The organism is Kitasatospora sp. NPDC127121 (genome assembly GCF_042677305.1).
In the GTDB taxonomy this organism is placed as follows: Bacteria; Actinomycetota; Actinomycetes; order Streptomycetales; family Streptomycetaceae; genus Kitasatospora.
On record NZ_JBHXTQ010000010.1, the window covers coordinates 57,132 to 102,032 of the forward strand.

The window sequence follows — 44,901 nt, forward strand, 5'->3', positions numbered from 1 at the left end:
TGCCCGGATCGATCGGCGCCGGCGGCGGGACCTGGGTGCCCTGCGGGGTGGCCAGCACCGGCTGGAGGAAGCCGGCCATCGAGGTGGTGCAGGGCTCCGGCCCGGCCTGGATCACCGAGTCCACCAGCCGCAGCTGGGCCGAGGCCAGGTCGACCCGGTCGAACTGGAAGGTCAGCTGCCGCCGGACGGTCTCCAGGGTGACGGGCGCACCGGCCGCGGCTCCGGCCGGCTTCAGCGCGTAGACGAAGGTGTGGTCGGTGGTGATCTGCAGCGTGCCGCCGTCGGCCTCGTCGATCCGCATCGCGCCGGTCACCTTCACGGTGTCGGCGGCCAGCGCGACCTGCGCCGGGTCGAAGCGCACCAGCCAGCCGGTCAGCGCGTGGTGCCGGTCGTCGACCGACTGGGTCACGCTGGTGTCGAACTGGGCCTGCTCCCCGGGGGTGACGAAGGCCCGCACATCGGCGGTCGCGCCCTGGACGAGGGTGGCCGGGGCCAGCGAGGAGGCCACCAGGTAGCGCTGGACGGTGTCGAGCGCCTTGGTCACCTCGACCCGGCTGAAGTGCTCGGTGGCGGCCCCGGTCGGGGTGCCCAGTCCGATCGCCCCGTCGCTGTACCCGACCGGCAGCGCGGCGAACGGATTGGCCGGGTCGGCGACCGGCCGGACCACCGAGGCCGGGCTCAACGCGACCAGGCTGACGGTCAGTTGGCTGCCCTCTGGCCGCGCCGAGATCCGGTTCGGCGAGCTGACCCCGAAGTACACCGCGGCTCCGAAGGCCAGCAGCACGAGCAGTAGCAGGGCGAGCGCCTGCCGCGGCACGCTGCCCAGCGGGCCGAACCGCACCCGTGGGCGGGTCGCCCGGCCGAAGGACCCGGCCAGCCGCTCCCGGGCGGACAGCTCCTGGATCCGGGCAGCCCGGACGAAGGACTCGTCGAAGACGACGGACCGGAACTCGTCCTCATTGCCGGAACCACCGTCGGGCGCACCCTCAGGAGGCTCTCGCGGGTCACCCATGACACCAGGGTAAGGCGCGCCCTCGCCCCTCCACGAGGGTGCGACCGCAGATTCCCGGGAACGCCCCGCAACCGCCCGCCCCGGCGCGCACCACCCCTGCGCCACGCCCTACGACGTCACCCCGCAGGTGCCGTGACCACGAGCGACGGCTCGGCTGGCGCGGGCCTCGGGTCGGTCCCGGGGCTGCTGCTGCCGGACTCCGGGCGCCGGGGCGCGCCGGAGGAGCCGCCCACGCCCTGGTAGATCGCCGCGACCGCGACGGCCACCAGGCTCACGCCCATGATCACGGCGAGCACCCAGGCCACCGGCCGGTGCCAGCGCTGCTGGGCCACGTACCGCCCGCGCCCGCGCCCCGGGTCGTAGCCGCGTCGGCGCCGGCCCGGGCGGCCGGTCGCCCGGCCGGGGCCCGACCAGGGATCGGGGTACAGGTGGTCGTCGTCCAGTCCGCTCGGGTGCGGGCGCAGCTCCAGCGGCAGCCCGTCCCCTGCGGTGACGTCATAGCCCCAGACCGGGCCCGCGGTGTCCGGCTCGAACCGGGCCTCGGCGGCGGCGAGCTGCCGCTCCTTGGCCGTCGGCTCGTGCACGGCGGCGGACCGGACGAAGGCCTCATCGAAGACCACGGTGGCGAACTCGTCGTCCGCACCACCGTGGTCGGCGCCGTCGGGGTACGGCGAGCCCCCCACATCGTCAGCCACGGATTCAGCGTATTACCGGGCGGCCGATTTGTCTGTGGCTCATCGCAGTTGGTCCGTCACACGTGTGACGCGGGCCGCTGCCGACCGCCCCGGGGCCCGGCCGGCCCGCCGCGCGGGCCGCGCTCAGCGCGCGTCCGCGTCCCCGCCCACGGTCTGCGTCGCCTCGCCGCGCACGTGCCCGTCACCAGTGACGATGTACTTGGTGCTGGTCAGCTCGGGCAGGCCCATCGGGCCGCGGGCGTGCAGCTTCTGGGTGGAGATGCCGATCTCCGCGCCGAAGCCGAACTCGGCGCCGTCGGTGAAGCGGGTGGAGGCGTTGACGGCCACCGTGGTCGAGTCGACCAACCGGGTGAAGCGCCGGGCGGCGGCCTGCGAGGTGGTGACGATCGCCTCGGTGTGGCCGGAGGACCAGCGGCGGATGTGCTCGACGGCGGCGTCCAGCGAGGGCACCACGGCCGCGGCCAGGTCGTAGGACAGGTACTCGGCGCCCCAGTCCTCGTCGGTGGCGGGCACCACGGTGGCGGCGCCGCCCTCGGCGGCCTTGAGCACCGCGTCGTCGCCGTGCACGGTCACCCCGGCCTCGGCGAGGGCGGCCAGCGCGAGCGGCAGGAAGGCGTCCGCGACGTCCTGGTGGACGAGCAGCGTCTCGGCCGCGTTGCAGACGCTGACCCGCTGCGCCTTGGAGTTCAGCAGGATGCCGACGGCCATCGCCAGGTCGGTCTGCGCGTCCACGTAGACGTGGCAGTTGCCGGTGCCGGTCTCGATCACCGGCACGGTCGAGCCCTCGACCACCGTGCGGATCAGCGAGGCCCCGCCGCGCGGGATCAGCACGTCGACCAGGCCGCGGGCGCGCATCAGCTCCTGGACGGAGTCCCGGCTCTCGCCCGGGACGAGCTGGACGGCGTCGGCGGGCAGCCCGGCCGCGGCGACCGCGTCCCGCAGGACGGCGACCAGCGCGGTGTTGGAGCGGTAGGCGGAGGCCGAGCCGCGCAGCAGCACGGCGTTGCCGGACTTGAGGCAGAGCGCGGCGGCGTCCACCGTGACGTTCGGCCGGGCCTCGTAGATGATGCCGACCACGCCGAGCGGCACCCGCACCTGGCGCACGTCCAGGCCGTTGGGCAGGGTGTAGCCGCGCAGGACCTCGCCGACCGGGTCGGGCAGGCCGACGACGTCGCGCACGTCGGAGGCGATCGCGGCGATCCGCTCGTGGTCGAGGCTCAGCCGGTCGATCACCGACTCGGCGGTGCCGGCCGCGCGGGCCCGGGCCACGTCCTCGGCGTTGGCGGCGGTGATCTCGGCGCTGCGGGCCACCAGGGCGTCCGCGATCGCCAGCAGCGCGGCGTCCTTCGCCTTGCGCGGCAGCGGGGCGAGCGCGGCGGCGGCCTCCCGGGCTCGGCGCGCTACGGCGAGGACGGGGCTGTCGGCGGTGGCGAGGTCGCTGGTCATGCGCCAAGGGTAGCGACTGCGCAGGGCCCGCCGAGCGGCCATTTCGCCTGGCGGGACGGCCCGGTGAGACGGTTCTCCCCTGCGGCTCGCCCCCCTCAGTACGGGTGCACCCCGCCCAGGTGCGGCGGCGGATCGCCGAAGCCCTCCGCCACCCGCTTGTGGTACGTCGCCCGGTCGACCACCTCCAGGCCGACGATCTCCCACGGCGGCAGGTTCGCGGTGACCTTGTGCTCGCCCCACAGCCGCAGCGCGATCGCCGCCGCGTCGTGCAGGTCCCGGGCCTGCTCCCAGTACCGGATCTCGGCGTGGTCGGCGGCGTAGCGGGCGGTGAGGAAGAACGAGTGGTCGTACGCCAGCCGCTCCAACGAGACGCGCAGCGAGGACAGCGGGGTGACCTGCCCGGACACGCTCAGCACCACGTGCCAGAGCCTGGCCTGCTCGGGCACGGTGGGCGGCTCCCCCGGGTCCGCGTGCTGCGACCGCGGCCTGCGCGTCCCGCCGGGCCCCTGCGGCGGCGGACCGGCCGGCTCGGCGGGTCCGTCCCCGCGTCCGCCGTCGATGCTGGTCAGCCGCCGGCCCGCCGTCCCTGCGGTCAGCGTTGCCTCGCTTCTGCGTTCCACCGGCGGCCTCCTGTTCGGCGATGTCGTGTCGTCCCCCGCACCGGACCCGCCGGCCCGCGGCCGACCGGTACGGCTGCACCGCTCCTCGCCCGCGGCCGGGCCACTCCCCGTACGGAGCGGCCCGCCGACCGCGCTCAACCGATCGGCCGGTACCGGCACACCGGCCGGTCAGCCGCGCAGAACGACCAGGTCGTCGCGGTGGACGACCTCACGCTCGTACGCGGCGCCGAACTCCTGGGCCAGGTCGCGGGTGGACCGGCCGAGCAGGCGGGGCAACTCCCTCGCATCAAAGTTGACCAGTCCGCGAGCCACGATGTGGCCGTTTTCGGCAAGAAGGTCCACCGGATCACCCGCCGTGAACTCCCCGTCCACCTTGGTGACCCCGGCGGGCAGCAGCGAGGCGCCGCCGGAGACGACGGCCGTGACGGCGCCCGCGTCGAGGTGCAGGGCGCCGCGCGGGCTGCTCGCGTGGGCCAGCCAGAGCATCCGGTCGGAGGTGCGGCTGCCGGTGCGCAGGAACAGGGTGCCGGTGCGCCGTCCGGCCAGCGCGTCGGCGGCCTGGCTGGCGGCGGTGAGCACCACCGGGATGCCCGCGCCGGTGGCGATCCGGGCCGCCTCGACCTTGGTGACCATGCCGCCGGTGCCGACGCCGGCCTTGCCCGCGCTGCCGATCTCGACGCCGTCGAGGTCGTGCGGGCCGCTCACCTGGTCGATCCGGCTGGTGCCGGGCCGGGCCGGGTCGCCGTCGTAGAGGCCGTCCACGTCGGAGAGCAGCACGAGCAGGTCGGCCCGGACCAGGTGGGCGACCAGCGCGGCCAGCCGGTCGTTGTCCCCGAACTTGATTTCGGCGGTGGCGACGGTGTCGTTCTCGTTGACGATCGGCATCGCGCCCATCGCCAGCAGCTGGTCGAGGGTGCGGTAGGCGTTGCGGTAGTGGGCGCGCCGGCTGGCGTCCTCGGCGGTGAGCAGCACCTGGCCGACCCGGATGCCGTACCGGGCGAAGGAGGCGGTGTAGCGGGCGACCAGCAGGCCCTGGCCGACGCTGGCGGCGGCCTGCTGGCGGGCCAGGTCCTTGGGCCGCTGGTCCAGGCCGAGCGGGGCCAGACCGGCGGCGATGGCGCCGGAGGAGACGAGGACGACCTCTGGCGCGTCCGGGCGGCTGCGCACCTTGGCCAGCGCGTCCACCAGGGCGTCGACCCGGTCGGCGTCCAGGCCGCCGGCCGCCGTGGTGAGGGAGGAGGAGCCGACCTTGACGACGATCCGCCGGGCGGTCAGCACCTCCTCGCGCAGTGAGTCCTCGCTCATCTCGCTGTACGCCCTTCCGGTGTGGTGCGGGTGCGGCGGGCCGGGCCCGGCCGTCACCCCCGAAATCTACGCGATCCGCGCAGGTCGCCCGCAGGGTGTTTCACCGGCTGGACCGGCGCCGCCACGGCCGGGCCGCCGGTCCGGACGGCCGGCACGGCCCGGCCGACCCGCTGAAGCCCCGGGCCTCCCGAGCGAGGTGACGCTCCGTCAGTTCTGGACGGGGGCCGGACACGCGAACGGCCCCCACCGCCCCGGAGGGTGGTGGGGGCCGTTCGCCCGGGCCGGCTCAGGACGCGTCCCGGCCGGCCGGGTCACTCCTCGTCGTCGCCCTCGTCGATGGCGGCCGGGCGGGTGCTGGAGAGCGCCTCGAAGGCGAGGAACTCGGCCTCGGCCGCGTCCCGGCCCTTCTGCTTCTCGCGGCGGCGGTCGACCGCCGGGCGCGGGCTCTCCAGGCGGTGGTCCTCACCGCGGCGGCCGAGCATCTCGGCGCCGGCGGCCATGGTCGGCTCCCAGTCGAAGACGACGGCGTTCTCGTCCGGGCCGATGATGACGGTGTCGCCCTCGTGCGCCCCGACCTTCCACAGCTTGTCCTCGACGCCGAGGCGGGCCAGCCGGTCGGCGAGGTAGCCGACGGCCTCGTCGTTGGAGAAGTCGGTCTGGCGGACCCAGCGCTCCGGCTTGGTGCCGCGGATGCGGTAGGCGCCGTCCTCCTCGGTGATGGTGAAGCCCTCGTCGTCCACGGCCTTGGGCCGCAGCACGATCCGGGTCGACTCCTCGACCGGCTTGGCGGCGCGCGCCTCGGCGACGATCTGCGCCAGCGCGAAGTTCAGCTCGCGCAGGCCCTTGCGGGAGGCGGCGGAGACCTCGAACACCTGGTAGCCGCGCTCCTCCAGGGACTCCCGGGTGAGGTCGGCGATGTCCTGGCCGTCCGGCACGTCCACCTTGTTGAGCGCGACCAGGCGCGGGCGCTCCTCCAGACCGCCGTACTCGGCCAGTTCGGCCTCGATGGTCTCCAGGTCGGTCAGCGGGTCGCGGCCGGGCTCCAGGGTGGCGCAGTCCAGCACGTGCACCAGCACCGAGCAGCGCTCGACGTGCCGCAGGAACTCCAGGCCCAGGCCGCGGCCCTGGCTGGCGCCGGGGATCAGGCCGGGCACGTCGGCGATGGTGTACACGGTGTCGCCGGCGGTGACCACGCCGAGGTTGGGGATCAGGGTGGTGAACGGGTAGTCCGCGATCTTCGGCTTGGCCGCCGAGAGCACCGAGATCAGCGAGGACTTGCCGGCGCTCGGGTAGCCCACCAGGGCCACGTCGGCGACGGACTTGAGCTCCATCACGATGTCGCGGGCCTCGCCGGGCTCGCCGAGCAGCGCGAAACCGGGCGCCTTGCGGCGGGCCGAGGACAGCGCGGAGTTGCCGAGGCCGCCGCGGCCGCCCTGGGCGGCGACGAAGCTGGTGCCGTGCCCGACCAGGTCGGCCAGCACCTCGCCGTTGCGGTCCAGCACCACGGTGCCGTCCGGCACCAGCAGGACGAGGTCGCCGCCGTCCGCGCCGGTGCGGTGGCCGCCCGCGCCGGGCTTGCCGTTGGTGGCCTTGCGCTTGGGCGAGTGGTGGTACTCCAGCAGGGTGGTGACCTGCGCGTCGACGGTGAGGATGACGCTGCCGCCCTCGCCGCCGTTGCCGCCGTCGGGGCCGCCGAGCGGCTTGAACTTCTCCCGGTGCACGGAGGCGCAGCCGTGGCCCCCGTTACCCGCGGCGACGTGAAGTTCGACGCGGTCCACGAAGGTGGTCATGGTGTGCCTCCAGTGTGCGAAAGTCTGCTGCTACCTGCGTAAAGCATGAAGGGTGGACCGGAACATTCCGGCCCACCCTTCACTGTGAGTCTGGTGTGACTCAGGCCTCGACGGCCACGATGTTGACGACCTTGCGGCCGCGGCGGGTGCCGAACTGCACGGCACCGGCGGTCAGCGCGAACAGGGTGTCGTCGCCACCGCGACCGACGCCCGCACCCGGGTGGAAGTGGGTGCCGCGCTGGCGCACGAGGATCTCGCCGGCGGAGACGACCTGGCCGCCGAAGCGCTTCACGCCGAGGCGCTGGGCGTTCGAGTCACGGCCGTTACGGGTAGAGCTTGCGCCCTTCTTGTGTGCCATATCTCGCTATCCCCTTACTTGCTGACCGAGTCGATGCTGGTGATGCGCACCGCGGTGTGCTTCTGACGGTGACCCTGGCGACGGCGGTAGCCGGTCTTGTTCTTGTAGCGCAGGATGATGATCTTGTCACCCTTGGTCTGGTCGACGACCTCGGCGTGGGTCTTCACACCGGCCAGGACCCACGGGTCGGACGTGACGGCTTCGCCGTCGACGATCAGGATGGTCGAGAGCTCGACCGAGTCACCCGGCTTGGCCTCGATACGGTCGATCTCCAGCACGTCGCCGACGGCGACCTTGTGCTGGCGGCCGCCTGCGCGAACGATCGCGTACATGCGGTACCTGCTTTCCTTACTCGGTCGGAACTCCCGACGCCAGCCGCCTGGGTACGGACACAGGGGCCTCTCCCCGCCCGCTGCCGCGCGAACGCGGCGCTTCGGGAAGGTGATGTGCTCGGGAGCGTGTGGCGTAGACACGCCGAGGGTCAAGAATACGGACCGGCCGCCCGGGGGGCAAACCGGCCCGTACGGCCCGGGGCGGGAAGGGTCCCGCCCCGGGCGCGTGGGCACTACTCGGCCGCCGTATCACCTTCGGCGGCCGCCGCCTTCTTGGCCGCCGCGCTCGTCCGCTTGGTCGCGGTCTTGCGGGCGGTGGTCTTCTTGGCCGCCGTGGTCGTCTTCTTGGCGGCGGTCTTCTTCGCGGCGGTCTTGCGGGCGGCCCGCTTCTTGGGCGCCGGAGCCTCCTCCGCGGACGGCTCCTCGGCCTCGGCCTCGGTGGCCGGGGCCTCCTCCGCCGGGGCCTCGACGACGGCCTCCGCGGTCTCGACGGCCGGGGTCTCCTCCGCGGGCGCCTCGACGACGGCCTCCACGGCCTCGACGGCCTCGGGGGTCACCACGGCCGGGGCGGCCGGGGTGGCAGCCTCCAGGGCCGCCTCCAGCGCCGCGTCGGCCCGCGCCTGGAGCACCACGATCTCGGCCTCGCCCGGCGCCCCGGCCGGAGCCGTCGCCTTGCGGACCGCGCGGCGGCGGGTGCGGCCGGCCGGAGCCGCCGCGGCGGCGGGGATCTCGACCAGGTCCGGCTGGGCGGCCGGGGCCTCCTCGACGGCCTCCGCCTCGACGCCCGGGACCTCCAGGGCCAGCTGGCCCTCGATCTCCTCGCGCACCGGCTCGCCCTCGACGACCACCTCGGCCACCGCGGCCTCGACGGCCTGCGGCTCCTCGGCGGCCGCCCCGCCCTTGCCCCGGCGACGGCGCTTGCTGCTGCCCGCGGCCGCCTCGGCCGACACGGCCGGGGTGTGGACGTGGGCGCTCGGCTGCTCCATGTGCACGATCACGCCGCGGCCGTTGCAGTGCACGCACGGCTCGGAGAAGGACTCCAGCAGGCCCTGGCCGACCCGCTTGCGGGTCATCTGGACCAGGCCCAGCGAGGTGACCTCGGCCACCTGGTGCTTGGTCCGGTCCCGGCCCAGGCACTCCAGCAGGCGGCGCAGCACCAGGTCCCGGTTGGACTCCAGCACCATGTCGATGAAGTCGATCACGATGATGCCGCCGAGGTCGCGCAGCCGCAGCTGGCGCACGATCTCCTCGGCCGCCTCGATGTTGTTGCGGGTGACCGTCTCCTCCAGGTTGCCGCCCTGGCCGACGAACTTCCCGGTGTTGACGTCGATGACGACCATCGCCTCGGTGCGGTCGATCACCAGCGAACCGCCGCTGGGCAGCCAGACCTTGCGGTCCAGCGCCTTCATCAGCTGCTCGTCGATCCGGTAGGTGGCGAACACGTCCACCTCGGAGGTCCACCGCTGGAGCCGCCCGGCGAGGTCCGGGGCCACGTTGGAGACGTAGTCGTGGATGGTGCTCCACGCCTCGTCGCCGGAGACGATGACCTTGGTGAAGTCCTCGTTGAAGATGTCGCGGACGACCCGGACGGTCATGTCCGGCTCGCCGTACAGCAGCGCGGGGGCGTTGCCGGTCGCGGCCTTCTTCTGGATGTCCTCCCACTGCTGCTGCAGCCGCTGGACGTCGCGGGTCAGCTCCTCCTCGGAGGCGCCCTCGGCGGCGGTGCGCACGATGACGCCCGCGTCGTCCGGGACGATCTTCTTGAGGATCTGCTTCAGGCGGGCGCGCTCGTTCTCGGGGAGCTTGCGCGAGATGCCGGTCATCGAGCCCTCGGGCACGTAGACCAGGTAGCGGCCGGGCAGCGAGATCTGGCTGGTCAGGCGGGCGCCCTTGTGGCCGATCGGGTCCTTGGAGACCTGCACCAGCACGGACTGGCCGGACTTCAGCACCGACTCGATCCGGCGCGGGCCACCGTGGCCCAGCGCACCGAAGTTGACCTCGCCGGCGTACAGCACGGCGTTGCGGCCCTTGCCGATGTCGACGAAGGCGGCCTCCATCGACGGCAGCACGTTCTGGACCTTGCCCAGGTAGACGTTGCCGACGTACGAGGTGGCCTGCTCCTTGTTGACGTAGTGCTCGACCAGCACGCCGTCCTCGAGGACGCCGATCTGGGTCCGCTGGCCGTTCTGGCGCACCACCATGACGCGCTCGACCGACTCGCGGCGGGCCAGGAACTCGGCCTCGGTGATGATCGGCACCCGGCGGCGGCCCAGCTCGCGGCCCTCGCGGCGGCGCTGCTTCTTCGCCTCCAGACGGGTCGAGCCCTTGATGGACTGCACCTCGTCCGGGTCGAAGGACGGCTCGGTGGAACGGCGGCGCGGCTCGCGCACCTTCACCACCGTGCGGACCCCGTCCTCGGTGGTCTCGGCGGTCTCGACGGCACCGGCCTCACCGCTGCGGCGGCGACGACGGCGACGACGGCGGGACGAGGACAGGCCGGCGGCCAGGTCGTCGTCGTCCTCGACGTCCTCCTCGACGTCCGCGGCCGGCTCCTCGACGACGGACTGCCCGGTCTCGACGGCCTCGGCCTCGAACTCCTCGGCCTCGCCACGGCGACGACGGCGGCCGCCCCGACGGCGACGGCGCGACGGACGGTCGTCCTCCCACTCGCCCTCGGTCTCCGGACCGGCGACGGGGGCCTCGACGACGGGCGCCTCGACCGGCACCTCGACGACCCGCTCGACCGGCTTCGCCTTCTCGGCGGCCTTCGCCCTCTCGACGGCCTTGGCCTTCTCGGCCTTCTCCGCCCGCTCGGCCCGCTCGGCGGCCTTCCGCTCGGCGGCCTTCGAACGGCTCGGCGGCTGCACCCGCACCGAGGTGCGCACCCGGCGGCGGCGGCCGACGCCGCTGTACTCGAACTCGTCCTCCTCGCGCTGCGCGGCGGCCGGGGCCTCGACCGGCGCCGGGGCGGCAGCGGCGGGCTGCTGCTGCGCCTGCGGCTGCACGGCGGGAGCCGGGGTGGCGGCCGGGGCGGCGGCGGGCTCCTGGAACACCGGAGCCTGGAAGATCGCGGTGGACGGGCGGACCGCACGGCGGCGCACCCGGTGGGTCGGCTCGGCGGCCGGCGCGGGCTGGACGGCCACGGCCTCCTCGACCGGCTCCTCCTCGACGGGCTCCTCCGCGGCGGCGGGCTCCTCGACCGGGGTCTCGACGACCGGCGCGGCCTCGACCACGCGGCGGCGACGGGCCCGGCGGGCCGGAGCGGCGGGTGCCTCCTCGGCAGCCGGCTCGGCGGCGGGGGCCTCGGCCACCGGGGCGGCGGCAGCGGGCTCCTCGGCCGGGGTCTCGGCGGCGGCCGGCGCCCCGGCGGGCGCCTCGGCGCGCTTGCGGGTGCGGCGGGCCCGGGCGGGCTTCTCCGCCTTCTCGTCCTTCTCGGCGGCCGGCTCAGCGGCCTTCTCGACCGGCTTCGCAGCCGCCTTCGCGCTCGTCTTCGCCGTCTTCTCGGCGGCGGGCGCCTCGGCGGCGGCCGGCTCGGTGACCACGACCGGGGTCGCCTCCGGCGTCCCGGCCGGAGCCTCGGCGCGCTTGCGGGTCCGGCGGGCCCGGACCGGCTTCTCGGCCACCGGCTCGGCGGCCGGTGCGGCCTGCGCCTCGGCGGCGGGTGCCTCGGCCTGGACGACCGTCTCGGCCGTCTCGGCGGCCGCACCCTGCGGGGTGCCCGCCGGGCGGGACACCGCACGGCGACGGCGGCGCGGCGGCGCCGCGGAGGTGCCTTCGCCGCCGGTCGGGGCGGTCTCGTTCTGTTCCGTCGCCGCGTTCTGCTGCGGATCGGTGTTATCGAGCATGCGGGTGGATCTCCCGTCAGGCCCCCGGGCTCCACATCCGGGCACGGCACGGCACCCGTGGCCGGCCGGCATCGCGAGGATGCTCGGGCCGGACCCTTTCACGGTGCCGCCGCGCGGACGCGAGGCCGCACAGGGGCTCGTAGTCTCGCTCGGCGCCCCGCCGCACGGCGGGGTGTCGAAAGTCTTCTGGTCTGACCAGTCTTCTGAGGTTTTCCCAAGCTGCGCCGTTCCCCAACCCCGGGTGGCTCCCGGACGGGGTTCCCGGGCCCACCGACCGTCCTGGTCGGCGGGCCTCAGGTGGCCGGCCTGTGCTGCGACGACGCTCGCTCCCCTGGGGAGCCGCGGGAACCTGGAGGACCGTCGGGCCCAGTGAGGCACTGGACCCGGCCTCCGCCCGTCAGGCGGACGCGGCCCCGCGCACCCCGGCGGCTGTCAGCCGGCCGGGGCCGCGGCGCGGTCGAGCGCCAGCGGGTCGGTCACCGTGCCGGACTCCTCGTCGAGCGGCCCCTGCGCCAGCCTGGTCACCTCTGCGGGGACCGGCGGCGCCAGGTCGGCCGTCACACGGAGACCGGACAATACGTCGTCGGGTCGTACGGCTGGTGTGGCGTGTCGTACTACCAGGCGCAGTATCGCACAGGGACGGCCGGTCCGAACATCGCGGTCCGCTTCGGCCGCCGTGTCCGCACCGTCGACGACCTGCGGCGCGGCGATCTCGAGCGCCGCCACCGGACCGCGCGCGTCGAAGACCCGCACGCCGTTCTTGGTCACGCGTTCGACCTCGACCCGCTCGGCGGCGAGGAACACCGCGACCGCGCGGGCGGCCTCCTGCGGCTCGACGCCGTCCAGCCGGACCAGCCACTCGGAGGCCTCCAGGCGCTCCACGAAGTTCGGCGTCCGGACCTCGACCGCGTCGATCACGTCCAGTCCGGTCGGCAGCGACTCGTCCAGCTGTGCCCGCAGTTCCTCCGGGTCACGGAGGGCGGCCAGGCCGATCTCCAGGTACTCCGCCTCGCTCGCCACCCCGGTCGGGGCCGCGTTGGCGTAGGACACCTTCGGGTGCGGGGTGAAGCCGGCCGAATAGGCCATCGGCACGGAGGACCGGCGCAGGGCGCGCTCGAAAGCGCGCTGGAAGTCGCGGTGGCTGGTGAAGCGGAGCCGGCCGCGCTTGGTGTAGCGGAGACGGATCCGCTGCACCGTCGGCGCGGGCGGAGGACCGTCGGGCGTACGGCGTGCCAGGGTCGCTCAGTCCTTAGTCAGTTGTCCCCGTCCGGCGCGACGGCTGCCGCCGCTGTCCGGACTCTGTCACCTCAAAGGGTACGCGCCCCGCCACCCCCCTCGTCCCGCCCCTGGTCAGCCGCACCCCGACGCCCCCGGCCGCCGTCCGCCCGGCGAACGCATGGAGCCCTCCCCGATTCCCGGGGAGGGCTCCATCCGTCACTTCGAGCACGTCACGCGGCCCGGACCCGCCCGATCCGCGCCATCCGTACCACCCGCACCATCAACTAGCCCTGCGGGGCAGCCCCGTTGACCACGGCCAGCGGCAGCAGCTTCTTCCCGGTGGGACCGATCTGGATCTTGAGGTCCATCTGCGGGCACACGCCGCAATCGAAGCACGGGGTCCAACGGCAGTCGTCGACCTCGACCTCCTCCAGGGCGTCCTGCCAGTCCTCCCAGAGCCAGTCCTTGTCGAGGCCACTGTCCAGGTGGTCCCAGGGCAGCACCTCCTCGTAGGTGCGCTCGCGGGTGGTGTACCAGTCGACGTCGACGCCGGTGCCGGCCAGGCCCTTCTCGGCGGAGGCCATCCAGCGGTCGTAGGAGAAGTGCTCGCGCCAGCCGTCGAAGCGGCCACCGTCCTCGTAGACGGCGCGGATGACGGCGCCGATGCGGCGGTCGCCGCGGGACAGCAGGCCCTCGACGATGCCGGGCTTGCCGTCGTGGTAGCGGTAGCCGATGTTCTTGCCGTACTTGCGGTCGCCGCGGATCGAGTCGCGCAGCTTGGCCAGCCGGGCGTCGGTGGCCTCGGCGGACAGCTGCGGGGCCCACTGGAACGGGGTGTGCGGCTTGGGCACGAACCCGCCGATGGAGACGGTGCAGCGGATGTCGTTCTGGCCGGTGACCTCGCGGCCCTTCTGGATGACGTTCTTCGCCATCGCGCCGATCTGGAGCACGTCCTCGTCGGTCTCGGTGGGCAGGCCGCACATGAAGTACAGCTTCACCTGGCGCCAGCCGTTGCCGTAGGCGGTGGCGACGGTGCGGATCAGGTCCTCCTCCGACACCATCTTGTTGATCACCTTGCGCATGCGCTCGCTGCCGCCCTCGGGGGCGAAGGTGAGGCCCGAGCGACGGCCGTTGCGCGACAGCTCGTTGGCGAGGTCGATGTTGAAGGCGTCGACGCGGGTGGACGGCAGCGACAGGCCGATCTTGTCGTCGCTGTAGCGGTCGGCCAGGCCCTTGGCGATGTCCCCGATCTCGGTGTGGTCGGCGCTGGACAGCGACAGCAGGCCGACCTCCTCGAACCCGGTCGCCTTCAGCCCGCGCTCCACCATCTCGCCGATGCCGGTGATGCTTCGCTCCCGCACGGGGCGCGTGATCATGCCGGCCTGGCAGAAGCGGCAGCCGCGGGTGCAGCCGCGGAAGATCTCCACGGACATCCGCTCGTGCACGGTCTCCGCGAGCGGGACGAGCGGCTGCTTCGGGTAGGGCCACTCGTCGAGGTCCATCACGGTGTGCTTGGACACCCGCCACGGCACGCCCGGGGCGTTCGGCACGACGCGGCCGATCCGGCCGTCGGCCAGGTACTCCACGTCGTAGAACTTCGGCACGTACACCCCGCCGGTGCGGGCGAGGCGCAGCAGCAGCTCGTCGCGTCCGCCCGGGCGGCCCTCGGCCTTCCAGCCGCGGACGAGCTCGGTGATGTCGAGCACGGCCTGCTCGCCGTCGCCGACCACCGCGCAGTCGATGAAGTCCGCGATCGGCTCGGGGTTGAACGCGGCGTGGCCGCCGGCCAGGACGATCGGGTCCTCGTCGGTGCGGTCCTTGGCCTCCAGCGGGATGCCGGCCAGGTCGAGCGCGGTCAGCATGTTGGTGTAGCCGAGCTCGGTGGAGAACGACAGGCCGAACACGTCGAAGGCCTTCACCGGGCGGTGCGCGTCCACGGTGAACTGCGGGACGTCGTGCTCGCGCATCAGCGCTTCGAGGTCCGGCCAGACGCTGTAGGTGCGCTCGGCGAGCACGCCCTCGCGCTCGTTGAGCACCTCGTAGAGGATCATGACGCCCTGGTTGGGCAGGCCGACCTCGTAGGCGTCGGGGTACATCAGCGCCCAGTGGACGTCGCAGGCGTCCCAGTCCTTGACGGTCGAGTTGAGCTCGCCGCCGACGTACTGGATCGGCTTCTGGACGTGCGGGAGGAGGGCCTCCAGGCGTGGGAAGACCGATTCGACAGTCATGTACTAGGAACCCTTACGACGTGATTCGGTGCCGCGCGCATCGGCAGGCGACGGCGGGGAGGGGTGACCCTCAAGGGTAGCCCAATCCGGGGAAAGGCCCGCTGGCTCACCCCCGGGCTCACCCCCCGCCCTGGCCGGGCACCCGCCCGCGCTCCGGCGCGGCCGCCCCGGTCCGGCCCGCCCCGGCACGCTCAGTGCGCGCCCGCCGCCCGGCGCCGTCCGCCGTTGACATGCCCGGACCACCCATGCGGTACTGACAGGGCCCCGCCAGAGACCTCTGCACCCCTTCCGGACAAGGGAGTTGGGCCGTACGCTCGACCCCCTCGCCGACTCCCCCGGCGACCCGTCCCCGGCGCGCAGGGCCTCGCCCCCGGCCCCGCAGGCCGCGTCCGTCGGCGCCCCCGCGCGCCCCGGCGCCCCGGCGCCCCGGCGGCCCGACGAGCCGGGCGGCCGCGCGAACACACCCCAGGGGACACGCCCTAGGAGAGCCATGACCGACACCGACCGGCGGGTCCGCCCGCCCCGGCCCCTCGGCAGCCGGGCGGCCCGCTACCCCGCGCCGGCCCAGGCCGAGGCCGCGGCCCGGCGGCTCGCGCTGCGCCACCCGGAGCGGTGCCGGCTGCGCGAGGTGGGCCGCTCGCGGGCCGGGCGCCCGCTGCTGCTGCTGTCCGTCGACCGGGGCCCGCGCGCGGTGCTGGTCGTCGGCGGCCCGCACCCCAACGAGCCGATCGGCACGGCCGGCGCCCTGCGGCTGGCCGAGGTGCTGCTGGCGCGCCCCACCCGGCCCGGCCTGTCCTGGCACCTGCTGCTCTGCCTGGACCCGGACGGCGCCGCGCTCAACGCGGGCTGGCTGGACGGGCCGCTCACCATGCGCCGGCACTACGAGCACTTCTTCCGTCCCTCGTTCGAGGAGCAGCCCGAACTGCTGCCGGCCGCCGACGCGGGCCGGCCCCCGATGCCGGAGAGCCTGGCGCTGACCGGCCTGATCGACGAGCTGCGCCCGTTCCTGCAGTGCTCGATGCACGGGGTGGACTTCGGCGGCGCCTTCATCCAGCTGACCGCTCCGGTGCCCGGGCTGCCCGAACTCTTCGCCTCCTCGGTGCGCCGGGCCGGCATCCCGCTGGACGTCGACCCCTTCGACGCGGTCGGCTGGGCCAGCCCCTTCCCCGGCACCTATCTGATGCCCTCGGCGGACGGCGCCGGCCGGTCACGGGCGCTGCCGGACGAGCCGGAGCTGTCCACCTGGTCGTACGCCGGCCGTCACGGCGGGGTGACGGCCGTGCTGGAGGTGCCGATGTGGGCCGTGGACGCGGTCGGCGACGGCCGTCCGCACCCGGCGGCGGACCGGGCGGTCGGCGCCGCGGCCCGGACGCTGCGCGAGCGCGCCGAGGAGCTCTCCGGGCTGCTGGCCCACGTGCCCGCGCACACCCGGGCGGCGCACGGCGCACAGGTGCGCGCGGCCGGGTTCACCCTGGAGTTCTGCCCGTCGGTGGCCCAGGAGTGGCTGGCCCGCTGGTGCGCCGAGCCGCTCACGGTGTCCCGGGTGACCACCGCCGGGATCGTCGCGGCCCGGATCCCGCTGCGGGTGGCGTCGACGGTGCTGCGGCTGCTGGCGGACAGCGGCGGTCCGACCGTGGAGGCGGCCCGGGGCCGGGCCCGCGACATCGTCACCGAGAGCCTGGGTCAGCTGCACCACCGCTTCGGCGCCCGCTGGGTGCCGGTCCAGGAGCAGCTGGCCCACCAGGTCCGCGCGGCGCTCACCGCCGCCGACTGCCTGCTCTGACCGGGGCCACGGCCCGCCGCAACCGGGCAACAACTACCCACCCACAGCGCCCAGTTGAAAAACACCAAGGGCCGACCCGAGAAATTCCCGGGCCGGCCCTCGACCGACGAACGCGTGGACGGACAGTCCGCTCAGGCCGCTATCGGCCGCTGGCTGCGGACCGCCTGGAGCAGCCCGATCGCGATCCAGACCGCGAACATCGACGACCCCCCGTAGGAGACGAACGGCAGCGGGATGCCCGCCACCGGCATGATGCCCAGGCACATCCCGATGTTCTCGAAGGCCTGGAAGGAGAACCAGGCGATGATCCCCGCGGCCACGATCGTCCCGTACAGGTCGGTCGCCTGCCGGGCGATCCGGCAGGCCCGCCACAGCACCACGCCGACCAGCAGGATGATCGCCAGCGCCCCGACGAAGCCCAGTTCCTCACCGGCCACCGTGAACACGAAGTCGGTCTGCTGCTCCGGCACGAACTGCCCGGTGGTCTGCGTCCCGTGGAACAGCCCCTTGCCGGTCAGCCCGCCCGAGCCGATCGCGATCCGGGCCTGTGCGGTGTTGTAGCCGACGCCGGAGGGGTCCAGCTGCGGGTTGGCGAAGGCCGCGAAGCGGTCGATCTGGTACTTGCTCAGCACCCCGAGCTTCCAGATCGCCACGCACCCGCCGGTGCCCGCCACCAGCAGCCCGAGCACCCAGCGGTTGGCCGCCCCCGAGCCGAGCAGGATGCCCAGCACGATCGCGGCCATCACCATCACCGAGCCGGCGTCCGGCATCAGCAGCACGACGCACATCGGCAGGAAGGCCCAGACCAGGCCGCGGAACACCGCCCGGTGCGAGGGGTACTCCCGCTCCCCCGCGTCCACCTGGTCGGACAGCACGACCGCCATCGCCAGCACGATCCCGAGCTTCGCGAACTCGGCGGGCTGGATGGAGAAGCCGCCGCCCAGCTGGATCCAGGAGTGCGCGCCGTTGATGGTCGAGCCCAGCGGGCTGAGCGTGGCGAGCAGCATCAGGATCACGCCGATGTACAGGAACGGCACGAGGGTGCGGAAGCGCCGGCTCCCTATCCCTATCACCACCGAGCACAGCACCAGCCCGACGACCAGGTTGGTCAGGTGCCGGTACAGGAAGTACTGCGGGTCGCCGTGGGTGAGCGAGTCCCGGCCGCGGGTGGCCGACCAGACCAGCAGGGAGCTGCCGAGCGACAGGGCCAGCGCGGCGAGCAGCAGTATCCAGTCCAGCCGCCACAGCGGGGAGTCCTTGGCCAGGGCCTTGGAGACCCCGCTGCGCTGCGGGCTCAGCCGCAGTTGCCGGTAGGAGCCGTAGGAGGTCATGCCCGCCCCCTTCCCGGGCCGCGGTTCGGTTCGAGTGCGGCGTCGGCCGCGGTGCCCGGGGCGGGCCGGTCGTTCGGCTGCGCCGGGTCCAGGAAGGCCGAGGCCGGGGCGGGTTCGCCCGGCACCTGTTCCAGGAAGGCCGGCGCCGGGCCGGGCAGACCCTGCGCCTGGTCCGGCGACGCCAGGAGGCCCGGGCCCGCGACGGCCTGCACCGGGCCGGCGGTGTCGATGGTGTTGGCGGTGTCGACGGTGTCGACGGTGTTGGCGGTGTCGACGGTGTTGGCGGTGTCGACGGTGTAGGCCGCCGGCTTGATGATCGCGGTGCCGTCCGGGTTGAACTTCGGCAGTTCGGCCTGCGGCGCGGGCAGCAGCGCCTTGCCGTTGTCGATATTGCCCTTGTCGTCGACGCCGTACAGCGCCTGGTAGATCCGGCGAACCGCGTCGCCGGAGCCGCCGGAGCCGGTGCCGCCCTGGCTTATCGTCATGACGACCGCGTAGTCCTTGCTGTACGTGGTCAGCCAGGAGGTGGTCTGCTTGCCCTCGACCTCGGCGGTGCCGGTCTTGGCGTGCAGCTCGATCTTGTTCTGCGGCCAGCCGGCGCCGGAGAACTTCCAGGCGGCGGTACCGCCGGTGATGACGCCCGCGGTGGCCTGGTCGATGTAGCTCAGCAGCTTCTGGGAGCCGGGGAACTTGCCGTCCTCGTGCGGGGCGATCTCGCGGACGAGGTCCCCGCTCGGGCTTATCACCGCCTTGGCGATGGTCGGCCGGTAGAAGGTGCCGCCGTTGGCCAGCGCCGAGTAGATCCGGGCCATCTGGACCGGCGTGACGAGCGTGTCGCCCTGGCCGATCGCGAAGTTGACGGCGTCACCGGCGCGCATCTGGTAGCCGTCGACGCAGTTCTCCTTGGCGATCTGGTCGGAGAAGCTGGTGCCGCCCTTCTGCGCCTGCGCGCACCAGGCGTCCTTGTTGTTGTCGTAGAAGGACTGCTTCCACTGCCGGTCCGGCACCCGGCCGGTGACCTCGCTGGGCAGGTCGATGCCGGTCTTGGCGCCGAGGCCGAACTGGTGGGCGGTCTTGAAGAACCAGTCGCCCGGCTCCTTCTTCGGCTTGATGCCGCCGTCCTTCATCCACTGGTCGTACGCCAGGCCGTAGAAGACGGTGTCGCAGGAGACCTCCAGCGCCTTCTCCAGGGAGATGGAGCCGAAGTTCTCGCTCTCGAAGTTCTTGAACTCGCGGCCGCCGATGGTCATGCTCTTCGGGCACGCGTACGTCCCGTCGAGCGAGTAGCCGGCCTCGACGGCGGCGGTGGTGGAGACGACCTTGAAGGTCGAGCCGGGGGCGGACTGACCCTGTATGGCCCGGTTCAGCAGCGGGAAGTTGGAGTCCTTGCTGGTCAGCGACTGGTAGTCCTTGCCGGTGATGCCGCCCACCCAGAGGTTGGGGTCGTAGGTCGGCGCACTGGACATCGCGACGATCCGGCCGGTGTGGACGTCCATCACCACGGCGGCGCCGGAGTCGGCCTCGTAGTTGCGGTTGGTGACCTTGTCGAAGGTCTTCCGGGCGTCGGCCATGGCCTGCGCCAGGTTGTCCTCGACCACCTTCTGCACCCGGGCGTCGATGCTGGTGACCAGGTTGTTGCCGGTCTGCGGGGCGGCGGTGCCGGCGGTGCCGATCACCCGGCCGAGGTTGTCCACCTCCAGCTGGGTGATGCCGGCGGTGCCGCGCAGGTCGCGGTCGTACACCGACTCCAGGCCGGCCCGGCCGATCTGGTCGGCCGGCAGGTAGCGGTCCAGGCCGGCCTTGGAGGCGGTCTTGCTGACCTCCTCGTCGGTGACCGGCGAGAGGTAGCCGAGCACCTGCGCCATGTTGGCGCCCTCGGCACCGGTATAGCGGCGCACGGCGGTGGGCTGCGCGGTGACCCCGGGGAAGTCCTCGCGGCGCTCCATTATCTGCATCGCCTGCTGGGTGGTCGCCTCCTTGGTGACCGGGATCGGCTGGTAGGGCGAGCCGTTCCAGCAGGGCTGCGGGGTCTTGGCGTCGCAGAGCCGGGTCTTCTCCTGCACGTCCTTGGCGGGCATCCCCAGCACCTCGGCCAGCCGGCCGAGCACCGCCTTGCCGCCGTCCTTCTGCTGCAGCAGCGAGGTGCGGCTGACCGAGACCACCAGCCGGGCCTCGTTGCCGGCCAGGATCCGCCCGGAGGCGTCCAGGATCTCGCCGCGGACGGCCGGTTCGACCACCTCGCGGATGTGGTTGCCGGTCGCCTTGGCGGTGTAGACGCTGGCGTTGCGGATCTGCAGGTACCACAGCCGTCCGCCGAGGGTGGCGAGCAGCGACAGGACCAGGATCTGCAGCACCACCAGACGGATCGTCACCCGCCGGGTACGGCCGGTCTCGGGGATGTTGCTCACGTCTCGTGCGCTCCAGGATGCGGGAAGTCGGGAGGTCGGGGGCCGGGCCGGTTACGGGCGCCGGACGAAGCCGGGCATGCGCCGCTTCTTGTAGGACGGGCCGGACGAGGCCTCGCGCGTGGTGCGGTAGCGGGCCAGCGTGCCCAGGCCGGAGCCGCCCTGGTCGTCATCGGTGGCCGCGGTCACCGGGTCGCGCCCGAAGCGGCGGCCGACCAGCATCACCAGCGGCACCACGAACGGCGCCAGCAGCACGTCGTACAGCAGGGCGCTGACCACCAGGCCGCCGAGGCCGACGTGCCGGGCCGCGGTGTCGCCGACCAGGGCGCCGACCATCGCGTACAGCAGGGTGGAGGCGACCGCCGCGGCGGCCACCACCATCAGCGCGCTGGACACCGACCGCTGGCGGCCGTGGTCCGGGCGCAGCAGCCCTGCGGCGTAGCCCATCAGGCAGAGCACCAGCGCGTAGCGGCCGATCGCGTGGTCGGAGGGCGGCGCGAGGTCGGCCAGCAGGCCGGCCGAGAAGCCGACCACGCAGCCGCCGGACGGCCCGTAGACCATGGCCAGGCCGACCACGACGAGCAGCAGTATGTCCGGGGTGGCCCCCGGGAGCTGGAGCCGTCCGAAGACGCTGACCTGGAGGATCAGGCCGAGCAGGATCAGGCCGGCGGAGACGGGGATGCGGGCGAGGCGCATGGCTCAGTTCCCCCCAGTGGGCTTGGCGGGCGGGGCGGCGGGCGCGGCCGGGGTCTGGGCCGGGGCCGGCGGCAGGACGGCGTCGCGCGGGTCGGCGCGCGGCGGCACGACCACCACGCCGACCAGGTCCAGCCGGGTGAACTGGACGAAGGGCTCGACCAGGATGGTCTTGGTCAGCTGGCCCGGGGTGGCCTCGACCTCGACGACCTTGCCGACCGGCACGCCGGGCACGAACGGGCGGCCGCTCTGCGAGCCGAAGGTGACCAGCCGGTCGCCGGCCTTGACCTGGGCCTTGCCGTTGAGCAGCGAGACCTTCATCGGGCTGGTGCCGCCGCCGGAGGCGAAGCCGATCTCGCCGGAGGCCTCCAGCCGGGTGCCGGCAGAGAAGCCGGGGTCGGAGGCGAGCAGCACGGTGGCGGTGGTCGGGGCGACGGTGGTGATCCGGCCGACCAGGCCCTGACCGTTGATCACCGTCATGTCGCGGGTGAGGCCGTCGTCGCTGCCGGCGTCGACGGTGATGGTCCAGGAGAAGCCCTGGGCCGGGCCGATCGCGATGACCTGGGCGGCCTTGACGGTGTAGCCGCCGGCGCCGGCGGTGCGCAGCAGGTCGTCGAGCTGCTTGGTGCGCCCGGTGGCCATGTCGGAGGAGGCGAGCTTCTGCCGCAGTTCGGTGTTCTCGCGGGCGAGCTCGTCGGTGCGGCCGTTGTTGGAGGCGGCGTCGCGGAAGGCCCGGACGGTGTCGGCGACCGGGTCGACGACGGTGGCGGCGCCGCGCTCGACCGGGCCGAGGACGCTGGCGGCGGCGTGTCGGGCACCGCCGAGGGGGGAGCTCTCACCGCCCTTGATGTCCACGGTGACGAGTGCGAAGGCGACGGCCACCAGCAGGATGAGCAGCAGCCGGCTTTCTCGTGTGTCCCTCACGGTGCTGGTACTGCCCCTTCGTACCTGGTCGGCCGCCCGGGCTGTGGGGCCCGGGCGGCAGCCCGTTCAGTTGAGTGTCGGATGTCTCGGTGGTGCTAACGGCGCGGGGAGGCGTCCAGTACCTGCTGGAGCGCCTCGAACTCCTCGACGCACTTGCCGGAGCCGAGCGCGACCGAGTCGAGCGGGTTCTCGGCGATGTGGATCGGCATGCCGGTCTCGCGGCGCAGCCGCTCGTCGAGGCCGCGCAGCAGGGCGCCGCCGCCGGTGAGCACGATGCCGCGGTCCATCACGTCGCCGGCCAGCTCGGGCGGGCACTGGTCGAGGGTGGTCTTCACGGCGTCGATGATCGAGTTGACCGGCTCGTCGATGGCCTCGCGGACCTCGGCGGCGGAGATGACCACGGTCTTGGGCAGGCCGCTGACCAGGTCGCGGCCGCGGATCTCGGCGTGCTCGTCCTTCTCGCCCTCCAGGCCGAAGGCGCTGCCGATGCTCATCTTGATCTGCTCGGCGCTGCGCTCGCCGAGGAGCAGCGAGTACTCCTTCTTGATGTGCTGGACGATCGCGTTGTCCAGCTCGTCGCCGGCGACCCGGATGGACTGGGCGGTGACGATGCCGCCGAGGGAGATGACCGCGACCTCGGTGGTGCCGCCGCCGATGTCGACGACCATGTTGCCGGTGGCCTCGTGGACGGGCAGCCCGGCGCCGATGGCGGCGGCCATCGGCTCCTCGATGATGTGTACCTGGCGGGCGCCGGCCTGCGAGGAGGCCTCGATCACGGCGCGGCGCTCGACTCCGGTGATGCCGGAGGGCACGCAGACCACGACCCGGGGGCGGGCGAGGTAGCGGCGGCGGTGGATCTTGAGGATGAAGTAGCGGAGCATCCGCTCGGTGATCTCGAAGTCGGCGATCACGCCGTCCTTGAGCGGGCGGATGGCGACGATGTTGCCCGGCGTCCGGCCGATCATCTTCTTCGCCTCGGCACCGACCGCCAGGATGCCGCCGGTGTTGGTGTTCACCGCGACGACGGACGGCTCGTTGAGGACGATCCCCTTGCCCCTGACGTACACCAGCGTGTTGGCAGTTCCAAGGTCGATCGCCAAGTCGCGGCCGATGAACGACAGGTTGCTCGCCATGGGGTGTGGTTGCCTTCCCGGGCTCGGAGTTCATAGGGGGGTTGGACGAGAGCGCGCCCACGCTCGGGCGGAGCCAGCTGAGCTGCCTTACCGGGCCCTTGAGTCGCGTCCATCGTAGTCACGCGGCGCGGCACGGACGTCGATGCGGGGCATACCGTCCATTGTCCGGAGCGTGTTCGCTTCTCCGGGCATTGGGACGCCGTGTCGGCACCTCTGGTTGCTTATTTCACGATAAAAGTGCCCCGGCCGGGCCAATGGTCCCGACCGGGGCAGTGCCAAGGTCCCTCGGGCGTGTCGCCCGGCTGGACTCAGGCGTGCGCCGGGAAGAAGATCTTGATCTCGCGCTCGGCCGACTCCGGGGAGTCCGAGGCGTGGATCAGGTTCTCGCGGGTGATCGTCGCGTAGTCGCCGCGGATGGTGCCGGCCCCGGCCTCCAGCGGGTTGGTCGCACCGGCCAGCATCCGGATGCCGCGGACGACCTCCTCGCCCTCGACGATCAGGGCGATCGACGGACCGGAGGTCATGAACTCCAGCAGCGGCTCGTAGAACGGGCGGCCGACGTGCTCCGCGTAGTGCTGCTCCAGCGTCGCCCGGTCGAAGGTGCGCAGCTCGACGGCGGTGAGCCGCCAGCCGGCCTTGCGCTCGATGCGGCTGATGATCTCGCCGGCCAGGCCACGCTGGACGGCGTCGGGCTTGAGCAGGACGAGAGTGCGCTGGGACACGGTGCGTCTCCTGGGGATTCGGTACGGCAAGGCAGTCGGGCCGACGGGCGGGAGCCGACACGGCAGAGATTACCTTGCGTGTGCGGCGTGTCGGCCCGCCGGTCCGGGCCCTAGACCGGTACGGCAGCCGCCTCGGCGGCGGCCCGGGCGGCCTTGAACTCGTCCACCTTGCGGCCGTAGTGCACCGAGCACCACCACAGGCCGGCGAAGACCACACCGAGGCCGAACATGGTCGGCAGGATGAAGCCGCTGGCGATCAGGCCGATCTGCAGCGCCCAGCCGACGGCCACCGCACCAGGGCGGTTGATCATGCCGCAGAGCGCGATGCACAGCGCCATGACGATCCCGGTGACGATCCAGATCGTGGCCGTGGAGACGCTCGACAGCTGCATCGCGACCAGCGCGGCGAACATCGCCAGGAGAGCCTCGCCGATCAGGGTCGAGGAGCAGAGGGTCCTCATGTCACTTCCTCCCGAGCAGCAGGCGGGCCTCGCCCACCGTGATGACCGAACCGGTGACCAGCACCCCGGCGCCGCCGAGGTCGCCCTCCTCCTCGGCGAGGGTGACGGCGGCCGCGATGGCGTCGTCGAGCCGGGGCTCGACCTGGACGCGGTCCTCGCCGAAGATGTCGACGGCCAGCGCCGCCAACTCGTCGACGTCCATCGCGCGGTGGGTGGAGTTCTGGGTGATGACGACCTCGGCGAGGACCGGCTCGAAGGCCTCCAGCACGCCGGCCACGTCCTTGTCCCCGGAGGTGCCGATCACGCCGACGAGCCGGGTGAAGCCGAAGGACTCGCCGAGGGCGGCGACGGTGGCACGGGCGCCGTGCGGGTTGTGCGCGGCGTCCAGGATGATCGTGGGGCTGCGGCGGACGACCTCCAGGCGGCCGGGCGAGGAGACGCCGGAGAAGGCCTGGCGGACCTTGTCCACGTCGAGCTGCCCGCCGCGGGCGCCGCCGACGCCGAAGAAGGCCTCGACCGCGGCCAGCGCCAGCACCGCGTTGTGCGCCTGGTGCTCGCCGTGCAGCGGGATGAAGACGTCCTCGTACTCCTCGCCGCCGAGCCCGCGCAGCGTCACCAGCTGGCCGCCGACGCCGAGCTCACGGCGGATCACGCCGAACTCCATGCCCTCGCGGGCCACCGTGGCGTCGACCTCGACGGCGCGCCGCAGGATGTTCTGGGCGGCGTCCAGCTGCTGCTGGGCGACGACGGCGACGGCACCGGACTTGATGATCCCGGACTTCTCGACCGCGATCTCGCCGGTGGTCTCGCCGAGCTTGTCGGTGTGGTCCAGCCCGATCGGGGTGATCACGGCGACGGCGGCGTCGATGACGTTGGTGGCGTCCCAGGAGCCGCCCATGCCGACCTCGACCACGGCGACGTCCACGGGGGCGTCGGCGAAGGCGGCGTAGGCCATGCCGGTCAGCACCTCGAAGAAGGACATCGGCACCGGCTGCGCCGCGTCGACCATCTGCACGTACGGCTCGATGTCGCGGTAGACCTCGACGAAGCGCTCGGGGGTGATCGGGGCGCCGTCCAGGGTGATCCGCTCGGTGACGCTCTCCACGTGCGGGCTGGTGTAGCGGCCCGTGCGCAGTTCGAAGGTGTTGAGCAGCTGCTCGATCATCCGGGCGGTGGAGGTCTTGCCGTTGGTCCCGGTGATGTGGATGGAGGGGAAGGACCGCTGGGGCTGGCCCAGGATGTCCATCAGCGCCTCGATCCGGTCGAGCGAGGGCTCCAGCTTGTTCTCCGGCCAGCGCTTGGAGAGCTCCACCTCGACATCGCGCAGGGTGTCGTCGGTGTCACCGTCGGCGGGGCGGAGGGTGTACGGGTTCGGGTCGGCCTTGTCGCTCACGACCACAGTCTACGGAGGGTTGGCGGGCCGTCCTCACGGGGTGAGAACGACCACTTTGGTCGGAGTTTCCAATTTGCCCCCTTTACTATCTCTTTGGCGAATTTGAACCGCGACGAAGCATCGATTCGCACCCCCTGGAGCCGCGCCGCCTTTGATCACGAGGAGTACCACGCCATGCCCGACGCTCTGCACGACTGGATCGTGCTCCGCCAGGACGCCATCGTCTGGTTCGCCGGACTGGTCTCACTGGCGCTCGTCGGCTACATGGCCTTCGTCTTCGGACGCTTCCTCCTGTACTGGGCCGGCTCCCGGCACGCCTTCCGGCACAACCGGCCCGCCGAACCCGGCGACCCGGCCGCCTTCCAGTGGCACCTGGTGATCCCCTGCCGCGACGAGGAGGCCGTGGTCACCCAGACCCTGGCCGGCCTGCGCGCCGGTGCGCCCGAGGCCCACCTGTGGGTGATCGACGACGACAGCGAGGACGCCACCCGCGACCTCGTCCTCGCCGCCGCGGCCCACGACGACCGCGTCCACCTCGTCCAGCGCCGCCGCCCGCACGCCCGGATCGGCAAGGGCGCCGCCCTCAACGCCGCCTACCGCGAGGTCACCGCCTGGCTGCCCGAGGACACCGACCGCTCCCGCGTGGTGATCGGCGTCGTCGACGCCGACGGACGGCTCGACCCCGGCACCCTCCCCCAGGTCTGCAACGGCAAGGCGCTCGGCCGCCCCGACACCGGCGCCGTCCAGATCGGCGTGCGGATGCGCAACGCCGACGACGAACTCCCGCTGCCCGGCCGCGGCCGGGCCGCCAACGCGTTCGCCCGCGCCCTGGTCCGGATGCAGGACGTCGAGTTCCAGGCCAACAACGCCGGCATGCAGCTGCTGCGCCGCCGCACCGGCAGCGTCGGCCTCGGCGGGAACGGCCAGTTCGTCCGCCTCACCGCCCTCGACTCGCTCACCGCCGAGGAGGGCCGGGCCGGCCGCCCCTGGCCCGAGCGCGCCCTGCTGGAGGACTACGAGTCCGGCCTCGACCTGCGCCTGGCCGGCTGGCGGCTCACCCACGTCACCGAGACCCAGGTCTCCCAGGAGGGCCTGATCTCGCTGCGCCGCTTCCTCACCCAGCGCACCCGCTGGGCCCAGGGCAACATGCAGTGCCTGCGCTACACCGGCCGGGTGCTGCGCTCCCCCTTCTACACCTGGTCCGGCAAGGCCGAGGTGCTGTACACCTTCCTGCAGCCCGTCGTCTGCGTGCTGCTGGTCCTGCTGTTCCCGCTCTCGCTCGGGATCACGGCGGCCGGGCTGGTGCTCTTCCCCGCCGAGACCGCCGACTTCCACGTCAGGTTCGGCCCGTGGATGCTGCTCGCCTTCGCGGTCGCCACCCTGCCGATGGTGTTCTGGGGCTTCGCCTACCGCCGGCTCGTCCACCCCGACCGCGGCCGGCTCACCGGACTGCTCTGGGGCGTCCTGATCTGGCTCTACGCCTACCACCTCTTCGTGGTCGCCACCCGGGCCGCCGCCCGGATGCTGCTCGGCCGCAACGGCTGGGCCAAGACCCGGCGCAACGCCGAGAAGGTCGCCCTCGGCTCCCCCACCGCCCTTGAGTCCTGAGCCTCAGTCCTGAGCCCCGCGTTTGAGCCCCACGCCTGAGCCCTGAGCTGCCCCACCCCCTCGGAGCCTCCCCATGAGCATGTGCCTTCCCCCCGCCAGCGTCGCCGTCGTCCTGGGCACCCGCCCCGAACTGGTCAAGCTCGCCCCGCTGATCCACGAACTCGGCGACGCCACCCGTCTGGTGCACACCGGCCAGCACTGGGACGAGGCGATGTCCGGCCGCTTCCTGCGCGACCTCGACCTGCCCCGCCCCGAGCTGCTCACCGGCGTCGGCGGGCGCCCCCGGGCCGGCCAGATCGCCCAGTCCCTCGGCCAGCTGGACGCCGCCTTCGCCGAGGACCGCCCCGCCGCCGTCGTCGTCCAGGGCGACACCAACGCCACCCTCGCCGGGGCGCTGGCCGCCAACGCCCGGGAGATCCCGCTGGTGCACGTCGAGGCCGGGCTGCGCAGCTTCGACCGGGCGATGCCCGAGGAGCACAACCGGGTGATGGTCGACCACGTCTCCGACCTGCTCTGCGCCGCCACCGGGGACAACGTCGCCAACCTGCGCGCCGAGGCCCTCGCCGAGGAGCGGATCGCGCTCACCGGCAACACCGTCGTCGAGGTGGTCCGCCGTCAGCTGCCGGCCGCGGCCGACCGCGCCGCGCTGCTCGCCGCGCACGGGCTGCGCCCGGACGGCTACGTGCTGGCCACCGTGCACCGCCCGGAGAACACCGACACCGCCGAGGCGCTGGGCGCCGTGCTGGCCGAACTGGACCGGATCGCCCGGGCGGGCACCCCGGTGCTGTTCCCGATGCACCCGCGCACCCGGGCCGCCGTCGAGCGCTTCGCACTGGACGCCCTGCTGGAGCGCCTGGCCGTCACCGGGCCGGTCGGGTACGCCGACTTCCTGGGACTGGCGAGCCACGCCGCACTGCTGGTCTCCGACTCCGGCGGCGTGCAGGAGGAGTGCACCGTGCTCGGCCGCCCGCTGCTAGTGGTGCGCCGCTCCACCGAGCGTCCGGAGGCGGTGGCGGCGGGCTTCGCCGCGCTGGTGGGCCCCGACGAGGACCTGGGCGAGCTGGCCCGGGCCTGGCTGGCCGACACCCCCGAGCGGCTCGCCCGGCTCGCGGCCACCCCGAGCCCGTACGGCGACGGCCTGGCCTCGGCGCGGATCGCCGCGCTCACCGCCGCGGTCGCCGAGCCGGCCGAGCCGGCCCAGCCCGGAGCAGTCGGTACCGCAGCAACCGACTCCACGGCACGGCCGTCGGCCGCCTAGCGCCCTCTTGACAGCCGGATTGGTCTACTCCACCTTGTGAGTCAAGTCTCCTTCCCCGACAGGGACTTGAGTTGTCGGTAGCTCCCGCACGCGCACCATCGACACCCCGGACGGCGCTCCACCCCCACCACTCAGGCGCGCCGCCGGGCCTCCCCCACAGGAGATGGAGTCATGCCACCTGCCCGACACCGGCGCCCACGCGCCGCCCACACCCTGATCGCCGGGGCCTGCGCCGTCGCCCTCGGCCTGAGCGGGCTCGCCCTCGCCACCGGCACCGGCGCCCAGGCCGCCGACCCCGACCTGATCGCCAACGGCGGCTTCGAGACCGGCACCCTGTCCGGCTGGTCCTGCGGCAACGGCGCCGTCCAGAGCACGACCGCACACTCCGGCCGCTACGCCCTGCAGTCCACCCCGGGCTCGGGCGACACCGGCGAGTGCACCCAGACCGTCGCCGTGCAGCCCTCCTCGACGTACACGCTGAGCTCCTGGGTCCAGGGCTCGTACGTCTACCTGGGCGCCCGCGGCACCGGCGGCACCGACCCCGGCACCTGGACGAACTCCACCGGCTGGGCCCAGCTGAGCACCGGCTTCACCACCGGCCCGGGCACCACCAGCGTCACCGTCTACCTGCACGGCTGGTACGGGCAGCCCGCCTTCCTCGCCGACGACGTCTCACTGATCGGCCCGGGCGGCCCGCAGCCCTCCCAGAGCCCGACCGCCACCACGTCCCCGAGCCCCACCGGCACCGGCAGCCCCTCCCCCACGGACACCGGCACCGGCAGCCCGACCGCCACCTCGACCGGCAAGCCGCCCGGCCTGCCCAAGCACATCCTGACCGGCTACTGGCAGAACTTCGACAACGGCGCCACCGTCCAGCGGATCAGCGACGTCCCGGCCGCCTACGACATCATCGCGGTCTCCTTCGCCGACGCCACCAGCACGCCGGGCGGGCTGGGCTTCACCCTGGACCCCGCCCTCTCCTCCCGCCTCGGCGGCTACACCGACGCCCAGTTCAAGGCCGACATCGCGGCCAAGCGGGCGGCCGGCAAGAAGGTGGTGCTCTCGGTCGGCGGGCAGAACGGCACGGTGTCGGTGAGCGACCCGACCTCGGCGGCCAACTTCGCCGACACCGCCCGGGCGCTGATGCAGGGCTACGGCTTCGACGGGATCGACATCGACCTGGAGAACGGTGTCAACGCCGTCTACCTGGGCCAGGCGCTGCACTCGCTGGCCGCGAAGAGCGGCAGCGGGTTCGTCCTCACCATGGCGCCGCAGACCATCGACATGCAGTCGACCGGCATGGAGTACTTCAAGCTGGCGCTGAACGTGAAGGACATCCTCACCATCGTCAACATGCAGTACTACAACTCCGGTGCGATGAACGGCTGCGACGGCAACGTCTACTCGCAGGGCACCGAGGACTTCCTCACCGGGCTGGCCTGCATCCAGCTCAAGGGCGGGCTGCGGCCCGACCAGGTGGGGCTCGGGGTGCCGGCCTCCACCAGCGCGGCGGGCGGCGGGTACGTCAGCCCGAGCGTGGTCGACAACGCGCTGGACTGCCTGGCCGCCGGCACCAACTGCGGCAGCTACAAGCCCGACACCACCTGGCCGGGCATCGGCGGGGCGATGACCTGGTCGACCAACTGGGACGCCAAGGCGGGCAACCCGGTCGCGGGCACCATCGGCGCGCACCTGCACGCCATGCCGTGACGCCCCTCCCCGGACCGGGGTTCAGACCCCGGCCCGGGCCTCCGGGACGTGGGCCGCGGGCCCGCCGTGCCGGCGGCGCAACTCGGCCGTGATCTCGGCCAGTTCGCCCTCGGGCAGCAGCGGCAGCATCATCGCGACGCCCTGGAGCAGACCGCCGAGCAGGAAGGTGGTGTCGGCGGTCGAGGCGACCAGGCCGCGCACCTCGGCCACCTCGCCGGCGGCCACCGCCTCGATCAGCCGGGCGGCGTCCGCACTCTCCTCGTCCACCGCGACCGCGCCGTTGTCGGCCGGGGCGCGCCGGGCCATCGCCCGCAGCACCCGGTCGCCGACCTCGGGCGCGTACGCCTTGCGGACGGCCTCGGCGGCGATCCAGGCGAGCAGGGTGGTCACCTCGCGCTCGGCCCGCTCGGCGAGGAGCAGGTCCAGCTCGTGGTCGAAGGCGAGCTGGTTGCCATGACGGAACGCCAGCAGCAGGGTCGCCGCCCTGGCCTTGGCCTCCTCCACCGCCTCGGCAGGCAGTTCGCCGGCCAATTCCTCGGTCACCACCACGCCATGCCCTCCCGTCCGTCGGCTCAGCAGGAACGCTCAGCAGAAACACCCGTCAGAAACTCCGTGCACACCGTACACATCCGACCTGCAAACTTCCGCGAACCCGCGCGGGCAAGACCGGAATGAATTCGGAAGGAATAGGACCTCACCCGGTCCAGGATGAATATTCGCCGGAAGGGAGCAATGTTGATGGGCTATTAGGCGTAGCAAAAAGAACACCGCCGCCGCGCCCGGCCGAGCCGCCCGGAAACGCCGGAGGGGCCGCACCCCGCGCGTCGCGGAGTGCGGCCCCTCACGGACCGGTGCGGGCTCAGCCCTGCGGCAGCGCCGCGAGCTGGGCGGTGATCCGGGCGATGTCGGCCTCGGCGGCCTCCTGACGGCCCCGGATCTTGGCGACCACCTCGTCCGGCGCCTTGGCGAGGAACGCCTCGTTGCCGAGCTTGGCCGTGGTCTGCGCCTTCTCCTTCTCGGCGGCCGCGAGGTCCTTGGCGAGGCGCTTGCGCTCCGCCGCGACGTCGATGGTGCCGGAGAGGTCGAGCGCGACGGTGGCGCCGGCGACCGGGAGCGAGGCGGTGGCCGCGAAGCCCTCCTCGGGGACGGTCAGCCGCAGCAGCGAGCGGATCGCGTCCTCGTGGACGGCCAGCACGGTGCCGTCCAGCTCCAGCTTCGCCGGGACGCGCTGCGCGGGCTGCAGGCCCTGGTCCGAGCGGAACCGGCGGACCTCGGTGACGACCTGCTGCAGCGTGGCGATCTCGGCCTCGGCGGCGGTGTCACGGAACCCGCCGTCCGTCGGCCAGTCGGCGACCACCAGCGACTCGGCGCCGGTCAGCGCCGTCCACAGGGCCTCGGTGACGAACGGGACCACCGGGTGCAGCAGCCGCAGCGTGGTGTCCAGGACCTCGCCGAGCACCCGGCGCGCGGCGTCGGCCTGCGGGCCGCCCTTGGCCAGGGTGGTCTTGGAGAGCTCGACGTACCAGTCGAAGACCTCGTCCCACGCGAAGTGGTAGAGCGCGTCCGAGGCCTTGGCGAACTCGTAGCCGTCGTAGAGCGCGTCCACCTCGGCGATGGTGGCGTTCAGCCGCGACAGGATCCAGCGGTCCACTGCGGTGAGCTGCTCCGGCGCGGGCAGCGGGCCCTCGACGGTGGCGCCGTTCATCAGCGCGAAGCGGGTCGCGTTCCAGATCTTGTTGCAGAAGTTGCGCGAGCCCTTGACCCAGTCCTCGCCGATCGGCACGTCGGCGCCCGGGTTGGCGCCGCGAGCCAGGGTGAAGCGGACGGCGTCGGCGCCGTAGGCGTCCATCCAGTCCAGCGGGTCCACGGCGGTGCCCGAGGACTTCGACATCTTCTTGCCGAACTCGTCGCGGACCAGGCCGGTCAGGGCGACGGTCTTGAACGGCGCCTCACCGTCCATCGCGTACAGGCCGAACATCATCATCCGGGCGACCCAGAAGAAGATGATGTCGTGGCCGGTGACCAGGACGTCGGTCGGGTAGAACTTCTCGAGCTCCGGGGTCCGTTCCGGCCAGCCGAGCGTCGAGAACGGCCACAGGCCGGAGGAGAACCAGGTGTCCAGGACGTCAGGGTCCTGGTGCCAGCCCTCGCCGGTGGGCGGCTGCTCGTCCGGGCCGACGCAGACGACCTCGCCGTCCGGGCCGTACCAGACCGGGATCCGGTGGCCCCACCACAGCTGGCGCGAGATGCACCAGTCGTACATGTTGTCGACCCAGTCGAAGTAGCGGCGCTCCAGCTCCTTCGGGTGGATCTCCACCTTGCCGTCGCGCACGGCGTCGCCGGCGGCCTTCGCCAGCGGCTCGACCTTGACCCACCACTGGAGCGACAGCCGCGGCTCGACCACAGTGTGGCAGCGCGAGCAGTGGCCGACCGAGTGCATGTACGGGCGCTTCTCGGCGACGATCCGGCCCTGCTCGCGCAGCGCGCCGACCACGGCCGAGCGGGCCTCCAACCGGTCCAGGCCGAGGAAGGGGCCGTGCACGGTGATCGCACCGCGCTCGTCCATGATGCTCAGGTTGGGCAGGTTGTGGCGCTGGCCGATCGCGAAGTCGTTGGGGTCGTGCGCGGGCGTCACCTTGACGGCGCCGGTGCCGAACTCCGGGTCGACGTGCTCGTCCGCGACGACCGGGATCTCACGGTCGGTCAGCGGCAGCTTGATGGTCCGGCCGACCAGGTGCCGGTACCGCTCGTCGTCCGGGTGGACGGCCACGGCGGTGTCGCCCAGCATCGTCTCGGCCCGGGTCGTGGCGACGACGATCGAGTCCTCGCCCTCGCCGTAGCGGATCGAGACCAGCTCGCCGGGGACCTCCTCGTGCTCCACCTCGATGTCGGACAGGGCGGTGAGGCAGCGCGGGCACCAGTTGATGATGCGCTCGGCCCGGTAGATCAGGCCGTCGTCGAAGAGGCGCTTGAAGATGGTCTGAACGGCCTGCGAGAGCCCCTCGTCCATGGTGAAGCGCTCGCGCGACCAGTCCACGCCGTCGCCCAGGCGGCGCATCTGGCCGAGGATCCGGCCGCCGTAGTTCTCCTTCCACTCCCAGACCTTCTCGACGAAGGCCTCGCGGCCCAGGTCGTGGCGGGACAGGCCCGACTCGGCGAGCTGCTGCTCCACCTTGTTCTGGGTGGCGATGCCCGCGTGGTCCATACCCGGCAGCCAGAGCGTCTCGAAGCCCTGCATCCGCTTTCGGCGGGTCAGGGCGTCCATCAGCGTGTGCTGGAAGGCGTGGCCCAGGTGCAGGGCCCCGGTCACGTTCGGCGGGGGGATGACGATGGTGAACGGGGGCTTGTCGCTCTTGGCGTCCGCGGTGAAGTAGCCACGCTCTACCCAGCGCTCGTACAGCTCGCCCTCTACGTCCGCGGGGGTGTAGGTCGTCGGGAGAGTGGCTGCTTCGTCCCCGGCAAAGGTGCTCACGGGGTGCTGGTTCGTCGTGTCGGTCACGACGCACAGTTTACGTAACCGCAGGCCCGTGTTACGAACCGCTTTCTCCGCGCGGACGCGACCCGCCCGAACGGCTCGGCGGAGGACACCGTACGGTACCGTTCCCGGGCACTCGTCCGGTGTCCGCACGGACCCCGGGACGACACGACGACAGGCCGCGGGTGCGGCGGGGGAGCACGGACGCAGATGTACGGCCAGGGCCAGCAGTATCCGCAGGGACAACCGCAGGGACAGCCTCAGCCGTACGGGGGTCAGCCCCCGTACGGCCCGCCGCAACCGCCGCCGCCCTACGGCGCCCCGCAGCAGCCGCCCCAGTACGGCTACCCGCCGCAGGACGGCCAGCCCTACGGCGCTCCCCAGCCGCCCTACGGCGCCCCGCAGCAGCCGTACGGCGCCCCGCAGCCCCCGTACGGCTACCCGCCGCAGGCCCCGTACGGCCAGCCGGGCCAGCCGGGCCAGCCGGGCTACCCGCCGCCGCCGAAGAAGGGCCGGACCGGCCTGGTGGTCGGCCTGGTCGTGGGCACACTGGTGCTGGGCGGCGGCGGCTTCGCCGCGTGGAAGTTCCTCGGCGACGACCAGGGCGGCCAGTACAAGATCTCCGCGCCGCAGTCGCTGCCGGACGGCTACACCCAGAAGTCGGCCAAGGAGGAGGCCGTCGACCCGGCCAAGCCCGAGGCGGCGAAGTTCGGCAAGAACCTCAACGTGCTGGTGGCCAGCTACAGCAAGGGCTCCGACGCGCTCGACACGCTCTCCGTGGTCGGCGTCTACGGGGAGCTCAACGACCCCGGCCAGATCATCGACGACTCGAAGAAGGACAGCGGCGGGCTGACCTGGTCCACGCCGCTGACGGACTTCCCGGCGCAGGACGGCCACAGCTCCTCGGCGAAGCTCGCCTGCGGCGTGGCCAGCGTCATCGCGGGCAAGGCCGGGCCCACGGTCTGCGTGTGGGCGGACAAGTCCACCACCGGCCGGATCACCTTCAGCAAGATCAGCCTGACCGGCGGCGGCCAGGGCCTCACCCCGGCCCAGGCCGCGGACAGGACCCGGGCGATCCGCGATGCCATGGTCGTCGCCAAGTAACCGGGGCACCGCCCCGCCACGTCACCACCACGTCCCCGCCGCCGCCGGCCGCGCCGGGCGGCACCCGGGCATCGCCATCAGAGAGGCCTCGCGTGACCGAGCAGAACCCCTACGGCCCCCCGCCGCAGCCGGGACACGACGCACCGCCGCCCCCGCCGGCCCCGCCGGGCTACGGCGGCATCCCGCCGCAGAGCCCCCCGCCCGGCTACCCGCCGGTCGGCGAGCCGGGCGCCTACCCCGGGTACGGCGCCTACCCGCCGGTGCCGCCGCCGCGCAAGTCCCGCAAGACGCTCTGGACCGTGCTCGGCGTCGTCGGCGCCTTCGTGCTGCTGGGCGGCGGCGCGCTCGCCTACTTCGTCTACGACGTCGCCAGCAGCGCGGGCACCCAGAAGATCGTCCTGCCAGCCACGTTCAAGGACCTGCGCCAGAGCGACGACCCCCAGGTCGCCGACACCCTGGAGAAGGGGCTCACCTCCAGCTTCGGCAAGGGCGACGGCAACTGGAGCCCCACCGGGGTGGGCGCCCTCTACCAGAACGCGCAGTCGGACCCGCAGCTGGTCGTGTTCGGGGGCTACGGCAAGGTCCTGGCGCCGAAGCAGGAACTGAACCAGGCGTTCCAGGGCATGGCGTCCACCGGTCGCAAGCTCGACAACCGGCACGTGGTGGACGCCGGCCCCAAGGGCGGCGCGATGGAGTGCGCCACCGTCGTCGGCGGCGAGGGCGAGGCCGGGACCACGATGGGCATCTGCGCCTGGGCCGACAGCAGCGGCCTGGTGATGGTCATGACGGTGGCCGACCCGAGCGCCCAGCCGGACCTGGACAAGCTCGCCGCCGACACCCGCGACCTGCGCGCGGTCGCCGAGGTCCCCAAGTAGTCCACCGGGAACCGCCGGTGACCCTCCGGGCACCGGGAGACGCCAAAGGGCCCCGCACCGGTCGGTGCGGGGTCCTTGCGGATGCGGCGGGCGCGGGTCAGGCGCTCTTCTCGCGCCGCTCGCGCTTGATCATGTCGCGCGGGACGAGGGTGGGGATGGCGTGCTTGGAGACCACGTCCCCGGTGACCACCACGCGGGCGACGTCCTGACGCGAGGGCACCTCGTACATCACGGACATCAGCACCTCCTCCATGATGGCCCGCAGACCGCGCGCGCCGGTGCCGCGCAGGATCGCCTGGTCGGCGATCGCCTCCAGCGCGTCCCTGGAGAACTCCAGCTCCACGCCGTCCAGTTCGAAGAGCTTGCGGTACTGCTTGACCAGCGCGTTCTTCGGCTCGGTGAGGATCTGCAGGAGCGCCTCGCGGTCCAGGTTGTGGACGCTGGTGATCACCGGCAGCCGGCCGATGAACTCGGGGATCATGCCGAACTTCACCAGGTCCTCGGGCATCACCTGGCGGAAGTGGTCGCTGGCGTCCGACTCCCGCTTGGAGCGGATGTTGGCGCCGAAGCCGATGCCCTTGGCGCCGGCCCGGCCCTCGATGATCCGCTCCAGGCCGGCGAACGCGCCGCCGACGATGAACAGCACGTTGGTGGTGTCGATCTGGATGAACTCCTGGTGCGGGTGCTTGCGCCCGCCCTGCGGCGGCACCGAGGCGGTGGTGCCCTCCAGGATCTTCAGCAGCGCCTGCTGCACGCCCTCGCCGGAGACGTCCCGGGTGATCGACGGGTTCTCGCTCTTGCGCGCGACCTTGTCGATCTCGTCGATGTAGATGATCCCGGTCTCGGCCTTCTTGACGTCGTAGTCGGCCGCCTGGATCAGCTTGAGCAGGATGTTCTCGACGTCCTCGCCGACGTACCCGGCCTCGGTCAGCGCGGTGGCGTCCGCGATCGCGAACGGCACGTTGAGCATCCGGGCCAGGGTCTGCGCCAGCAGCGTCTTGCCGGAGCCGGTGGGGCCCAGCAGCAGGATGTTGGACTTGGCCAGCTCGATGGCGTCCTCGCGGCCGTTGCCGCCGCTGCGGCCCGCCTCGCCGGCCTGGACGCGCTTGTAGTGGTTGTAGACCGCCACCGACAGGGCCTTCTTGGCGAGGTCCTGGCCGACCACGTACTGGTCCAGGAACTCGTAGATCTCCCGCGGCTTCGGCAGCTCCTCGAAGCGCACCTCGGAGGTCTCGGCGAGTTCCTCCTCGATGATCTCGTTGCACAGGTCGATGCACTCGTCGCAGATGTACACGCCTGGGCCGGCGATCAGCTTCTTCACCTGCTTCTGCGACTTGCCGCAGAACGAGCACTTGAGCAGGTCGCCACCGTCTCCGATGCGTGCCACGAGGTGCTTCCCCTTCGCCAGGGGCCCCGCAGAAGTTCCGGGGCCTGGTGCTGTGGACCGTCAACGCCGACGGCGATCGGTCTCGCTATCCGACGGTACTCTGCCGGGCCCCTGATTCCGTCCTCTTCGCCGGGTCTGCCCTACGCCCTGGGCGAATTGATACCGAACAGATGCCGTTGCGGAGGCCGCCGACGACCCGGAGCGGAGCGCGCACGCAGGATGCGCGCCCCGCCTCGGAGGGTGCCGGCCTCAGGAGGTCAGCGAGGTCTTGCGGGTGGAGATGATCTGGTCGACGAGGCCGTACTCCAGGGCCTCCTCGGCGGTGAGGATCTTGTCGCGCTCGATGTCCTCGCGCACCTGCTCCACCGGCTTGTTGGAGTGCTTGGAGAGCATCTGCTCCAGCTGCTCGCGCATCCGGAAGATCTCCTTGGCCTGGATCTCCAGGTCGGACACCTGGCCGCGGCCGGTCTCGGTGTACGGCTGGTGGATCAGGATGCGGGCGTTCGGCAGCGCCATCCGCTTGCCGGGGGTGCCGGCGGCGAGCAGCACGGCCGCGGCGGAGGCCGCCTGGCCCATGCAGACCGTGGTGATGTCCGGCTTCACGTACTGCATGGTGTCGTAGATGGCCGTCAGGGCCGTGAACGAGCCGCCGGGCGAGTTGATGTACATCTGGATCTCGCGGTCCGGGTCCATCGACTCCAGGCACAGCAGCTGCGCCATGATGTCGTTCGCCGAGACGTCGTCGACCTGCGAGCCGAGGAAGATGATGCGCTCCTCGAACAGCTTGGCGTACGGGTCGTACTCGCGGATGCCCTGCGTGGTGCGCTCGACGAAGCGCGGGACGATGTAGCGACCCTCGGCGCGCATGTCCTCGACGCGGGCCTGGGCGGCCGACAGGCTGGGGATGATCATGGGGGTTCTTGTCCTCCGGGGCGTTGTGGCTGTGGTCTCGTGGGCCGGGCCGAGGCTCAGGCGCCCGTGCCGCCGCCGCCGGGAACGTCCGCGGCGCTGTGCATGATCGCGTCGATCAGGCCGTACTCCAGGGCCTCCTCCGGCGCGAACCAGCGGTCGCGGTCGGAGTCCCTGGTGATCTGCTCGAAGGACTGGCCGCTGTGGAAGGCGATCAGCTCGGACATCCGCTTCTTGGTGCGCAGCAGTTGCTCGGCCTGGATGCGGATGTCGGTGGCGGAGCCGCCGAGGCCGGCGGACGGCTGGTGCATGAGGATGTTGGCGTTCGGCAGCGAGAAGCGCTTGCCCTTGGCGCCGGCGGTCAGCAGGAACTGGCCCATCGAGGCCGCCATGCCCATCGCGATGGTGACGACGTCGTTCTTGATGTACTGCATGGTGTCGTAGATCGCCATGCCCGCCGAGATCGAACCGCCCGGGGAGTTGATGTAAAGGAAGATGTCCTTTTCCGGGTCCGCGGCCAGCAGCAGCAGCTGGGCGGTGATCTTGTTGGCGATGTCGTCGTCGACCTGCTGGCCGAGGAAGATGATCCGCTCGTTGAGCAGCCGGTTGTACACCTGGTCGCCCAGGCCGCCGAGCACGTCACCAGAGGCGGCGTGCGGCGCCATCGGGCCAGGCATCTGCATCTGCGGGAACGTCACTTAGCCACCTGCTCAGTCGATTTGGACGGTCGCTCCACGGCCGTCACGATGTCGCACAGCTTCCGGGTATCACGGTGTGATTGGTGCTGTCCAAGGACCCTAACGCGCAGGCCGGGCCGCAGAATCCCTCACGCAGAACTGTTCGCTGTGAGCGCAGGGTCGGGCCCGCCCCGGGGGACGACGACGGGCCCGGACACCGTACGGCGTCCGGGCCCGTCGCAGACCTCAGGGGTTACCGGGGCACTCAGGCCTCGGTCTTCTCCTCGGCGGCGGTCTCCTCGGCGGCGGGGGCCTCGACGGTCTCGGCCGTCTCGTCCTCGTCGTCGAAGTTGACCTCGTTGCCCTCGGTGTCGACGACCTTGGCGGCCTCGACCACGGTGGCCAGCGCCTTGCCGCGGGCGACCTCGCCGACCAGCAGCGGCACCTGGCCACCCTGGACGACCTGCTGCGCGAACTGGTCCGGGGTGAGACCCGAGCCGGCGGCGCGGCGGATGAGGTGCTCGGTCAGCTCCTCCTGGTTAACACCCAGCTCTTCGTCGGCGACGATCTGGTCCAGGACGAACTGGGTCTTGATGCCCTTCTTCGCCTGCTCCTCGATCTCGGCGTCCCACTCCTCGCGGGTCTTGCCCTGGGTCTCCAGGTAGCTGTCGATGTCGAGGCCCATCGGCTGGAGCTGGTGGTGCTCCAGGTTGTGCTTGCGGGTCTCGACCTCGTCCTTGAGGAGCTTCTCCGGGAACTCGATCTCGACCAGGCCGAGCAGGGCGTCCAGCACCTTCTCCTGGGCCTGGGTGGCCTGGTCGTACTCCTTCATGCGCTCCAGGCGCTTGCGGGAGTCGTCGCGCAGGGCCTCCAGGGTGTCGAACTCGCTGGCCAGCTGGGCGAACTCGTCGTCCAGCTCGGGCAGCTCCTTCTCCTGGACGGCGGTGACGGTGACGGTGACCTCGGAGGTCTGGCCCGCCTGGGTGCCACCCTTGAGCTCGGTGGAGAAGGTGGCGGTGCCACCGGCCTCCAGGCCGGTCACGGCGTCGTCGATGCCGTCGATCAGGCGGCCCGAGCCGATCTCGTAGCTGACGCCGTTGGCGGTGCCGTCCTCCGGCACCTCGCCGTCGACCTTGGCGATCAGGTCCACGACCACGATGTCACCGGCGGCCGCGGCGCGCTCGACGTCCTTGACCGAGGAGAAGCGCTCGCGCAGCTGCTCCAGGGACTTCTCGATGTCCTCGTCGGAGACGACGATCGGGTCGACGGTCACCTCGATGGAGGCGAAGTCCGGAAGGGTGATCTCCGGACGGATGTCCACCTCGGCGGTGAACTTCAGGTCGCCGCCATCGGCGAGCTTCTCGACACCCTCGATGTTGGTGATGTCGGGCTGTCCGAGGACCTCGATCTTGCCCTCGTCGACGGCCTGCGTGTAGAAGCGCGGGAGGGCGTCGTTGACGGCCTCCTCCAGCACGGCGCCACGGCCGAAGCGCTGGTCGATGACCCGGTTCGGGATCTTGCCCTTGCGGAAGCCCGGGACCGAGACCTGCTGGTTGATCTTCTTGTACGCCGCGTCGAGGCTGGGCTTGAGCTCCTCGAAGGGCACCTCGACGGTGAGTCGAACCCGGGTCGGGTTCAGAGTCTCGACGGCGCTCTTCACGGTTAGGTCTCCTATGGGCTTGCGGTCAGGTTGCCTCCGCCGTTCCCGGCCGCCGGCCGAGGCCGTACGAATGGGTCGGGCGAGACGGGCGATGAAGGGTTGGAGCTGCATCTCCCGTGGGGGGTGGACGGTGAGAGTGACTCCTCGCCCTCGTGCGGTTGACCTGGGTTGACACCGCAGGGACTACCGCCAGCGCCCCATCCTACCGGTACCACGAAAGGCGGACGCCAGGCGCCACCGTCGGGCCCGAACAGAACAGGGCCCCGCCACGGTGGACGAGACCCTGCCGCACTGTCGGGGTGACCGGATTCGAACCGACGGCCTTCCGCTCCCAAAGCGGACGCGCTACCAAACTGCGCCACACCCCGTGGTGCCGAGAGGAAGCGTACACGTCGGGCCCTGGCGGCTCGCCGACATATTCGGGGGCGGTCCGAGGGAGCGCGCGCAGAATCCGGTGTGCACGGAAGCGACCGGACCAGGTACGCTGTCCCCCGAACTTCCGGCCGGCAACGACCGGGGGATCGCGCGGGCGTAGCTCAATGGTAGAGCCCTAGTCTTCCAAACTAGTCACGCGAGTTCGATTCTCGTCGCCCGCTCATCGGCCCGGCCCCGGTGCGTCTCCACGCACCGGGGCCGTTGGCGTTTCCGGGCGGTCCTCCCGGCCCCGCGAGGCCGGGCGGGCCGGTTCAGAGCCCGAGCCGGGCGGCCCGGGCGGCCGCCCGGTCGAGCAGCCGGTGGACGTCGGCCTCCCGGGTGGCGGGGCGGTCGTTGTACTCGTCCGGGGAGTGCGCCGGGCGGCCGGTCGCGTGCAGCACCTCCATCAGCTGGACCCGGGCGGTGCGCACGGTGGCCGGGGTGCCGTAGCCGTGCGCGAGGACGGCGACCTGGGCGCCGAGCAGGCAGACCCGGCCGCGTGCGTCCCACATCGCGCCCTGCAGCCAGCCGTGGGCGCCGATGTAGCGGGAGGCGAGCCGCAGGTGGTCGGCGGCGCTGACCGGCACCGGGCGGGCCGGGCGGCGCAGCACCCGGTCGAGCGGGGTGACCCGGGGCGCCGGGTGGCCAGCACACCACGGCCGCACGGCGGTGCCGTGGGGGCAGACGTACGGCACCGGGCGGCGCACGGGGGCGGGCAGCGAGGCGAGGTAGGCCTCGATCTCGGCGGCCAGGCCGGAGCCGTCCGGGCCCGCCAGAAGGGGCGGAAGGGGCGCCGAAGGGGCCGTCAGGAGCGACGGAGGGGGTGTCGGGGTGGTGCGGGTCATGCGGGCTCTCCAGGCGGGCGGCAGGGCCCCGGCCGGCGGCCACAGGGCGGTTCCGCTTCCCAAAGTGGTGCATTCCAGACATTTCCGCGACTGGAGAACCGGGGAGGCCGGACGGTTTCCCGCCTGGCTGCCGGGCCGATAGCCTCGGCGGCGTTCGAGCGCAGTTCGAGCGGGAGCTCACCCGCCGCGCTCCGAGGTGGAGGAGTCCCGGTGCGTCCCCAGGAGCGGCTGGCCGTCATACAGCGCTGTGTCGTCCGGGAGATGGCACGCCTCGGACAGGAGTTCAGCGCCGACGGCGAGGTGGTGCGCGGCCCGGGGACGACGGCGGTGGCGGTGCGCGAGCACCCCGGGAACGACGGCGCCGGCCACGTCGACCTCGGCTACGTGCTGCACCTGGGCCGGGCGGACGCGCCGGTGGTGTGGGACTGCGCGGCCGGCCTCGGCAAGACCGAGGAGGAGAAGCTCGCCAACGCGGTGAAGATGTGGGCGACCACCACCGCCTCGGTGCTGGTCGAGCTGACGGACGGGCGCGGAGTGCACGCCGACCACGCGGACCACGCCGAACTCCCGGGCTGGCACGCCGTCCAGGGGCCGGCGGCGGTGTTCGGCTTCGGCAACGAGCACCTGGCGGGCTGGCTCGCCGAGCACCGGGTGCTGCCGGCGCTCGCGCCCGCGCTGCGGCCGCAGCTGGCCGGGCCGGGGCCGGTCGGGGTGAAGCTCTTCCTGGGCGGGAAGGCGGGCGACGACGTCGCCGAGGTCCGGGTCGACGGCGAGGTGTCGGAGGCCGCGTCGGCGGCGCTGCGCGCGATGGACTGGCCGCGGGGCGAACGGCTGTGCTGGGCGCGGCTGTTCGTGCTGTTGACGGCCGAGCGGGCGGCGCCGGGGCAGGCCGCGGCGGCGGGTGCCGCGGCACCCGCGCCGATGCGCGCCCCCGCCCCGGCGGCGGCCCGCCCCCGGGGACTGTTCGCTCGCTGGCGGGAGGCCAGACGGGCCGGCCGGTGATCCCCTCGCGGGGGTCGCGGACGGCCCGGCCGGGTCAGCCGCCGGTGATGCCCGAGATGCTGTGGGCGAGGTTCGCCAGCAGGGAGTTGATCGAGCCCGCGACCGTGGTCTCGTGCAGCATGAAGCCGAACAGGGCGGCGATGATGCCGTGCGCGATCTTCAACTGCTTGTTGCGGATGAAGATGATGCACAGGATTGCGAACAGGACCAGCGCGGAGACGGAGAGTGCCACCCGGACTCACTTCCTCGTTTCATAGCGTGGTGCCGCCGCCCGGCGGCACCTGCGAAGCCGGACCCCGGCCTGTCCGACGGTCCCGAGGCGGAATCGCGGATCGACCGGCACACCACCGGCGAGGGAGCCCGGCGCGGTCGAACGTTGTCTGCCGTGCCGCACGTGACGCCCCCCATCCCCCGAATCCTGAACAGTCCCGCCCGGACTCAGTGTGGTCGACCGTGCCGATTGCGTAAAGGTCTGACAGTCAGCCCAACGCCGATATCCTGCGATGCGAGACGAGTTTCCGCCGACCGGGACGATAGCGGAGCCGTTCTGACGAATCGTCGCCGGGGCGGCGCTGAGCGGCCGGAAGGCGGCCGAAGGCGGGTAACGGAAGCCGCAGGTCCGGTCAGCCGACGGGGCGGCCGATTTGGCCGAAGATCGGCTGCCCGGCTTGACAGCAGGTGCCCGCGGCATGTGCCGGTCCGTCCGGTGACGGACGGCCGGGGCGAGGGGGCGTCAGTCGCGCCAGAGCAGCAGGACCGCGCGGTCGTCGTTGATGTCCCGGGCCACCGTCTCGATCAGCGCGGCCGCCGCGCCGGCCCCCGCGCCCGGACCGCTGCCGGGCACCAGCCGGTCCGCCTCCCCCATCAGCCGGTCCATCCCCTCGGAGAGGTCCCGGCCCGGCTCCTCGACCATGCCGTCGGTGCACAGCATCAGCACGTCGCCGCGGTTCAGCCGGCCGCGCACCCCGTCGAACTTCGCGCCGTCGTAGATCCCGAGCAGCGGGCCCTCGGCCTCCTTGACCTCCCAGCGCCCGGCGCCCGCCAGCCGCTGCATCCCCGGCAGGTGCCCGGCCGACAGCAGCTCGTACTCGCCGGTGTCCAGGTCCAGCACCAGGTGGACGGCGGTCGCGAAGCCCTCCTCCCAGGACTGGCGCAGCAGGTAGCCGTTGGCGGCGGGCAGGAAGTCGTGCGCGGGCAGCGAGCCCACCAGGCCGCCGAAGGCGCCGGAGAGCAGCAGCGCGCGGGAGCCGGCGTCCATGCCCTTGCCGGAGACGTCCGCGAGGACCACCTCCAGCAGCCGCTGGCCCGGGCCGGTGCGGGCGGCGACCACGAAGTCCCCGGAGAAGGACTGCCCGCCGGCCGGGCGCAGCGCCATGTCGGCGTGCCAGCCGTCCGGGAGCTCCGGCACCCGGCTCTGCACCCGCAGCCGCTCGCGCAGGTCGAACAGCATGGTCGAGCCGCCCCACCAGGGCACGCCGACCCGGGCCCGGAACTGGGCCAGCAGCAGGCCGCCCACCCCGGCGGCGCCGACCACCAGGGCCGCGCCCGGGGTGACGCCGTAGACGTAGGCCTCGGGGTTCTCGCTGGCCACCCGCTGGCCGGTGTGGATCACCGACTCGGCGGACAGGCCGAGCGCCGCCAGCGCGTACAGCACCACCAGGCTGCCGGGGCGCAGCAGCAGCGCGCCGGCCAGGATCGGCAGGACCAGCGCGGTGGGCGGGGCCCAGGCGGGGATCCAGATGTTGAGCAGGATCAGCAGCGGGACGAGCAGGGCGAGGGCGCAGAGCACCGGCCAGTCGGCGGCGCCGCCGCGGAAGTAGTCGACACCGGCCGTGCGCAGCCTTCGGCGGACCCGGCGGAGCCTCCTGCGCAACCGGGCCGTCACGGGTCCGGACGCCGTGGCGGCGCCGGGCCTCGTCGCAGTCGTCTGGGGCGGTGCGCCCGGCGGTCTGCCAGCCATGGGGCCCGACCTTATCCACGGGCACCGCCCGGCGTCGACGGGCCGGACACGAGCGGGTGCGCCGTGGCGCGGGCCCGTCAGTCGGTTTCGGCCGATTGCCGCGACGGCGGGCGCGGCGTCAGGAGGCGTGCGCCGGTTGGGCGTACGAACCACGCGGGCGGCGCACGCGCCCCGCGCGCACCGGCGTCGGCGCGCCCGGCCCTGTGGCCGATGACACAGCCGTACGGGCCCGGGAACGGCGGCGGGGGGGGGCGGGGGGGGGGGGGGCCGGCCGGCGGGGGGGGGGGCGGGGGGGGGTGAAACCCGGGGGTGTGGGGGGCGGA

35 protein-coding genes and 2 tRNA genes (1 of these 37 cut by a window edge) are annotated in these 44,901 nt (G+C 72.7%); 8 read left to right on the plus strand and 29 right to left on the minus strand.

Annotated elements, in window-relative coordinates; translation table 11 throughout:
• The 11 genes from ACFVHI_RS08315 to ACFVHI_RS08365 all read right to left on the minus strand — a co-directional run.
• Positions 1 to 1,012, minus strand: partial view of a hypothetical protein gene (locus tag ACFVHI_RS08315; RefSeq protein WP_063347548.1) — the 5' portion only. 47 nt of this gene lie to the left of the window's left edge; the window shows 1,012 of its 1,059 coding nt (coding positions 1-1,012); the start codon lies at positions 1,010 to 1,012; the stop codon falls past the left edge of the window.
• 116 nt (positions 1,013 to 1,128) lie between these two features.
• Entirely contained in the window at positions 1,129 to 1,707 is a 579-nt protein-coding gene (locus ACFVHI_RS08320) for a hypothetical protein (protein ID WP_063347549.1), read from the minus strand.
• A 123-nt stretch (positions 1,708 to 1,830) separates the two neighbouring features.
• Complete coding sequence (locus ACFVHI_RS08325; RefSeq protein WP_063347550.1) at positions 1,831 to 3,153, minus strand: glutamate-5-semialdehyde dehydrogenase; 1,323 nt, start codon at positions 3,151 to 3,153, stop codon at positions 1,831 to 1,833.
• 95 nt (positions 3,154 to 3,248) lie between these two features.
• Entirely contained in the window at positions 3,249 to 3,773 is a 525-nt protein-coding gene (locus tag ACFVHI_RS08330; protein WP_363369892.1) for a hypothetical protein, read from the minus strand.
• Positions 3,774 to 3,941: 168 nt separating this feature from the next.
• A complete protein-coding gene (gene proB / locus ACFVHI_RS08335) occupies positions 3,942 to 5,078 on the minus strand; it encodes a glutamate 5-kinase (protein WP_063347552.1) in 1,137 nt (378 codons plus the stop codon).
• A gap of 311 nt (positions 5,079 to 5,389) precedes the next feature.
• Positions 5,390 to 6,868, minus strand: coding sequence for a GTPase ObgE (gene obgE / locus ACFVHI_RS08340; RefSeq protein ID WP_063347553.1), 1,479 nt, complete (start codon positions 6,866 to 6,868; stop codon positions 5,390 to 5,392).
• Between the two features lie 100 nt (positions 6,869 to 6,968).
• Entirely contained in the window at positions 6,969 to 7,226 is a 258-nt protein-coding gene (rpmA, locus tag ACFVHI_RS08345) for a 50S ribosomal protein L27 (protein ID WP_030309712.1), read from the minus strand.
• Positions 7,227 to 7,240: 14 nt separating this feature from the next.
• The gene (gene rplU, locus ACFVHI_RS08350) at positions 7,241 to 7,558 is read right to left on the minus strand and encodes a 50S ribosomal protein L21 (RefSeq protein ID WP_063347554.1); all 318 of its coding nucleotides are present in this window, start codon (positions 7,556 to 7,558) and stop codon (positions 7,241 to 7,243) included.
• A 233-nt stretch (positions 7,559 to 7,791) separates the two neighbouring features.
• Positions 7,792 to 11,403 (minus strand): ribonuclease E/G, encoded by a 3,612-nt coding sequence (locus ACFVHI_RS08355; RefSeq protein WP_380336899.1) that lies wholly within the window; start codon positions 11,401 to 11,403, stop codon positions 7,792 to 7,794.
• A 432-nt stretch (positions 11,404 to 11,835) separates the two neighbouring features.
• The gene (locus ACFVHI_RS08360) at positions 11,836 to 12,597 is read right to left on the minus strand and encodes a TIGR03936 family radical SAM-associated protein (protein ID WP_063347556.1); all 762 of its coding nucleotides are present in this window, start codon (positions 12,595 to 12,597) and stop codon (positions 11,836 to 11,838) included.
• 308 nt (positions 12,598 to 12,905) lie between these two features.
• Positions 12,906 to 14,849: a TIGR03960 family B12-binding radical SAM protein gene (locus tag ACFVHI_RS08365; protein WP_063347557.1), complete on the minus strand. Its 1,944-nt coding sequence runs from the start codon at positions 14,847 to 14,849 to the stop codon at positions 12,906 to 12,908.
• A 490-nt stretch (positions 14,850 to 15,339) separates the two neighbouring features.
• Here ACFVHI_RS08365 and ACFVHI_RS08370 point away from each other — a divergent pair, with 490 nt between their 5' ends.
• Positions 15,340 to 16,632: a M14 family zinc carboxypeptidase gene (locus tag ACFVHI_RS08370; protein ID WP_380336903.1), complete on the plus strand. Its 1,293-nt coding sequence runs from the start codon at positions 15,340 to 15,342 to the stop codon at positions 16,630 to 16,632.
• A gap of 131 nt (positions 16,633 to 16,763) precedes the next feature.
• Here ACFVHI_RS08370 and rodA read toward each other — a convergent pair whose 3' ends face one another.
• The 8 genes from rodA to ACFVHI_RS08410 form a co-directional block, all read right to left on the minus strand.
• Positions 16,764 to 17,963 carry a rod shape-determining protein RodA gene (gene rodA, locus ACFVHI_RS08375; RefSeq protein ID WP_063347559.1) on the minus strand — a complete coding sequence of 400 codons (1,200 nt, stop codon included), beginning with the start codon at positions 17,961 to 17,963 and terminating at the stop codon, positions 16,764 to 16,766.
• Positions 17,960 to 20,371, minus strand: a complete 2,412-nt coding sequence (gene mrdA, locus ACFVHI_RS08380; RefSeq protein ID WP_380336907.1) for a penicillin-binding protein 2 — start codon at positions 20,369 to 20,371, stop codon at positions 17,960 to 17,962. Before mrdA ends, rodA begins: the two co-directional genes overlap by 4 nt.
• A 51-nt stretch (positions 20,372 to 20,422) precedes the next feature.
• Positions 20,423 to 21,064, minus strand: a complete 642-nt coding sequence (gene mreD / locus ACFVHI_RS08385; RefSeq protein WP_063347560.1) for a rod shape-determining protein MreD — start codon at positions 21,062 to 21,064, stop codon at positions 20,423 to 20,425.
• Between the two features lie 3 nt (positions 21,065 to 21,067).
• Positions 21,068 to 21,985, minus strand: coding sequence for a rod shape-determining protein MreC (gene mreC / locus ACFVHI_RS08390; RefSeq protein WP_063347561.1), 918 nt, complete (start codon positions 21,983 to 21,985; stop codon positions 21,068 to 21,070).
• Between the two features lie 95 nt (positions 21,986 to 22,080).
• A complete protein-coding gene (locus ACFVHI_RS08395) occupies positions 22,081 to 23,106 on the minus strand; it encodes a rod shape-determining protein (protein WP_031076009.1) in 1,026 nt (341 codons plus the stop codon).
• Positions 23,107 to 23,426: 320 nt separating this feature from the next.
• The gene (gene ndk / locus ACFVHI_RS08400; RefSeq protein WP_063347562.1) at positions 23,427 to 23,840 is read right to left on the minus strand and encodes a nucleoside-diphosphate kinase; all 414 of its coding nucleotides are present in this window, start codon (positions 23,838 to 23,840) and stop codon (positions 23,427 to 23,429) included.
• Between the two features lie 110 nt (positions 23,841 to 23,950).
• Positions 23,951 to 24,301, minus strand: a complete 351-nt coding sequence (locus tag ACFVHI_RS08405; RefSeq protein WP_063347563.1) for a DUF4233 domain-containing protein — start codon at positions 24,299 to 24,301, stop codon at positions 23,951 to 23,953.
• Position 24,302: 1 nt separating this feature from the next.
• The gene (locus ACFVHI_RS08410) at positions 24,303 to 25,694 is read right to left on the minus strand and encodes a folylpolyglutamate synthase/dihydrofolate synthase family protein (protein ID WP_363369878.1); all 1,392 of its coding nucleotides are present in this window, start codon (positions 25,692 to 25,694) and stop codon (positions 24,303 to 24,305) included.
• A 174-nt stretch (positions 25,695 to 25,868) separates the two neighbouring features.
• On the opposite strand from ACFVHI_RS08410, the gene ACFVHI_RS08415 reads away from it, so the two are divergent.
• The 3 genes from ACFVHI_RS08415 to ACFVHI_RS08425 all read left to right on the plus strand — a co-directional run bounded on the left by ACFVHI_RS08415 (position 25,869) and on the right by ACFVHI_RS08425 (position 30,270).
• Positions 25,869 to 27,302 carry a glycosyltransferase gene (locus tag ACFVHI_RS08415; RefSeq protein WP_380336913.1) on the plus strand — a complete coding sequence of 478 codons (1,434 nt, stop codon included), beginning with the start codon at positions 25,869 to 25,871 and terminating at the stop codon, positions 27,300 to 27,302.
• A gap of 79 nt (positions 27,303 to 27,381) precedes the next feature.
• On the plus strand, positions 27,382 to 28,560 hold the full coding sequence (wecB, locus tag ACFVHI_RS08420) for a non-hydrolyzing UDP-N-acetylglucosamine 2-epimerase (RefSeq protein WP_380336982.1): 1,179 nt from the start codon (positions 27,382 to 27,384) through the stop codon (positions 28,558 to 28,560).
• A 171-nt stretch (positions 28,561 to 28,731) separates the two neighbouring features.
• Positions 28,732 to 30,270, plus strand: coding sequence for a chitinase (locus ACFVHI_RS08425; protein WP_380336916.1), 1,539 nt, complete (start codon positions 28,732 to 28,734; stop codon positions 30,268 to 30,270).
• A gap of 21 nt (positions 30,271 to 30,291) precedes the next feature.
• On the opposite strand, the gene ACFVHI_RS08430 is transcribed toward ACFVHI_RS08425, so the two are convergent.
• Positions 30,292 to 30,813 (minus strand): hypothetical protein, encoded by a 522-nt coding sequence (locus ACFVHI_RS08430; RefSeq protein WP_159398426.1) that lies wholly within the window; start codon positions 30,811 to 30,813, stop codon positions 30,292 to 30,294.
• Between the two features lie 316 nt (positions 30,814 to 31,129).
• On the minus strand, positions 31,130 to 33,769 hold the full coding sequence (locus ACFVHI_RS08435; protein WP_363369869.1) for a valine--tRNA ligase: 2,640 nt from the start codon (positions 33,767 to 33,769) through the stop codon (positions 31,130 to 31,132).
• 186 nt (positions 33,770 to 33,955) lie between these two features.
• Between ACFVHI_RS08435 and ACFVHI_RS08440 the strand changes: the two genes are divergently transcribed.
• Complete coding sequence (locus ACFVHI_RS08440; RefSeq protein ID WP_380336921.1) at positions 33,956 to 34,849, plus strand: hypothetical protein; 894 nt, start codon at positions 33,956 to 33,958, stop codon at positions 34,847 to 34,849.
• 92 nt (positions 34,850 to 34,941) lie between these two features.
• Positions 34,942 to 35,724: a hypothetical protein gene (locus ACFVHI_RS08445; protein WP_380336924.1), complete on the plus strand. Its 783-nt coding sequence runs from the start codon at positions 34,942 to 34,944 to the stop codon at positions 35,722 to 35,724.
• 97 nt (positions 35,725 to 35,821) lie between these two features.
• On the opposite strand, the gene clpX is transcribed toward ACFVHI_RS08445, so the two are convergent.
• The 5 genes from clpX to ACFVHI_RS08470 all read right to left on the minus strand — a co-directional run bounded on the left by clpX (position 35,822) and on the right by ACFVHI_RS08470 (position 40,725).
• Positions 35,822 to 37,111, minus strand: a complete 1,290-nt coding sequence (clpX, locus tag ACFVHI_RS08450) for an ATP-dependent Clp protease ATP-binding subunit ClpX (protein WP_063347569.1) — start codon at positions 37,109 to 37,111, stop codon at positions 35,822 to 35,824.
• A 249-nt stretch (positions 37,112 to 37,360) separates the two neighbouring features.
• On the minus strand, positions 37,361 to 38,023 hold the full coding sequence (locus ACFVHI_RS08455) for an ATP-dependent Clp protease proteolytic subunit (RefSeq protein WP_063347570.1): 663 nt from the start codon (positions 38,021 to 38,023) through the stop codon (positions 37,361 to 37,363).
• Between the two features lie 56 nt (positions 38,024 to 38,079).
• Complete coding sequence (locus ACFVHI_RS08460) at positions 38,080 to 38,697, minus strand: ATP-dependent Clp protease proteolytic subunit (RefSeq protein WP_063351100.1); 618 nt, start codon at positions 38,695 to 38,697, stop codon at positions 38,080 to 38,082.
• Between the two features lie 265 nt (positions 38,698 to 38,962).
• Complete coding sequence (gene tig / locus ACFVHI_RS08465; RefSeq protein ID WP_363369863.1) at positions 38,963 to 40,357, minus strand: trigger factor; 1,395 nt, start codon at positions 40,355 to 40,357, stop codon at positions 38,963 to 38,965.
• 294 nt (positions 40,358 to 40,651) lie between these two features.
• A tRNA-Pro gene (locus tag ACFVHI_RS08470) sits at positions 40,652 to 40,725 on the minus strand.
• Between the two features lie 157 nt (positions 40,726 to 40,882).
• Here ACFVHI_RS08470 and ACFVHI_RS08475 point away from each other — a divergent pair.
• Positions 40,883 to 40,953 (plus strand) — tRNA-Gly (locus ACFVHI_RS08475).
• 90 nt (positions 40,954 to 41,043) lie between these two features.
• Here the strand turns inward: ACFVHI_RS08475 and ACFVHI_RS08480 are convergent.
• Positions 41,044 to 41,616 (minus strand): hypothetical protein, encoded by a 573-nt coding sequence (locus ACFVHI_RS08480; RefSeq protein WP_380336929.1) that lies wholly within the window; start codon positions 41,614 to 41,616, stop codon positions 41,044 to 41,046.
• Between the two features lie 210 nt (positions 41,617 to 41,826).
• Here ACFVHI_RS08480 and ACFVHI_RS08485 point away from each other — a divergent pair, with 210 nt between their 5' ends.
• On the plus strand, positions 41,827 to 42,618 hold the full coding sequence (locus ACFVHI_RS08485; RefSeq protein WP_063347573.1) for a DUF6348 family protein: 792 nt from the start codon (positions 41,827 to 41,829) through the stop codon (positions 42,616 to 42,618).
• 34 nt (positions 42,619 to 42,652) lie between these two features.
• Here the strand turns inward: ACFVHI_RS08485 and ACFVHI_RS08490 are convergent, their stop codons facing one another.
• The gene (locus ACFVHI_RS08490; RefSeq protein WP_063347574.1) at positions 42,653 to 42,850 is read right to left on the minus strand and encodes a hypothetical protein; all 198 of its coding nucleotides are present in this window, start codon (positions 42,848 to 42,850) and stop codon (positions 42,653 to 42,655) included.
• Positions 42,851 to 43,351: 501 nt separating this feature from the next.
• Positions 43,352 to 44,491: a PP2C family protein-serine/threonine phosphatase gene (locus ACFVHI_RS08495; protein ID WP_063351101.1), complete on the minus strand. Its 1,140-nt coding sequence runs from the start codon at positions 44,489 to 44,491 to the stop codon at positions 43,352 to 43,354.
• Between the last annotated feature and the right edge of the window lie 410 nt (positions 44,492 to 44,901).

Coding starts and splice junctions, on each gene's coding strand:
- ACFVHI_RS08325 (WP_063347550.1), bottom strand. CDS start 3,153: ATGACCAGCGACCTCGCCACCGCCGACAGCCCCGTCCTCGCCGTAGCG.
- proB (WP_063347552.1), bottom strand. CDS start 5,078: ATGAGCGAGGACTCACTGCGCGAGGAGGTGCTGACCGCCCGGCGGATC.
- obgE (WP_063347553.1), bottom strand. CDS start 6,868: ATGACCACCTTCGTGGACCGCGTCGAACTTCACGTCGCCGCGGGTAAC.
- rpmA (WP_030309712.1), bottom strand. CDS start 7,226: ATGGCACACAAGAAGGGCGCAAGCTCTACCCGTAACGGCCGTGACTCG.
- rplU (WP_063347554.1), bottom strand. CDS start 7,558: ATGTACGCGATCGTTCGCGCAGGCGGCCGCCAGCACAAGGTCGCCGTC.
- ACFVHI_RS08355 (WP_380336899.1), bottom strand. CDS start 11,403: ATGCTCGATAACACCGATCCGCAGCAGAACGCGGCGACGGAACAGAAC.
- ACFVHI_RS08365 (WP_063347557.1), bottom strand. CDS start 14,849: ATGACTGTCGAATCGGTCTTCCCACGCCTGGAGGCCCTCCTCCCGCAC.
- ACFVHI_RS08370 (WP_380336903.1), top strand. CDS start 15,340: ATGACCGACACCGACCGGCGGGTCCGCCCGCCCCGGCCCCTCGGCAGC.
- rodA (WP_063347559.1), bottom strand. CDS start 17,963: ATGACCTCCTACGGCTCCTACCGGCAACTGCGGCTGAGCCCGCAGCGC.
- mreD (WP_063347560.1), bottom strand. CDS start 21,064: ATGCGCCTCGCCCGCATCCCCGTCTCCGCCGGCCTGATCCTGCTCGGC.
- ACFVHI_RS08405 (WP_063347563.1), bottom strand. CDS start 24,301: ATGAGGACCCTCTGCTCCTCGACCCTGATCGGCGAGGCTCTCCTGGCG.
- ACFVHI_RS08415 (WP_380336913.1), top strand. CDS start 25,869: ATGCCCGACGCTCTGCACGACTGGATCGTGCTCCGCCAGGACGCCATC.
- wecB (WP_380336982.1), top strand. CDS start 27,382: ATGTGCCTTCCCCCCGCCAGCGTCGCCGTCGTCCTGGGCACCCGCCCC.
- ACFVHI_RS08425 (WP_380336916.1), top strand. CDS start 28,732: ATGCCACCTGCCCGACACCGGCGCCCACGCGCCGCCCACACCCTGATC.
- ACFVHI_RS08440 (WP_380336921.1), top strand. CDS start 33,956: ATGTACGGCCAGGGCCAGCAGTATCCGCAGGGACAACCGCAGGGACAG.
- ACFVHI_RS08455 (WP_063347570.1), bottom strand. CDS start 38,023: ATGATCATCCCCAGCCTGTCGGCCGCCCAGGCCCGCGTCGAGGACATG.
- ACFVHI_RS08460 (WP_063351100.1), bottom strand. CDS start 38,697: ATGCCTGGCCCGATGGCGCCGCACGCCGCCTCTGGTGACGTGCTCGGC.
- ACFVHI_RS08480 (WP_380336929.1), bottom strand. CDS start 41,616: ATGACCCGCACCACCCCGACACCCCCTCCGTCGCTCCTGACGGCCCCT.